Source organism: Methylomonas rosea (assembly GCF_024505055.1).
Taxonomy (GTDB): Bacteria; Pseudomonadota; Gammaproteobacteria; order Methylococcales; family Methylomonadaceae; genus Methylomonas; species Methylomonas rosea.
Window position 1 is genome coordinate 1 of record NZ_JANIBL010000001.1, and the last position, 57,671, is coordinate 57,671.

Annotated in this window: 55 protein-coding genes (1 of these 55 running past the window's edge); 43 read left to right on the forward strand and 12 right to left on the reverse strand. The window is 52.0% G+C overall.

The genetic code is table 11. From position 1 onward, the window contains the following. On the reverse strand, positions 1–726 hold a 726-nt coding region (locus NP589_RS00005), incomplete at its 3' end, for a carbohydrate kinase family protein (RefSeq protein ID WP_256605103.1). Then, positions 723–2,201, reverse strand: coding sequence for a RimK family ATP-grasp domain-containing protein (locus tag NP589_RS00010; protein WP_256605104.1), 1,479 nt, complete (start codon positions 2,199–2,201; stop codon positions 723–725). The genes NP589_RS00010 and NP589_RS00005, both read right to left, overlap by 4 nt. 160 nt (positions 2,202–2,361) lie before the next feature. Here NP589_RS00010 and NP589_RS00015 point away from each other — a divergent pair, with 160 nt between their 5' ends. The 15 genes from NP589_RS00015 (at position 2,362) to NP589_RS00085 (ending at position 20,958) form a co-directional block, all read left to right on the forward strand. Next, positions 2,362–3,459: a DUF2817 domain-containing protein gene (locus NP589_RS00015; protein WP_371929633.1), complete on the forward strand. Its 1,098-nt coding sequence runs from the start codon at positions 2,362–2,364 to the stop codon at positions 3,457–3,459. Continuing rightward, positions 3,456–4,583 (forward strand): GNAT family N-acetyltransferase/peptidase C39 family protein, encoded by a 1,128-nt coding sequence (locus NP589_RS00020; protein WP_256605105.1) that lies wholly within the window; start codon positions 3,456–3,458, stop codon positions 4,581–4,583. Before NP589_RS00015 ends, NP589_RS00020 begins: the two co-directional genes overlap by 4 nt. Positions 4,584–4,662: 79 nt before the next feature. Beyond that, a complete protein-coding gene (locus NP589_RS00025; protein ID WP_256605106.1) occupies positions 4,663–4,818 on the forward strand; it encodes a hypothetical protein in 156 nt (51 codons plus the stop codon). A gap of 127 nt (positions 4,819–4,945) precedes the next feature. Continuing rightward, on the forward strand, positions 4,946–6,130 hold the full coding sequence (gene alaC / locus NP589_RS00030; protein WP_064037008.1) for an alanine transaminase: 1,185 nt from the start codon (positions 4,946–4,948) through the stop codon (positions 6,128–6,130). Between the two features lie 37 nt (positions 6,131–6,167). Then, positions 6,168–7,478 carry a homoserine dehydrogenase gene (locus tag NP589_RS00035; RefSeq protein WP_256605107.1) on the forward strand — a complete coding sequence of 437 codons (1,311 nt, stop codon included), beginning with the start codon at positions 6,168–6,170 and terminating at the stop codon, positions 7,476–7,478. Between the two features lie 3 nt (positions 7,479–7,481). Continuing rightward, a complete protein-coding gene (gene thrC, locus NP589_RS00040) occupies positions 7,482–8,576 on the forward strand; it encodes a threonine synthase (RefSeq protein ID WP_256605108.1) in 1,095 nt (364 codons plus the stop codon). Positions 8,577–8,630: 54 nt separating this feature from the next. Then, the gene (gene recJ, locus NP589_RS00045) at positions 8,631–10,376 is read left to right on the forward strand and encodes a single-stranded-DNA-specific exonuclease RecJ (protein ID WP_256605222.1); all 1,746 of its coding nucleotides are present in this window, start codon (positions 8,631–8,633) and stop codon (positions 10,374–10,376) included. A 6-nt stretch (positions 10,377–10,382) separates the two neighbouring features. Then, positions 10,383–11,924 (forward strand): ArnT family glycosyltransferase, encoded by a 1,542-nt coding sequence (locus NP589_RS00050; protein WP_256605109.1) that lies wholly within the window; start codon positions 10,383–10,385, stop codon positions 11,922–11,924. Next, positions 11,905–12,600, forward strand: coding sequence for a phosphatase PAP2 family protein (locus NP589_RS00055; protein ID WP_256605110.1), 696 nt, complete (start codon positions 11,905–11,907; stop codon positions 12,598–12,600). The genes NP589_RS00050 and NP589_RS00055 overlap by 20 nt, the downstream gene beginning before the upstream one ends. Beyond that, complete coding sequence (locus NP589_RS00060; protein WP_256605111.1) at positions 12,597–13,058, forward strand: YaiI/YqxD family protein; 462 nt, start codon at positions 12,597–12,599, stop codon at positions 13,056–13,058. The genes NP589_RS00055 and NP589_RS00060 overlap by 4 nt, the downstream gene beginning before the upstream one ends. A gap of 69 nt (positions 13,059–13,127) precedes the next feature. After that, the gene (dapA, locus tag NP589_RS00065; RefSeq protein ID WP_256605112.1) at positions 13,128–14,003 is read left to right on the forward strand and encodes a 4-hydroxy-tetrahydrodipicolinate synthase; all 876 of its coding nucleotides are present in this window, start codon (positions 13,128–13,130) and stop codon (positions 14,001–14,003) included. Positions 14,004–14,005: 2 nt separating this feature from the next. Next, on the forward strand, positions 14,006–14,755 hold the full coding sequence (gene bamC / locus NP589_RS00070; RefSeq protein WP_256605113.1) for an NlpB/DapX family lipoprotein: 750 nt from the start codon (positions 14,006–14,008) through the stop codon (positions 14,753–14,755). Positions 14,756–14,855: 100 nt separating this feature from the next. Beyond that, positions 14,856–18,800: a phosphoribosylformylglycinamidine synthase gene (purL, locus tag NP589_RS00075; protein ID WP_256605114.1), complete on the forward strand. Its 3,945-nt coding sequence runs from the start codon at positions 14,856–14,858 to the stop codon at positions 18,798–18,800. Positions 18,801–19,003: 203 nt separating this feature from the next. After that, complete coding sequence (locus NP589_RS00080; protein WP_256605115.1) at positions 19,004–20,317, forward strand: sensor histidine kinase; 1,314 nt, start codon at positions 19,004–19,006, stop codon at positions 20,315–20,317. Next, positions 20,314–20,958: a response regulator transcription factor gene (locus NP589_RS00085; RefSeq protein ID WP_256605116.1), complete on the forward strand. Its 645-nt coding sequence runs from the start codon at positions 20,314–20,316 to the stop codon at positions 20,956–20,958. Before NP589_RS00080 ends, NP589_RS00085 begins: the two co-directional genes overlap by 4 nt. A gap of 114 nt (positions 20,959–21,072) precedes the next feature. Here the strand turns inward: NP589_RS00085 and NP589_RS00090 are convergent, their stop codons facing one another. Together NP589_RS00090 and NP589_RS00095 are read right to left on the reverse strand one after the other, a co-directional pair. Next, the gene (locus NP589_RS00090) at positions 21,073–21,903 is read right to left on the reverse strand and encodes an HDOD domain-containing protein (protein WP_256605117.1); all 831 of its coding nucleotides are present in this window, start codon (positions 21,901–21,903) and stop codon (positions 21,073–21,075) included. A 146-nt stretch (positions 21,904–22,049) separates the two neighbouring features. Further along, complete coding sequence (locus NP589_RS00095) at positions 22,050–23,801, reverse strand: methyl-accepting chemotaxis protein (protein WP_064010207.1); 1,752 nt, start codon at positions 23,799–23,801, stop codon at positions 22,050–22,052. Between the two features lie 124 nt (positions 23,802–23,925). Here NP589_RS00095 and NP589_RS00100 point away from each other — a divergent pair, with 124 nt between their 5' ends. The 13 genes from NP589_RS00100 to NP589_RS00160 all read left to right on the forward strand — a co-directional run bounded on the left by NP589_RS00100 (position 23,926) and on the right by NP589_RS00160 (position 38,021). Beyond that, positions 23,926–24,408 (forward strand): low molecular weight protein-tyrosine-phosphatase, encoded by a 483-nt coding sequence (locus NP589_RS00100; protein ID WP_064010206.1) that lies wholly within the window; start codon positions 23,926–23,928, stop codon positions 24,406–24,408. 22 nt (positions 24,409–24,430) lie between these two features. Next, entirely contained in the window at positions 24,431–25,150 is a 720-nt protein-coding gene (locus NP589_RS00105; protein WP_256605118.1) for a dienelactone hydrolase family protein, read from the forward strand. Between the two features lie 126 nt (positions 25,151–25,276). Further along, positions 25,277–27,886, forward strand: coding sequence for a DNA gyrase subunit A (gene gyrA / locus NP589_RS00110; protein WP_256605119.1), 2,610 nt, complete (start codon positions 25,277–25,279; stop codon positions 27,884–27,886). A 2-nt stretch (positions 27,887–27,888) separates the two neighbouring features. After that, positions 27,889–28,968, forward strand: coding sequence for a 3-phosphoserine/phosphohydroxythreonine transaminase (serC, locus tag NP589_RS00115; RefSeq protein WP_256605120.1), 1,080 nt, complete (start codon positions 27,889–27,891; stop codon positions 28,966–28,968). Positions 28,969–28,976: 8 nt separating this feature from the next. Beyond that, a complete protein-coding gene (gene pheA / locus NP589_RS00120; RefSeq protein WP_256605121.1) occupies positions 28,977–30,062 on the forward strand; it encodes a prephenate dehydratase in 1,086 nt (361 codons plus the stop codon). Positions 30,063–30,072: 10 nt separating this feature from the next. Continuing rightward, positions 30,073–31,176 (forward strand): histidinol-phosphate transaminase, encoded by a 1,104-nt coding sequence (hisC, locus tag NP589_RS00125; protein WP_256605122.1) that lies wholly within the window; start codon positions 30,073–30,075, stop codon positions 31,174–31,176. Then, positions 31,169–32,044: a prephenate dehydrogenase gene (locus tag NP589_RS00130; protein WP_256605123.1), complete on the forward strand. Its 876-nt coding sequence runs from the start codon at positions 31,169–31,171 to the stop codon at positions 32,042–32,044. Before hisC ends, NP589_RS00130 begins: the two co-directional genes overlap by 8 nt. Before the next feature lie 10 nt (positions 32,045–32,054). Beyond that, a complete protein-coding gene (aroA, locus tag NP589_RS00135; protein ID WP_256605124.1) occupies positions 32,055–33,371 on the forward strand; it encodes a 3-phosphoshikimate 1-carboxyvinyltransferase in 1,317 nt (438 codons plus the stop codon). A gap of 1 nt (position 33,372) precedes the next feature. Beyond that, the gene (cmk, locus tag NP589_RS00140) at positions 33,373–34,029 is read left to right on the forward strand and encodes a (d)CMP kinase (protein ID WP_256605125.1); all 657 of its coding nucleotides are present in this window, start codon (positions 33,373–33,375) and stop codon (positions 34,027–34,029) included. 95 nt (positions 34,030–34,124) lie between these two features. Beyond that, positions 34,125–35,786, forward strand: coding sequence for a 30S ribosomal protein S1 (gene rpsA, locus NP589_RS00145; protein ID WP_020481456.1), 1,662 nt, complete (start codon positions 34,125–34,127; stop codon positions 35,784–35,786). Between the two features lie 66 nt (positions 35,787–35,852). Next, a complete protein-coding gene (locus NP589_RS00150) occupies positions 35,853–36,158 on the forward strand; it encodes an integration host factor subunit beta (protein ID WP_033193988.1) in 306 nt (101 codons plus the stop codon). 165 nt (positions 36,159–36,323) lie between these two features. Continuing rightward, positions 36,324–37,289: an acetylxylan esterase gene (locus NP589_RS00155; RefSeq protein WP_256605126.1), complete on the forward strand. Its 966-nt coding sequence runs from the start codon at positions 36,324–36,326 to the stop codon at positions 37,287–37,289. Between the two features lie 3 nt (positions 37,290–37,292). Next, complete coding sequence (locus tag NP589_RS00160) at positions 37,293–38,021, forward strand: esterase family protein (protein ID WP_064036990.1); 729 nt, start codon at positions 37,293–37,295, stop codon at positions 38,019–38,021. Between the two features lie 40 nt (positions 38,022–38,061). Here the strand turns inward: NP589_RS00160 and ftsH are convergent, their stop codons facing one another. The 3 genes from ftsH to purE form a co-directional block, all read right to left on the reverse strand. Continuing rightward, positions 38,062–39,903, reverse strand: a complete 1,842-nt coding sequence (gene ftsH / locus NP589_RS00165; RefSeq protein WP_256605127.1) for an ATP-dependent zinc metalloprotease FtsH — start codon at positions 39,901–39,903, stop codon at positions 38,062–38,064. A gap of 72 nt (positions 39,904–39,975) precedes the next feature. Beyond that, the gene (locus NP589_RS00170) at positions 39,976–41,070 is read right to left on the reverse strand and encodes a 5-(carboxyamino)imidazole ribonucleotide synthase (RefSeq protein ID WP_256605128.1); all 1,095 of its coding nucleotides are present in this window, start codon (positions 41,068–41,070) and stop codon (positions 39,976–39,978) included. Beyond that, a complete protein-coding gene (gene purE / locus NP589_RS00175; RefSeq protein WP_064010194.1) occupies positions 41,067–41,564 on the reverse strand; it encodes a 5-(carboxyamino)imidazole ribonucleotide mutase in 498 nt (165 codons plus the stop codon). Before purE ends, NP589_RS00170 begins: the two co-directional genes overlap by 4 nt. Positions 41,565–41,709: 145 nt before the next feature. Here purE and ccmA point away from each other — a divergent pair, with 145 nt between their 5' ends. From ccmA to NP589_RS00245, 14 genes are all read left to right on the forward strand, one after another. Then, entirely contained in the window at positions 41,710–42,342 is a 633-nt protein-coding gene (ccmA, locus tag NP589_RS00180) for a cytochrome c biogenesis heme-transporting ATPase CcmA (RefSeq protein ID WP_256605129.1), read from the forward strand. Next, on the forward strand, positions 42,333–43,007 hold the full coding sequence (gene ccmB / locus NP589_RS00185; RefSeq protein WP_064036987.1) for a heme exporter protein CcmB: 675 nt from the start codon (positions 42,333–42,335) through the stop codon (positions 43,005–43,007). The genes ccmA and ccmB overlap by 10 nt, the downstream gene beginning before the upstream one ends. After that, positions 43,007–43,768 carry a heme ABC transporter permease gene (locus NP589_RS00190; protein ID WP_256605130.1) on the forward strand — a complete coding sequence of 254 codons (762 nt, stop codon included), beginning with the start codon at positions 43,007–43,009 and terminating at the stop codon, positions 43,766–43,768. Before ccmB ends, NP589_RS00190 begins: the two co-directional genes overlap by 1 nt. Further along, positions 43,765–43,932 (forward strand): heme exporter protein CcmD, encoded by a 168-nt coding sequence (gene ccmD / locus NP589_RS00195; RefSeq protein WP_064010190.1) that lies wholly within the window; start codon positions 43,765–43,767, stop codon positions 43,930–43,932. Before NP589_RS00190 ends, ccmD begins: the two co-directional genes overlap by 4 nt. Then, entirely contained in the window at positions 43,929–44,363 is a 435-nt protein-coding gene (ccmE, locus tag NP589_RS00200; RefSeq protein WP_256605131.1) for a cytochrome c maturation protein CcmE, read from the forward strand. The genes ccmD and ccmE overlap by 4 nt, the downstream gene beginning before the upstream one ends. Continuing rightward, the gene (locus NP589_RS00205) at positions 44,360–46,303 is read left to right on the forward strand and encodes a heme lyase CcmF/NrfE family subunit (RefSeq protein WP_256605132.1); all 1,944 of its coding nucleotides are present in this window, start codon (positions 44,360–44,362) and stop codon (positions 46,301–46,303) included. Before ccmE ends, NP589_RS00205 begins: the two co-directional genes overlap by 4 nt. Then, positions 46,303–46,833 carry a DsbE family thiol:disulfide interchange protein gene (locus NP589_RS00210; protein WP_256605133.1) on the forward strand — a complete coding sequence of 177 codons (531 nt, stop codon included), beginning with the start codon at positions 46,303–46,305 and terminating at the stop codon, positions 46,831–46,833. Before NP589_RS00205 ends, NP589_RS00210 begins: the two co-directional genes overlap by 1 nt. Next, complete coding sequence (locus NP589_RS00215; protein ID WP_256605134.1) at positions 46,830–47,285, forward strand: cytochrome c-type biogenesis protein; 456 nt, start codon at positions 46,830–46,832, stop codon at positions 47,283–47,285. The genes NP589_RS00210 and NP589_RS00215 overlap by 4 nt, the downstream gene beginning before the upstream one ends. After that, positions 47,282–48,490 carry a c-type cytochrome biogenesis protein CcmI gene (gene ccmI / locus NP589_RS00220; RefSeq protein ID WP_256605135.1) on the forward strand — a complete coding sequence of 403 codons (1,209 nt, stop codon included), beginning with the start codon at positions 47,282–47,284 and terminating at the stop codon, positions 48,488–48,490. Before NP589_RS00215 ends, ccmI begins: the two co-directional genes overlap by 4 nt. After that, on the forward strand, positions 48,490–49,869 hold the full coding sequence (hemN, locus tag NP589_RS00225) for an oxygen-independent coproporphyrinogen III oxidase (protein WP_256605136.1): 1,380 nt from the start codon (positions 48,490–48,492) through the stop codon (positions 49,867–49,869). The genes ccmI and hemN overlap by 1 nt, the downstream gene beginning before the upstream one ends. 115 nt (positions 49,870–49,984) lie before the next feature. Continuing rightward, positions 49,985–50,332 (forward strand): restriction endonuclease subunit S domain-containing protein, encoded by a 348-nt coding sequence (locus NP589_RS00230; protein ID WP_256605137.1) that lies wholly within the window; start codon positions 49,985–49,987, stop codon positions 50,330–50,332. A 149-nt stretch (positions 50,333–50,481) separates the two neighbouring features. Further along, on the forward strand, positions 50,482–50,793 hold the full coding sequence (locus NP589_RS00235) for a hypothetical protein (protein WP_256605138.1): 312 nt from the start codon (positions 50,482–50,484) through the stop codon (positions 50,791–50,793). Positions 50,794–50,854: 61 nt separating this feature from the next. Beyond that, positions 50,855–51,889: a restriction endonuclease gene (locus NP589_RS00240; protein WP_256605139.1), complete on the forward strand. Its 1,035-nt coding sequence runs from the start codon at positions 50,855–50,857 to the stop codon at positions 51,887–51,889. Between the two features lie 21 nt (positions 51,890–51,910). Then, entirely contained in the window at positions 51,911–52,351 is a 441-nt protein-coding gene (locus NP589_RS00245) for a hypothetical protein (protein ID WP_256605140.1), read from the forward strand. Positions 52,352–52,385: 34 nt separating this feature from the next. On the opposite strand, the gene NP589_RS00250 is transcribed toward NP589_RS00245, so the two are convergent. The 3 genes from NP589_RS00250 to NP589_RS00260 form a co-directional block, all read right to left on the reverse strand. Then, positions 52,386–52,871: a GNAT family N-acetyltransferase gene (locus tag NP589_RS00250; RefSeq protein ID WP_256605141.1), complete on the reverse strand. Its 486-nt coding sequence runs from the start codon at positions 52,869–52,871 to the stop codon at positions 52,386–52,388. Continuing rightward, the gene (locus NP589_RS00255; RefSeq protein ID WP_256605142.1) at positions 52,871–53,158 is read right to left on the reverse strand and encodes a type II toxin-antitoxin system TacA family antitoxin; all 288 of its coding nucleotides are present in this window, start codon (positions 53,156–53,158) and stop codon (positions 52,871–52,873) included. Before NP589_RS00255 ends, NP589_RS00250 begins: the two co-directional genes overlap by 1 nt. Positions 53,159–53,440: 282 nt before the next feature. Then, complete coding sequence (locus NP589_RS00260) at positions 53,441–55,516, reverse strand: carbon starvation CstA family protein (protein WP_256605143.1); 2,076 nt, start codon at positions 55,514–55,516, stop codon at positions 53,441–53,443. Between the two features lie 237 nt (positions 55,517–55,753). On the opposite strand from NP589_RS00260, the gene NP589_RS00265 reads away from it, so the two are divergent. Then, entirely contained in the window at positions 55,754–56,245 is a 492-nt protein-coding gene (locus tag NP589_RS00265; protein WP_256605144.1) for a cytochrome P460 family protein, read from the forward strand. A gap of 27 nt (positions 56,246–56,272) precedes the next feature. Here the strand turns inward: NP589_RS00265 and NP589_RS00270 are convergent, their stop codons facing one another. After that, complete coding sequence (locus tag NP589_RS00270; RefSeq protein ID WP_256605145.1) at positions 56,273–57,220, reverse strand: histone deacetylase family protein; 948 nt, start codon at positions 57,218–57,220, stop codon at positions 56,273–56,275. A 273-nt stretch (positions 57,221–57,493) separates the two neighbouring features. Beyond that, positions 57,494–57,671, reverse strand: partial view of a peptide chain release factor 3 gene (locus NP589_RS00275; RefSeq protein WP_256605146.1) — the 3' end only. It continues 1,406 nt past the right edge of the window; the window shows 178 of its 1,584 coding nt (coding positions 1,407–1,584); its start codon lies beyond the right edge, outside the window; it ends in the stop codon at positions 57,494–57,496.

Below are 57,671 nucleotides of genomic sequence, written 5' to 3' on the forward strand. Positions count from 1 at the left end.
GTCGCCGGCACCGGTGGTGTCTATCGCGACGACGGGCGGCGCGCCGAGGCTGCCGCGCTCCTGGTCGCGTTGCCAGATCAAGCCACGTTCACCCAGGGTAACTACTACCACAGGAGCAATCGTCGCCAGTTTGCTTAAAGCGTTATGCTCGTCATCGGCGTATTGCAACGCAAACTTCTCCGAACAGACCAGATATTCGACTTTGTCCATCAAAGCCAAAGTACCGTCGTGCAGCGAGCCGGCGTCTAACACTGAAGGTATGGGGTGGGTTAACTGATTCAGAAAACGAAGGGAAATATGCGGTTCGTGTCCATCGAACAACAGCACTTTGGCTGCTAGATCGTCAAAGTTGATGGCGTTGGCGGGCAGGGCGCTGGTTTGCCCTTTGTAATTGATTAACGCGCGCTGACCGTTCGGTTTGACCAGCACCGTCGATAGCGGGGTTGGCGATGTGCCGCGCACAACAAGCTGGGTATCCACACCGTGTTCTTGCAACTCCCGCAAATGACTGTCGCCATACACGTCATTACCCAAATAACCGCAAAAACCGGCCTTACCGCCTAGTTTGGCAACCGTAACGGCGGCGTTGGCAGCGGGTCCGCCACCGCAGCCCAGCAAGTCGTCGGCAACTAGCTTCTCATCGGCACCGGGATGATGCGGCACCGAAAACACCAAATCGTAACTGGCATGGCCGACGCAAAGTACGTCGAGCGGTTTGTCTGTCACTGCGCGACCCCTTTGCTGCGGTTGTCCATCCGCCGCAGAAATTCGCTCATGATGGCTTTGTACAATTCATCACCCAGATATTGGTCTTCCACGCCGCTGTCGATGCTGGGATTGTCGTTGACTTCTATCACGTAGCCCTTGCCGTTGATTTCTTTCACATCCACACCATATAAACCGTTGCCGATAGGTTGCGTGGCCCGCAAGGCCGCTTCCAGTACGCCTTTGGGTACTTCGAAGGTAGGCAGGGTGTCAAAGTTGCCGCTGTCGGTGCGTTTGGCGCCGTGCCGGTAGATTTGCCAATGATTTTTCACCATGAAATAGCGGCAGGCGTACAGGGCTTTTTGGTTGAAGATGCCGATGCGCCAATCAAAATCGGTGTATAAAAATTCCTGGGCCAGCAATAGCGCCGATTGCTCGAACAATTCGGCAACTTTGCTTTCCAGTTCCTGGCGGTTATGCACTTTGACGATGCCACGCGAAAACGAGCCATCAGGGATTTTGATCACCACCGGATAACCGGCGATGGCTTCCAGATTATCCAGATGTTGGGTATTGCCTTTGTGCAAGATCCAGGTTTTCGGCGACGGTACTTTGTGGGTGCGAAACAGATCGGCCAGGTAGACTTTATTGGCGCAGCGCAGGATGGACGTCGGATCGTCGATCACCACCAAGCCTTCCGCTTCCGCTTTTTTAGCGAAACGGTAAGTGTGATGGTCGATGGCGGTGGTCTCGCGGATGAACAGGCCATCAAATTCCGGCAGACGGCCGTAATGATTCAAGGTGATCAATTCCACATCTATGCCCAGTTGCCGGCCGGCATCGATAAATTTTTTCAGCGCGCCGCGATTGCTGGGCGGCAATTGTTCGGAGGGGTTGATCAGAATCGCCAAATCGTAGCGGGCGGTTTTCCGGGCCCGGCTTTTCCGCCATACCTTTTTACTAAAGCGGTCCAGCGCGTCGGCAAACAAGGTTTGCATGGCATCGTCCAATTGCCGGGGAGACACGGCTTTTAGATCGGTGATTTGCCATTGCTGGTCAAAGCGCAAGCTAATTTCCAAGATCGGGCAAGCGAAACGCTCGAACAGCAGTCGGGTCAGTTCTTGAAAAGCCGCTTCCGGCGTCGTGCCGAAATAACTATACAGGGTGAATTCGCCGTTTTTATTTTGATGTTTAAACGCCCGCGCCAGCGGCTGGTTTAAGTCTTCCAGTTGCAAACGGTACAGCGCATTTTTGCCCAAGTCGTTGATGACCTTCACCGAGGGAATGACGTGGTGATTGCGTGCCTCGGCGAGCAGCGAACAATAATAGCCGTCAGACAGATAGGTGTAGCTGCTGCATAGGTTTATCACCCGCACCCGCTGATCGGGGTCGGTTTGTTCGCTGGCCAGATAGTCTTCAAAACTAACGACCTGATCGCTGGGATAATAAGGATTCCAATCCGAGAGGTCGTCAACGACCAACAGCGTACTTGCCATGGTAAAAATGCTCAGTAAGTTTTTGTTGGGCGGGATTTTGAAACCAGTAGGGTTTTAAGACAAGCCGAATTCTGAAATTCCCTTTAAGACTGCCTATTGCTTGCGGCTGAGGGGTTTGCCACACTGTACAATTACTGTCTCCGAACATTTGAGTATGCAGATGAGTTTGTCCCCATTCGGCACTGAAATTGATACCAGCGTATTCCCGGCTAGTTATGCGTCGGCCCGTCATGGCTGGTTGGCGTTATTGGCGGAACTGCCACACCCCGTGCGGCATGAGATTTATCAATGCGCTGGACTGGGGCCGGACGGTGAAGCTCTGCTAACCGATGCCGCCTGGATAGGCGATGAACAAGCAGAAAACTTGGTAGTGTGCCTTGCTGCCACGCATGGTGTGGAAGGCTTTGCCGGCAGTGCGATACAGCTTGATTTTCTGCAAGGATTAAGCAAGCGTCACTTGGACATTCCAAACAATACCGCGATATTGTTGGTCCACGCGCTGACGCCTTGGGGTTACGCTTGGTCGCGGCGCTGCGACGGCGACGGCGTGGATTTGAATCGGAATGCGGTGGATTTTTGTCAGCCCTTACCGGACAACCCCGATTACGACAATTTGCGGGATTGGCTATTCGTCATGGATATGGATCAAAGACAGCAGGCGTTTGCCGATTTTAGCCGGCAATACGGTCGAGTCGCATTGGAAAAAGCCATCAGCGGCGGCCAATACCGCGATCCGTCCGGTCCGTTTTACGGTGGCCGCGCGCCGGCGCATGGCCGGCTGGTCTGTGAGGACTTGATTCAACGTCACAGCTTGGCGCAACGCCGCCTGGCGGTGGTGGATTTGCATACCGGTCTCGGACCCTATGGTTACGGGGAAATTATCTGCGACCATCAGCCCGACAGCCCCGGCGCGGCGGTTGCGCAAAGCTGGTATGGCGATTCGGTGACCCAGCCACTGGCGGGTACTTCCAGTTCTGTGCCCAAGCTGGGTTTATTGGATTATCTGTGGCACGCCAACATGAATCCACAAAGTTGTTATGTGACGCTGGAGTTTGGCACGTACAGCACCGATCACTTGTTTGAAGTGCTGTTGCGCGATCATCAATTGTGGGCGGCAGAAGATAATCACGATCAACGTTTTGCCCACAGCCTGACGATGCGGCATCATTTCTGTCCCAATGACAACGCCTGGCAGGAAATGGTGTTGTTTCGCGCTCGGCAAGTGCTGGGTCAGGCGCTACGCGGAGTGTCGTCGTGACGGCTTTGCCGGCTTTAGCCAACGCGTTGGCTGTGCGTCCGGCGCAAAGTGCCGATCTGGAGGGCTTGGTGGCGTTGGAGAATGCCAGCTTCGCTACCGATAAATTAAGCCGACGCAGTTTCCGGCATTGGTTGAGTTCCGATCATCGCGCCCTGTTGTTAGCCGAATGGGCGGGGCTGGTGGCCGGCTATATTTTGATTATTTATCACCCCGGCACCCGCTTGGCGCGGATTTATTCGCTGGCGGTGGCGCCGCAGCTGCGCGGCAAGGGCATAGCCAAGGCTTTAATGCTGGCCGGCGAGCAAGCGGCCAGCGACGATGGTCGCCTGTATCTGCGCCTGGAAGTGAGCGTGGATAACACTCCGGCCATCCGCCTTTACGAGGCGCTGGGCTTTCAAAAATTTGGTTTGTATCGAGACTATTACCAAGACCATAAAGATGCGTTGCGCTATCAAAAACGCATCCGCCGCTACCGCGATACCCCGCAGCATCGTTCGGTACATTGGCTGCGGCAAACTACGCCGTTTACCTGCGGCCCGGCGGCGTTAATGATGGCGATGCACGCATTAAATAAAACTTATCTGCCGTCGCGCGAACAGGAAATCGAGTTGTGGCGTGAAGCCACGACTATATTTATGACCTCCGGACACGGCGGTTGCCACCCCATAGGCTTGGCCTTGGCTGCCAAACGCCGGCAGTTTGCGGTGGAAGTCTGGATTAATCAAACCGGCTCCTTGTTTATTGATAGCGTGCGCAGCGACGACAAAAAACAGATCGTCGAGCTGGTGGATAACTGCTTCAAGCGCGAAGCGGCGGAGCAGGGCGTGGCGATACACTATGCCAATGTTACGCAGAACGATTTGATCTCTGCGTTCGAAGCCGGGGCGATACCGTTAATCCTGATCAGTACCTTTTCGATGGATCGTAAAAAAGCCCCGCACTGGGTGGTGATGAGCGGTTTTGATAAGGATTGTTTGTATATGCACGATTCCGACCCGGACGACGGTCGGCAGAATGAGCTGGATTGCCAGTTTATTCCCATCGCCCGTGAGGATTTTGATCGCATGTCCTGCTTCGGCAAGTCGCGGTTGCGGACGGCGGTAGTTGTGCGGCCCGGCTTATAGTTCGAGCTTTTCGTTCTCAGGCAGCCGCGCAGGCGTTACAATTGCCGTAGCAACCCTGTATATTCGCGAGACTTTATTCATGAACAAACACAGTCACGATGACAGCAAGAAGGTTAAAAACATCGCCGCAGTTATCTATCTGTTGGTGCTGACGTTTCTGGTCGGCGGTTCTTATCTGCATCAGCAGAGATCAGGCGCCGCTCAAGTTGCGTCAAGCACTGCCGTACAGCCCTGAATTCCAGCCGATCACGATTTTCGGACGCGCCCCGCTGCACCGAAATTGACATCGCTCTGCAACAACAGTACCTTAGCCGGCTTTTCTTTAGAAGCCGTCTCCAAAATCAGAATCTTAAGAGTCATTAATGGAAGAATTTCATCGCATTAGCCGCCTGCCGCCTTACGTTTTTAATATCGTCAACGAGCTGAAAGCCAAAGCCCGAGCGGAAGGCGAGGACGTTATCGATTTCGGTATGGGCAATCCGGACCAGCCCACGCCCAAGCACATACTCGACAAGATGGTGGAAGTGGCGCAGCGCGACGACACGCATCGCTATTCGGTGTCCAAAGGCATTCCTCGTTTGCGCAAAGCCATTTGCGGTTGGTACAAACGGCGTTTTGATGTTGATTTGGATTTCAATACCGAAGCCATTGTCACCATAGGCTCGAAGGAAGGCTTGTCGCATTTGGCTCTGGCGACGCTGGGCCCCGGCGATGTGGTGTTGGTGCCTAACCCCGCTTACCCGATTCATCCGTATGGCGTGGTGATCGCCGGCGCGGATATTCGCCATGTGCCGTTGACGCCCGGCGTCGATTTTTTTGAAGAATTACAAAAAGGCATTGCCGAATGCTGGCCCAAGCCGAAAATGTTAATTCTGAATTTTCCGGGCAATCCGACCTGCCAATGCGTGGAGCTGGATTTCTTCGAGAAAGTGGTGGCGATTTGTAAAGAACATAATATCTGGATCGTCCACGACATCGCTTATGCGGACATCGTGTTCGATGGCTATGTGGCCCCGTCGATATTGCAGGTGGAAGGTGCGAAAGACATCGCCGTCGAGTTTTTCTCCTTATCCAAAAGTTACAACATGCCGGGCTGGCGGGTAGGATTCATGTGCGGCAATCCAACCTTGGTGGCCGCTTTGACTCGCATCAAATCCTATATGGATTACGGCACGTTTACACCGATTCAAGTGGCGGCGATCACCGCTCTGGAAGGTCCGCAAGATTGCGTGAAAGAAATCTGCGACATGTACAAAGCGCGCCGCGATGTACTGTGCGACGGCTTGAATGCGATGGGTTGGCACGTCGAGAAGCCCAAGGCCACGATGTTTGTTTGGGCCAAGATTCCGGAAGCCTACCGGGAAATGGGCTCCATCGAATTTGCCAAGAAATTGATCATCGATGCCAAGGTGGCGATATCGCCGGGTATCGGTTTTGGTCAACACGGCGACGATCATATCCGTTTTAGTTTGATCGAAAACGAGCATAGAACCCGCCAGGCCTTGCGCAGCATCCGCAATATGCTGAAAAAAGACAACGTAGTATAATCGCCGCCATTTTTGGGTATAACGCTAGGAGTCAGGTTTGAAGCCGGTAACAGTTGGGGTTTTGGGATTGGGGACCGTCGGTGGCGGCACCGTCAACGTACTGAAAAGGAATGCCGGGGAAATTGCCCGCCGGGCCGGCCGTGAAATCGTGGTCACCCGTGCTTCTGCGCGCGATCTGAATCGGACGCGGATTTGCGCTACCGATGGCATCACCTTGACCTCAGATCCGTTCGAGATCGTCAATGATCCTGATATCGATGTGGTCGTCGAATTGATCGGCGGCTACGATCTGGCTAAACAACTGGTGTTAACGGCGATTGCCAACGGCAAGCATGTGGTCACCGCCAATAAAGCCCTGATAGCTCTACACGGTAACGAAATTTTCGCGGAAGCCAGCAAAAAAGGCGTGATGGTATTGTTTGAAGCGGCCGTGGCCGGCGGCATACCCATCATCAAAGCCATCCGCGAAGGTCTGGCCGGCAACCGCATCAAATGGTTGGCGGGCATCATCAACGGCACCGGCAACTTCATCCTCACCGAAATGCGCGACAAAGGTCGCGACTTTACAGATGTATTGGCCGAAGCGCAGGCGCTTGGATACGCGGAAGCCGATCCAACTTTCGATGTGGAGGGCATAGATGCCGGGCATAAATTGACCATTCTGGCGTCAATCGCCTTCGGCATTCCGTTGCAGTTCGAGAAAGTTTTCACGGAAGGTATCACCAAAATCACCCGCCTGGATGTCGAGTACGCCGAAGCGCTAGGTTATCGAATCAAGAACCTTGGTATTGCCCGCAAAACCGAAGATGGCATTGAATTACGCGTACATCCGACGCTGATTCCCAAGCGCCGCTTGATCGCCAATGTCGATGGCGTGATGAATGCGGTGCTGGTGTGCGGCGATGCGGTTGGTCCAACCTTATATTATGGCGCCGGCGCGGGTGCAGAGCCGACTGCTTCCGCTGTAGTGGCCGATCTGGTAGATGTGGTTAGAGCGATGACCAGCGACCCGGAAAACCGGGTGCCACATCTGGCCTTCCAGGCCGATGCGATTGCCGACATCCCGGTGTTGCCTGCCGAGCAAATTAAAACTGCTTACTACCTGCGCCTGACCGCCGAAGACAAGCCCGGCGTGCTGGCCGATGTGACCCGAATACTGGCCGCGCACAACATCAGCATTGAAGCCTTGATCCAAAAAGAGCCGCCGCAAGGCGAGACTTCGGTACCCATCATCATGTTGACGCAACTGACTCTGGAAAAAGAAATGAACGCCGCGATTGCGGCCATCGAAGCGCTGGCGACAGTCAGCGGCAAAGTGGCGCGGATTCGCTTGGAAACTTTAGGATAAACCATGGCAAACCAAACCCGCTATACAGGCATCATCGAACGTTACCGCGACCGCTTGCCGGTCTCCGCCGACACCAGGCTGATCAGTCTTTGCGAAGGCAATACTCCGCTGATTCAGTTGCAAAATATTCCGCGACTGATTGGCAAGGATGTCGATATTTACGTTAAATTCGAAGGTTTGAATCCGACCGGTTCCTTTAAAGATCGCGGTATGACCATGGCGGTGACCAAAGCCGTGGAAGAGGGCAGCCAGGCCATTATTTGCGCGTCCACTGGTAATACTTCGGCGGCTGCGGCTGCGTATGCAGTCCGCGCCGGCATCAAAGCCTTTGTATTGATTCCGGAAGGCAAGATTGCGTTGGGAAAATTGGCGCAAACGCTAATGTACGGTGCGCAAATTATTCAGATCAACGGCAATTTCGACGCCGGCATGGATATTGTGAAGAAAATTTCCGATCACGCGCCCGTCACCATTGTAAATTCCATCAACCCCTATCGGATCGACGGCCAAAAAACTGCCGCTTTCGAAATCGTCGATGCGCTGGGCGATGCTCCCGATTTCCACTGCTTGCCCGTCGGTAATGCCGGCAATATCACCGCCTATTGGAAAGGTTATAAAGAATATTCGACCGATAGCGCAACGCATAAAGCCGTTACTAAAAAGCGGCCGGTGATGTGCGGGTATCAAGCCGCCGGTGCTGCGCCATTTGTTGCTAGAGCAATGGTGGATAACCCGGAAACCGTGGCTACGGCAATCCGTATCGGTCATCCGCAATCTTGGGATGGCGCCTGGACCGCGCAGAAACAATCCGGCGGTTGGTTTGAGTCGTTCACCGACCAGCAAATCTTGGCCGCACAAAAAATGTTGTCGTCCTACGAAGGCATTTTCTGTGAGCCGGCTTCCGCTACATCACTGGCTGGCGCTTTGCATGACATCGCCAACGGTAATATTCCGGAGGGTAGCAAAATTGTTTGTACCTTGACCGGCAACGGTATCAAGGATCCGGATATTGCCATCAGTCAGTGTAAAGACGCACATCCGGTGACGATCGACGCCACACTGGATGCGGTGAAAAAAGCTATTCTGGATTCGATGTGAGTCTAACGATGAGCATCGGAAAGCCGGCATTTGCCGGCTTTTTTATTGCCTGATATGTATCTGCAAAGCGTTAAGAAAGTCATCCTTCCGAGGCCGGTGCAGACTAAAAATCCGCATTTCGGCGAGATGGACCCTGTGCTGCAACGGATTTTTAGCAGCAGGGGCGTGCAGAGTGCCGACGAGTTGGAGCGTAGTCTGGCGAGTTTGCCTTCGCCGTGGTTACTGACCGGCATGAAGGAGATGGTCGAGCATCTGGTATCGGCGATCAAACAACAGCAAAAAATTACCGTAGTCGCCGATTTTGATGCCGACGGCGCCACTAGTTGCGCGTTGGCCTTGAAGGGTTTGAGTTTGCTGGGTGCCGGCGCGGTCGATTTTGTGGTGCCCAATCGTTTCGAATACGGTTACGGTCTGACCCCGGAAATCGTCGAACTGGTGAAGCGGCAAACGCCCGATATTATCGTCACGGTGGATAACGGCATTTCCAGCATCGAGGGTGTCAAGGCCGCCAAGGCTGCCGGCATCAAAGTGTTGATCACCGATCATCATTTACCGGGTCTTGAATTGCCTGCTGCCGATGCGATCGTCAATCCGAATCTGCCGGACGACAAATTTCCCAGTCGGCATATCGCCGGAGTGGGCGTGATGTTTTACATCCTGATGGCCTTGCGGATTCGTTTGCGCGAATTGCATTGGTTTGAAAAAGCTGGCATCCCGGAGCCGAATCTGGCGCGACTGCTGGATTATGTGGCTTTGGGCACGGTCGCGGACGTGGTGGCTTTGGATCAGGTCAATCGGATTTTGGTGCATCAAGGCTTGCTGCGAATTCGCTCCGGGCAATGTCAGCCGGGTATCAAGGCCTTGACTGAAATCGCCGGCAAGCAATTGGCCGGGATTCACGCCAGCGATCTGGGTTTTTCCATCGCGCCGCGTTTGAACGCGGCCGGGCGGATGGACGATATGTCTTTGGGTATCCAGTGTTTGCTGACCGACGATGCCGGGCTGGCGCATGACATAGCCGAGCAATTGCATGCCTTGAACCAGGACCGAAAAGAAGTCGAAGGGCAGATGAAGACCGAGGCCATGGCTTTGCTTTCGGAAATGAAGGCGCTCGATGAAAAACATGTGCCGGCGGGGGTTTGTCTCTATGACGGCAATTGGCATCAAGGCGTGATCGGTATTCTGGCGTCGCGGATCAAAGACCGCGTACACCGGCCGGTAATTGCATTTGCACCTTCTGACAACGGCGATATTAAGGGTTCGGCACGCTCCATTAATGGCGTACATATTCGTGATGTGCTCAGCGAGATTGCTGCCAAGCATCCGCAGATTTTAAGCAAATTCGGCGGTCATGCGATGGCGGCGGGATTGACAATTAAATTGCACGACTATCCGCATTTTGCCTTGGCCTTTGCCGAGACGGTGGCGGCGAAATTGGAGTTGGTGGATCTGGAACAGAAGGTCTATTCCGACGGTGAATTGGACGAGCAGCACATGAGCTTGGCATTTGCGGAAGTTCTCCAGCAAGCGGCTGTGTGGGGGCAAACCTTCCCAGAGCCGGTATTCAATGGCGTGTTCGATGTGATCCAATGCCGGATCGTCGGTCAGCAGCATTTAAAGTTTGTATTGCGCTTGCCGTTCAGCGGCCAGTTGCTGGATGCGATAGCGTTTTTTGCCGATCACCCCGAAAAATGGCTGGGCTGCCGGAAAGTCAACGCGGCCTACAAGTTGGATATTAACGAATTTCGCGGGCAACGCAGCCTGCAACTGTTGTTGCATTATCTGGAGAAATGGGAGTAACAGCCTATGTCTGAGAGATTGTTACGCTGGATGGACGCGCATACGCTGGCTTTGCTGCTGGCGATTATGCTGTTGCGCGGCGGGTTTTTGCTGATCAACGGCTTTGATTTGATCGGCGATGAAAGTTATTACTGGGATTGGTCACGGCAACCGGACTGGTGCTATTACAGTAAGCCGCCCATGATAGCTTGGCTGATTGGCGCATTTACCTGGCTGTTGGGCGATTATACGTTTACCGTGCGCTTGCCGGCGCTGCTGTTGGGTACGGTTTTTCTGTGGTTTTTTCACGCTACGGCAAAGGCCTTTTACGGTGCGCGCGGTGGCGCTTTGGCGCTGTTGCTGGTGTTGGCGACGCCGATCAATGTCTTGGCCAACTTTCTGATGACCATCGATGCGCCGCTGTATTGTTTCTGGGTAATGAGCGTGTATTACTTAAGGCGGGCGCTGTTCGACCAGCAAGCGCGCGCCTGGTTATGGGCGGGTTTGGCTAGTGCAGCGGGCCTGCTGAGCAAGCAATCCGCATTGATTTTGCCGTTAATGTTACTGATATTTTTGGGCTTGGATAGTCAGCGACGCAGCTATCTTAAAAAAGAATTTTGGCTGTATTTTTTGCCCATTTTAGTCGCTGCTGTACCTATTTTATGGTGGAACCAACAACACGACTGGGTAATGTTTGGGCATAGCAAAGGCCATTTCGGTAACCACGAACCAGTTGGCGTGCTTAAGCATTTGCAATGGGCCAGAGATTTTCTGCTTTATCAGCTGTTGCTGGTTTCGCCCGTGCTGTTTTTCTTGGTAGTGATCAGTAGCGCGCAAGCCGCGTTTAACTTCAAACGGCTGCCGGCAGAGCAACGGTTTTTGTTATTGATGGGGCCCGCTTTATTATTGGGGGTGTTGCTGCTCAGCGTTCTGCAAAAAGCCCAGGGTAATTGGCCGATGCCGTTTTATTTTACCGCCTTGATTTTGTTGGCCGGCAATGGGTTGGCGGGTGCCTGGAAAAGGACCTTGAAATACGGCATCGGGCTGGGTTTGGCGATGGTGCTGTTGACCTATTCGCTGCCCATCGTGTTACAAATGTTTAAATTGCAAAACACCGCGTACGATCCCACCAAGCGTTTTAATAATTGGCAGGAGTTGGCAATTAATGTGCATTTCGAGCGCTTGATCAGTTTGCCCAACCTGGATAATACCTTTGTGGTAGCCTTGGGCCATCGTTATCTGGCAAGCGAGTTGGCGTTTTATTTGCCCGATCATCCACAGGTTTATCGTTACGAACCCAGCGGTTTGGTGACATCGCAATACGAGGTCTGGTCCGGTCCGCAAGCGTATATCGGCAAAAACGGCTTTGTGATTGGTGAAACCCCCGAGGAAAACCTACCTGCTGAATTGAAAGCGGCGTTCCAAAGCTTTCGATTCTTGGCGCAAGTTCCCAATCCCGCCAAACCAAATTCCCCGTATTACCTGTACTTAGGTGAAAACCTGAAGTTCTGGCCGGAAGCCGTTCGGCAAACATTAGATAAGGAAGGATATGCCCCATCTGAAAATTAGACGCGCGCGCAATGAGCTAGTGCTCGTCTTGCTATTGGCGGCGCTAACGACGCTATTGTTTGGGCTGACAGACCTGGATTTACGCTTGGCGGCCTTATTTTATCATCCGGAAAATCCCAGTGATGTCTGGCCGACGCAGCACTGGTGGCCCTGGAAACTGTTGTACGACTATGCTTTTCCGTTCACATTGTGGTCCGGTCTGATCGCGTTAGCAGTTTATGTCCTGAGTCATTTTCATGCCTACACGCAACGTTTTCGCAGGAAGGCCTTATATATTCTGCTGGTCATTGCTTTAGGTCCGGGCTTGGTGGTCAATCTTATCGTTAAAGATCATTGGGGAAGACCCCGGCCGGTGCATGTCAGCCAATTCGGCGGTGAGCATCAGTATGTGCCGCCCGCCAAATTCGGCCACACCCCGGACAAGTCCTTCGTCTGCGGCCATTGCTCGGTGGGCTATACATTTTTTGTGTTGTATTTTCTGTCGCAAAACCACAAAGCCATTTATTTCCTGCTGACAATAGTGCTGGCCTGGACCTTGGGCTTTACCCGGATGACTTCGGGCGGGCATTTTGCGTCGGATATTTTATGGTCCGGTTATCTGGTATTTTTGGTGGCCTATGCCTTGTACTATGGTTGGTATATTCGCATAAAACCGGACATGAATACCGAGCAATGACGGTGGCAATCAAGATTTGGGTGGATGCGGACGCCTGTCCAAATTTGATAAAAACGGTATTGTTTCGCGTCGCCCAAAAAAGACAGTTGGAATTATTGCTGGTAGCCAATCAAAGCATAGCCGCGCCGCCGTCGCGATACATTAAATCCATTCGCGTCAGCGGCGGTTTTGATGTGGCTGATGATTATATCGTCGAGCATTTTCGGGCTGGCGATGTGGCGATTACCGGCGATATTCCGCTGGCCGCAAAAATCATAGCCAAGCAGGGGTTTGTGATTAACCCGCGTGGCGAAGCTTACACGGCGGAGAATATCGGCGAGAAACTGGCCATGCGCGATTTCATGGAAGGCTTGCGCGATAACGGTTTGGCATCCGGCGGGGCGGCGGCCATGGCGGCCAAAGATGTCCAAAACTTCGCGAACGCGCTGGATAGATTTCTGGCCGCCCGGCAAATATAACAGGCTGAGTTTTCAGGGTTAGCTTGATATAATGGCTAGGTTTTATTTACCTAAACACGAGAGATTTGCATGATTCAAGGTAGTATCGTTGCGCTGGTAACCCCGATGACGGAAGACGGTGCGGTGGATGAAGCCAGTCTGAAACGGCTGGTGGAATTTCATATAGAGCAGGGCAGCGACGCGCTGGTCGCGGTAGGCACTACCGGCGAATCGGCAACTCTCGACGAAGACGAACATTGTGCAGTCATCAAGTTTATCGTCGATTGCGTGGTGGGCCGGATACCGGTCATTGCCGGTACCGGTGCCAATTGTACGCGCGAGGCGATTCGTCTGACCCAAAAAGCCAAACAAGCGGGCGCGGATGCCTGTTTGCTGGTAACGCCTTATTACAACAAGCCGACTCAGGAAGGCTTGTACCTGCATTACAAAGCCATCGCCGAAGCGGTCGACATTCCGCAAATCCTGTACAACGTGCCGGGCCGTACCGCCTGCGACCTGTTGCCGGAAACCGTGGGTAAACTGTCGAAAATCGATAACATCGTTGGCGTGAAAGAAGCGACAGGCAAGTTGGAAAGGGTTAAACAAATCCGGGATTTAACTGGCGACGATTTTGCGCTGTATACCGGCGACGACGCCACCAGCTGCGAATTTTGTTTGTTGGGCGGCAACGGTAGCATCACCGTAACCGGCAACGTGGCACCAAGATTGGTGCATGAAATGCTGACTGCGGCGATGAGTGGTGATCGCGCAACTGCGGAGGCGATAGACGCCAAATTAACCGGCTTACATAGCAGTTTATTCATCCAATCCAATCCTATCCCCGTGAAATGGGCGGTGGCTGAAATGGGTTTGATGGGCCATGGTATTCGTTTGCCTTTGACTTGGCTAACCGAGGATTGTTTCGCTACCGTGCGTACGGCGATGCATCAAGCTGGCGTTTTATAATCATGAAAACTCGCCTATACGGTCGTTTGGCGCTGGTCTCCGCGTTGTTAGTAAATGCCTCGTGCAGCACCATCAAGAGCTGGTTTCCGGATAAGGAAAGAGATTATCAATTTACTACTGAAATACCCGAATTGGTCGTTCCGGACGATCTGAAAACCAAGACCTTGGCGACAAGTCCGGTAAGTAAGACGCCGGAACCAGCGCCGGTGCAGCAAGAATCAGTCAAATCCACGGCGGCGGCAGATGCTGTCGAACCCGTATCCAGCAAGCCGGAGAAAGCCGAAGCTAAGGAGACTGTAGCGGCAGCGGGTTCAGGGCGTAGCGTGCAAGCAGCCGGCAGCAATGGCGTCAGCAGTTTGCAAATCGATCAATCCGCCACTCAAGCATGGTGGATAGTCGGTAAAGCCTTGAGCCGGCAAAAAATGGAAGTGGTTGAGCGGAATATGGATAAAGGCTATTTCTTTGTTAAATACGATCCTGACGCGATCAAGCCGGAAGACGGGTCCATTTTGGACGAAATCACGTTTTTATTCGGTGACGATCCTAGTCAGGAACAAGAATACCGGGTAAGTCTGCATCAACTCGATGAACTACTTACCGAAGTGACCGTGCAAGATAGTGACGGTAAAACCTTATCAAATGCCGCTGCGACCTCTTTGCTCAGATTAATTACCGAAGGCATCAACCAGGATATACCGAGCAGCACCCCGGAAAAGTCGGACAACGCAGCCGATAATGCGGCGGCGCCATAAAACGACCGCGTTGCTTGCGGTTTGGGGCTTCCCGCGATTTACGTCCGGAATGCCCCGTATTTATCTCTTTCAGCTTTAAAAATCGACTCAAACACAGCCCATGTTGACCCTATCCGGAACCTCCGCTCTTTCCCGTTTTCGTATTGAAAAACTGCTGACCGAACTACAGGCGGTCGCCGCCAGTATTACTGCGGTCAGTGCCCGATTTCAGCATTTCGTGCAAATCGATGGTCAGTTGCCCGCCGAGCAATCGGCGATGCTGGAACGTTTGCTCGATTACGGCCATAGCCACGAAAACAGCGAATATGCCTCGGTCGGTGAAAATGGCGAATTGCCTGAATCCCAAGTTGTGTCCTTATGGGTGGTGCCGCGTTTAGGCACTATTTCGCCTTGGTCCAGTAAAGCCTCGGAAATAGCCGAGCGTTGCGGTTTGTCTACGGTAAAACGTATCGAACGGGGTATCGAATATAGCTTTACCAGTACCGAAAGCTTGAGCGATGCCGTCAAACACCAGCTGGCGGTTTTACTGCACGATAGAATGATCCAACAAGTGGTTTACGATCCGGCTGAGCTTGATTTGTTTGCTGAACACGATCCCCAGCCGTTACAAACCGTAGCGATCATTGAACAGGGCAGGGAGGCACTGGTTAATGCCAATACAGAGTTAGGCATGGCTTTGTCTGCCGACGAGATCGATTATTTGACCGAGAGTTTTATCGGTTTAGGCCGCAACCCGACCGATGTGGAACTGATGATGTTCGCTCAGGCCAATTCGGAGCATTGCCGGCATAAAATCTTCAACGCCAGCTGGACCATAGACGGCGAAGAGCAAGCCAAGTCTTTGTTCGCGATGATCCGCAACACGCATACGCTGAACCCGCAAGGCGTGCTGTCGGCTTACAGCGATAACTCGTCGGTTCTGGAAGGTCCCAGCACACAAGTATTCATTCGCGATGCAGCTAATAACTATGCCTACGGCTATGTCGAAGAACAAGCGCACATGCTGATGAAAGTGGAAACCCATAATCATCCGACTGCGATTTCTCCGCATCCCGGTGCGGCCACGGGCTCCGGCGGTGAAATTCGCGACGAAGGTGCCACTGGTCGCGGATCGGCGACTAAAGCCGGCCTGACAGGCTTTAGTGTTTCGCATCTTAAAATCCCCGGTTTTTCGCAACCTTGGGAAGCCGATTACGGCAAACCCGAACGCATCGTGTCGGCCTTGGACATCATGCTGGAAGGGCCGATAGGCGGTGCGGCGTTTAATAACGAATTCGGCCGCCCGAACATTGCGGGCTATTTCCGCAGCTTCGAGCAACCGTCCGAAACCGGCGAAGCCAATCAATACCGTGGTTACCACAAACCCATCATGATCGCCGGCGGGATGGGCAATATTCGGCCAATGCTGGTTGACAAGCATCCTATCCCCGCCGGTTCCTTGATCGTCATTCTGGGTGGTCCGGCGATGCTGATCGGCCTTGGCGGCGGTGCAGCGTCGTCGCAAACCTCGGGCGAAAGCGCTGCTGAACTGGATTTTGCTTCGGTACAGCGGGAAAATCCGGAAATGGAGCGGCGTTGCCAGGAAGTGATCAATCACTGTAATTCCTTGGGCGAGAACACGCCGATTGTTTCCATTCACGACATCGGCGCAGGTGGCTTGTCCAACGCAGTGCCGGAAATTATTCACGACTGCAATCGCGGTGGCCGTTTTGAGTTGCGCAAGGTACAGAATGCCGACAAAGGCATGTCGCCTATGCAAATCTGGTGCAATGAGGCTCAGGAACGCTATGTGGTGGCGATCAAGCCGGAATCCTTGGCGTTGTTCGAGTCTTTCTGTAAACGCGAGCATTGCTTGTATGCGGTAATCGGAGAAGCGACTGACGCCGAACATTTGACCCTCAGCGACGAATGGCTAGGTGGAGCCCCTGTCGATTTGCCGATGTCGGTGCTGTTCGGCAAGCCGCCGAAAATGCATAGAAACGTACAGCGATTAAATAAGAATTTACCCGGACTGCAACTTGATAAAGTCGAATTGGCCGAAGCGGTCAAACGGGTGTTGGCTTTCCCGGCAGTAGCCGACAAAAGTTTCTTGATTCACATCGGCGACCGCTCGGTAACCGGTTTGGTGGCTCGAGACCAGATGGTCGGCCCCTGGCAGGTGCCGGTAGCCGATGTCGCGGTAACCGCCTCAGGCTTTTACGCGCATACCGGCGAAGCGATGGCGATGGGTGAACGCACGCCGTTGGCTTTGATTGATGGTCCTGCTTCCGGCCGCATGGCGATAGGCGAGGCTTTGACGAATCTGGCCGCAGCCCGTATCGGCAAGCTCAACGACGTTAAACTGTCCGCCAACTGGATGGCGGCCTGCGGTAGTCCAGGCGAAGATGCGGCGCTGTTCGACACCGTCAAGGCGGTTGGTATGGAATTATGCCCCGAGCTGGGCATCGCGATACCGGTCGGCAAGGATTCGCTGTCTATGAAAAGCGTTTGGAAAGGTAGCTCCCAGCATCCTGTTTACCGCGACACTAGCTCATCCATGGGCGTCGAAAAGACCATGACCTCGCCGCTGTCGCTGATTATCACCGCATTCTCGCCGATACAGGACGTGCGTAAAACTTTAACACCTGAGCTCAAAGATACTGACAGTATGTTGCTGTTGATCGATCTGGGCCAGGGCAAAAACCGTCTCGGTGGTTCGGTGCTAGCCCAAGTTTACAATCAGCTCGGCAACCAGGCACCCGATCTGGACGATGCGGGTTTGTTCAAACGTTTCTTCGATACCATTCAAGCCTTGAACGAACAAGGGCTGATTCTGGCTTATCATGATCGGTCTGATGGTGGCTTGCTGGCGACGGTGAGCGAAATGCTGTTTGCCAGCCGTATAGGCGTTGAATTAGATATTTCCGAATTGGGTGGCGATGCACTCGCGAGTTTGTTCAACGAAGAATTGGGCGCAGTGATACAGGTTAAAACCGCTGAACTGGATCACGTTGCGCGAATACTGGATCAGGCTGGGCTGGACGAATTTACCCATGTCGTCGGCAAATTAAGCTCAGATCAAAAGTTACGCATCGTTCTGAACAGCAACGAAATCTTCAGCGCGGAACGCGCAGCCTTGCAACAAACCTGGTCGGAAGTCAGCTTTAGAATGCAGGCCTTGCGCGACAATCCGGATTGCGCCCACCAACAATTCGAGCGTATCGCCGACTACAACGATCCTGGATTGTCTGCTCAGTTAACTTACGACATCAACGACAATATAGCTGCGAAATTCGCGGGTGCGGATCGACCAAAAGTCGCTATTTTGCGCGAGCAAGGCGTCAACGGTCATGTGGAAATGGCGGCGGCCTTCGATAGAGCCGGTTTCGCGGCGATTGATGTGCATATGACCGACATCATCAGCGGCCGGGTGTCGCTGGCCGACTTTACCGGTCTGGTGGCGTGCGGCGGCTTCTCTTACGGTGACGTGTTGGGTGCCGGTGGCGGCTGGGCTAAATCGATTTTATTCAACCCGAAAGCGCGTGACGAATTTGCCGCGTTTTTTGCGCGTTCCGATACCTTTGGCTTGGGCGTTTGCAACGGTTGTCAGATGATGTCCGGTCTTAAAGACATCATCCCCGGCGCGGAACATTGGCCGCAGTTCAAACGCAATCTGTCCGAACAATTCGAGGCGCGGGTGGCGTTGGTCAAGGTGCAGGCATCGCCGTCGATCTTCTTCCAAGGCATGGCTGGTTCGATACTGCCGGTCGTGGTGGCGCATGGGGAAGGCCGCGCCGAGTTTGGTTCTCAAAACGCTGTGGGAGCCGAAGTTGTGATCAGTTATGTCGATAACTACGGCAATGAGACCCAGGCTTTTCCGGCCAACCCGAACGGCTCGCCGCTTGGCATCACCGGTTTGACCACTGCCGACGGCCGTTTTACCATCATGATGCCGCATCCGGAACGTTGCTTTAGAGCGATACAAAACTCTTGGCATCCAGCCGAGTGGCAGGAAGATGGGGCGTGGTTGCGCATGTTCAGAAACGCCCGGGTTTGGGTGGGCTAAATAGTGTCGGTCCGCTAATCAGCTTAGGTTCGACGGCTTTGGAATGTTTTTAACTTGCCTGTGTTTATGCAAGGAGCCAGAGCGTCAATAGTTAACTGGCTTCACTGTGCAGGTCTTGGGTTCAGGAAATAAATAAGAATTTTTCCTATAGCTGTACGGGAAGCTAGGCTGGATAATAGAAGGTTTTCAACGCACTCCACGTCATGAGCCTTCGCTACCAGATTATTTGTCGCATCCTGCTGTCTTCGGTTTGTATTTTGGTATTGGGCGGGGCGATTGCAGTCTGGCAAGCCCGTCAAGCGGTCGAAAAAGAGGTCGATGCCTCGATTCATTTGGCCTTGCAACTGATTACCTTGGGTATTGCCGATACCCCTGTGTTTCAACAAAGCGACGATTTATCCCGCTTCAGCGCATTGCGGCAAACGCGGCATTTGAGCATCCAATTGCAAAAGCCGGATGGACAACTGATCCATTTCGCCGGTGAAAATCAACCGATCAATCCCGAAGAAATGCCGCCTGGCTGGTTTATCCGCTTGGTAAAAGGCGATTATCCCAAGGTCGAGCATCAACTGAATATGCAGGATGGCAAGCTGTTGACGCTGATTATTCAGGCCCAGCCGCTCGATGAAATCACCGAAGTCTGGCAGGAAAGTGTGGCGTTTTTTGCGTCGATTTCCTTGTTGACCATGTTGACCTTCCTGGCGGTCAATCTGGTATTTAATAAGTCCTTGAAATCGATTGCGGTCATAGTCGATGCGTTACGTCTGATTGAAACCGGCCAATATCGGCAACAATTGCCGCCATTTTCCACGCAGGAGTTTGATGATATTGCCAATGCAATCAATCATATGACGGTGGAATTGGAAAAAACCCGTCAGGAAAACCGCGCTTTGACACAGCATTCGCTGGCGATCCAAGAAGAAGAGCGCCAACGTCTGTCGCAAGAATTGCATGACGAATTCGGCCAATCCCTGACCGCTATTAAAGTGATGGCCGTTACGGCGGCGCATCGCAAAGCCGACGCGGCTAAAATAACCGCGACAATCTCGGAAATTTGCGATCATTTAATGACGGTGGTGCGTTCGATGATGCAGCAATTGCATCCTTTGGTGTTGACCGAGTTGGGATTGAAGGCCACCCTGGAGGAAATGGTCAATCATTGGTCGGAACGCAATGCCGATCTGCGGCTGACGATTCGCTGTAGCGACGCAGTGGACGGTCTGGATAAAAATCTGACTATTCAGGTGTTTCGAGTGATTCAGGAGTGTTTGACCAACGTGGTCCGCCATGCCCAGGCGCACAGTGTGAGTATCGACTTGGAAAAACTCGATCTACCGCGCGCGTATTTACAACTTAAAGTGCAGGATGACGGGCGAGGCTGCGATTTGCAGACTACCAGTCAAGGCTTTGGTTTATTGGGCATCAAAGAACGCATCAAGTCGTTGGACGGCGAGTTGCAATTGCTGTCGCGTCCAGGTTCAGGTATGTTGGTTAACGCACGAATCCCGCTCATATGAATAACAAGATAAAAATCGTGCTGGTGGACGATCATTTGGTCGTGCGCGCTGGTTTTAAAATGCTGTTGGCAGCCGGGGACAGTGTCGAAGTGATCGGTGAAGCCGAGCGTGGCGAGCAGGCTATTCAGCTTTATCAAGAATTGCAGCCCGATATGTTGGTGATGGATTTGTCCATGCCGGGGATTGGCGGCTTGGAAACTATTCGGCGGATCATTCAGCGCGACAGCGAGGCGAGAATTTTAGTTTTTAGTGTGCATCATGAACAAGTCTACGTTAGCCGGGCGTTGGCGGCCGGAGCGCAGGGTTATATCACTAAAAATAGCGCTCCCGGTATTCTTGCCGAAGCGATAGCGGCAATTATGTCAGGTAAACAGTATGTCGAGCGCGGTTTGGTTAAGGGCGGTGGTGAAGAACGGCAACACACCGGCTATCAAACGATAATCGCCGGTTTCTCGGCACGAGAGTTCGATGTATTTAGTTTGCTTGCCCAAGGGTTGACGGTGCATAAGGTCGCCGATCAATTATGTCTGGGTCATAAGACCGTGGCGAACTACGCCACACAAATCAAAAAGAAGCTACAAGTGGATACGACTACCGAACTTGCACATATCGCGGTCAACTTGGGGATGACGGCGCGCTGATAGCCGGTTTTAGCGGGGAGGTGGGTTGTTCGTGCGGGACTTAATTAGCGCGGCTAGTAAAGCAATCGTTCAGACAAATAAATTCGCCTGAACGATTATTGAGAATTATGTTGTTTAATCCAGAAGGCCGTCGAGTTCAGATTTAGCCGCTAGAACATCCGGCAATTTTTCCTTAAGAAGTTGCTCAGATAGTCCTAAAAGCGCAGTTACTTGATTGGGTAGCGAGGCTAAAATCTGATCTTCATCCAAGCCCTGATCTTGGTAATCGCTGATTGTATGGGCAAGGAAAACCGCGCAAGCTAACTTGTTAGGCGTCTCAGCTGCCAAAGGTTCAGCCGATTGTTCAATGGTTTCGACTAATTCGTCAGCAAATTTCCAGCGGCGGCAAAGCTCAGCGCAGATGGCCGGGCTGGTATAGCCTAAGCGCCTTTTTTCAATTTCCAGTCTGACGTTGCCGTTTTTCACATGCTGATCGATTTCGTTGGCTTCTCTGGGGCTCCCGATGTGAATCAGCAGGTTACCCAGATTGCTGATTAGCCCGGCGGTGTAGGCAATGTCGGCCGCCAGACCTGCTTGGGCCGCGAACCATTTTGCATAACCTGCCGTGCGAAAACTATTCCGCCAGCTTTGTTTGACATCGAAATTATCCAATTGCGGTACTACACTGACAATCCCGGATGCGACCACCAATGTTTTCAGCTGGTTCATGCCCAGCATGGTGATGGCTTCGTCTATAGAGCCAATTTTACGAGATAAACCAAAATGCGCGGAGTTGACCAAACGCAGGATTTTTAAAACAATCACTTGTTCCTTTTCCACGTTTTTGGCTATGTCGAGCATATCAGCGTTGGGATTGTTTAGCTGATTTATGATGGATCTTACGACTTCGGGTACTTGCGGAATTTTGTGGATTTGGTCGAACAGTTGGTTCATTTTTGTTGGCATGTCTTCATCCTTAAGCTACGAAATTGTAATTATTCTTAGTGAATTATAGCCAGCCTGGGCAAACAAACCTTATAAATTTAACACCGGTTCAGGGCTCGGCGCCGCCCTAATGCGGGTTACGCCGAGCCGAGCCGATAGAGGTTTAGCTAGGTCTTAAAGTTTCCAACCATGGAGCGCAACTGGTTAGCCAGATCAAGTAATTCGTGGCAGGCATCTGCGGTATTTTTCGCGCCCACCGAAGTTTCTTCGGATACCCGGCTGATATTGCTGATATTACGATTGATTTCCTCGGCAACCGCAGTTTGTTCCTCGGCAGCGCTGGCTATCTGGTTATTCATATCGTTAATGGTGTCGATACGTTCGCTGATAGTGGTAATGGAGCCGCCGGCGGATGCGGCTTGCTCCACGCTGGAGTTAGCGCGGCTTCTACCGTTTTCCATCACTGCCACGGCTTGTTTGGCGCGGTCCTGCAAGCGTTCGATGGTTTTTTGGATTTCCAACGTGGAGTTTTGGGTGCGACTAGCCAATGTTCTGACTTCGTCGGCTACAACTGCAAAACCGCGACCTTGCTCACCAGCCCGGGCTGCTTCTATCGCGGCGTTTAATGCCAGCAAATTGGTTTGCTCGGCAATCCCTTGAATGACCCCCAATACCTCGCCGATGCTGTTGCTGTCGTTTTCCAGTTCGTGAATGACGTTAGCGGCGTTTTCCACTTCAGACGCCAAGCTGTTAATGCCATGCACGGCATCTTTCACAATGTTTTTGCCTGAAGACGCCTCGCGATCAGCGATTTCTGCGGCTTCCGAAGCTCTAACGGCATTTTTGGCGACTTCTTGCACCGTAGACGTCATTTGTTTCATCGCATTAGCCACTAAGGTGGTTTCGTGCAATTGCCGCTCCACACCGGCTTGGGTCGATTGGGTGATATTGGCGAGTTTGTGTGAAGAGCTGGCCAGCTTTTCACTGGTAGAGCTGATCTGATCGATGGTTTTGGCTATTTTGCGAACGAAAGTATTAAAACTCGATGCGATCCAGGCAAACTCGGATTTGCCGCTCGCATCCAGGCGAGCCCGGAGGTCACCCTCACCACTGCCTATGTCTTGCAGCTTCAAAGCCAGTGCTGTCAGCGGGCCTATGATGATTTTGCTCATCGTAAAGTAGCCGGTGAAGCCGATGATGATCAGTGTTATGCATAAGAAGCCGATAGCATAAACGGTATTACTTTTAAGCTCGGCAAGGGCCACGCTGAATGGGGTGACGATTTCGAATGCGCCATGTAAGTCGCCGGCGCGGCGATTTTCCATTGGATAACCCAACAAATCCTGGCCCTTCTCGTTATTCCATAGGCTTTGCGATGTCTTGGGGTCGCCATGGCATATTTCGCATTGCTTGACCAATTTGACGGGGCGTAAATAGCGGACTTCCTGTTTTTCTTCGTCTACGTAGCTGTAGTCTTGGGCGGAAGGATTGCTTCTGAAAAACTCCAGAGCTTGACGTTCGATGTCATCGGCTGCGTTTCGAGGGTTTCTGGGGTTAAGAGACGGCGCTTTGAAGCGAAAGCCGTGCTCTTTTGCTTCTGCTTCGATGACGTCCCACGCATTGGCGGTCGGCACGGTGGCGACGACCAGTTCTCTGGCTTTTGAGCTACCTTTTTGTTCGACCAATTGCATGAGTTGCTCAGGCGTGTAGATACCTGATTCCCATTTTTTTACAACATTGTCGCGGATTGATTCGGACAGCGTGAGTAATTGCCGTGAGGCTTTGATTTCCCGGTCAATCAGCTTTTGTTTCTCAAAGCTTGAGTAAACAACCAAAATCGCTATGCCTAAAAGCGTTAGCACCGACATGGTTATAGAAACCACCTTTACCCCTACAGAATGCCAGTTCATCATCAACATCCGAAACTCCCCTAAATACGCTTTAAATTTCTTGTATTAACCGTCTTTCCAGTACCATCCTGAAGACATGCCAACCGAGTATAGCTTACAATTTAGCGTCATCTATTCTAAAAACTTAACAACTATGCGGAAAATCAAGGTTTTGTTTGTGTGTATGGGCAACATCTGTAGATCGCCCACCGCGGAAGGCGTTTTCTCAAATTTAGTGTCTACAAGAAACCTGGCGGAACGCTTTCAAATAGATTCCGCGGGTACCCATGCCTATCACATTGGTGACGCGCCAGATTTACGCGCGCAAAAAGCTGCTCGCGATAGGGGGGTTGAATTGAAACATCTGCGGGCACGCAAGGTTGTATCCGCCGACTTTGAAGCGTTCGATCATATACTGGTAATGGACGACGAGAATCACGCCATATTAAAAGAAGCCTGTCCGGTTGATTTGAGTCATAAAATTCGGCACTTTCTTGATTACGCGCCGCACTTGAATCAACGCGAAGTGCCTGACCCTTATTACGGCGGCAGCTACGGCTTTGAGCGGGTGCTGGACATGGTGGAAGAAGCGTCCGCTGGGTTTTTACAGACGCTGCAACAAACTGGTGAGTTGTGATTAAAAGGGTAGGAAATAGCTTATGGCGATAATCTCGAACACAGTCAGTTACTTGGATCGCGATACGGTGCTGGAAGGTTTTTTTGCTTATGACGATGCGATTGTTGGGCAGAGACCTGTGGTGCTGATCCACCATGCTTGGGGCGGGCGAGACCAGTTTGTGGCTGACAAGGCACTTAAGCTGGCGGAATTGGGTTATCTGGCGTTCGCGACCGATATGTACGGTAAAGGCGTGCTCGGAAAAAGCCCGGAAGAAAATGCGGCGTTGATGCAACCTTTTATCCAAGACCGGGCAAAGCTGCAACAGCGCTTACAGGCGGCGCTATCCACAGTCAAACTAATGCCGTGGGCAGACAACGCTAGGATTGCGGCGATAGGCTTTTGCTTCGGCGGCTTGTGTGCGTTGGATTTGGCGCGGACGGGTGTGGATATTTGCGGGGTGGTATCGTTTCACGGGTTGCTGGGTGCGCCGGAAAACATCCCTAACCTCAGTATCAAAGCGAAGGTGTTGGTGTTGCATGGCTACGACGATCCGATGGCGTCCGCCGAGCAAGTACTTGCCCTGCAGAACGAATTAACCAAGGCTGGTGCGGATTGGCAGTTGCATAGTTATGGTCAAACCATGCATGCCTTCACCAACCCAGTGGCTAATAATCCTGGTTTTGGCACAGTTTATCAGCCGGTTGCTGATCGTCGGTCATGGCAAGCCATGCAAAACTTTTTGACCGAGATTTTTGCCTGACGGCGGTGGTTGGCGTTTGCTATAATCGACGGCTTTATAAACCTGTTAGCAATGCTTAAATGGAATTGATGCTTCAGGCTAACCCGTCGATCGATAAGCTTTCGACTGCACTGGAACCACGGACCCATGTCAGACTTCGCTAAAGAAATTATCCCCGTCAATCTCGAAGACGAGATGAAACAATCCTACCTTGATTATGCCATGAGCGTAATCGTTGGCAGGGCACTTCCGGATGTCAGAGACGGCCTCAAGCCTGTGCACCGCCGCGTACTGTATGCGATGAACGAGCTTGGCAACGACTGGAATAAACCTTATAAGAAATCGGCGCGTATCGTCGGTGACGTGATCGGTAAATACCACCCGCATGGCGACACTGCAGTTTACGACACCATGGTGCGGATGGCGCAGCCGTTTTCTTTGCGTTACATGCTTATAGACGGTCAAGGCAACTTCGGTTCGGTGGACGGTGATTCGCCGGCGGCGATGCGATATACCGAAGTGCGGATGGCAAAAATTGCCCACGAATTGTTGGCTGACCTGGACAAGGAAACTGTCGATTTCGTCGCCAACTACGACGAGTCCGAGTCCGAACCCACCGTTATGCCCACCCGAGTACCGACCTTGTTGGTCAACGGTTCCTCGGGTATCGCGGTCGGTATGGCTACCAATATTCCGCCGCATAATTTAAACGAGATTATCAGCGCTTGTCTGGCCTTGATCGAAAATCCCGATCTGACCATTCCGGAATTGATGCAAATCGTGCCTGGGCCGGATTTCCCGACCGCCGGCATTATTAACGGCGCGTCCGGTATCTTTGAAGCCTACGCCACCGGTCGTGGTCGCATCTATCTACGTGGCCGTAGCCATTTTGAAGACATAGGCGATAGCGGTCGCCAAGCCATCATCACCACCGAGCTACCTTACCAGGTCAACAAAGCCCGCTTGCTGGAAAAAATCGCCGAATTGGTCAAAGAAGGCAAGTTGGACGGCATTTCAGGCCTGCGCGATGAATCCGACAAGGACGGCATGCGCATGGTAATCGAACTACGCCGCGGCGAAGTACCGGATGTGGTTTTGAATAATCTGTACAAACAAACTCAGATGCAGACCGTATTCGGTATCAATATGGTGGCGCTATACGACGGTCGCCCGCACCTGATGGGGTTGAAAGAGATTCTGGCGGCCTTTGTCGATCACCGCCGCGAAATCGTCACCCGCAGAACCATTTATAACTTGCGGAAGGCGCGGGAAAGGGCGCATATCCTGGAAGGGTTGGCGGTTGCGTTAGCTAATATCGACGAAATGATTGAGCTGATCAAAGCCTCGCCTAATCCGCAAGAAGCGAAAGTGGGTTTGCTGGCACAGACCTGGAAAGCCGGCTTGGTTGCAGCCTTGCTGGATAGAGCCGACGCCGACCGCTCGCGGCCGGACGATTTATCCGTTGAATTTGGTTTGGCCGACGGCGCATATCGTTTGTCCGAAGCGCAAGCCCAGGCGATTTTGGATCTGCGTCTGCATCGTTTGACCGGTTTGGAACAAGAAAAAATCGTCAACGAGTACAAACAATTGCTGGAATTGATAGACGAATATTTGCATATTTTGGGTAACGATGTGCGCTTGATGGAAGTGATCCGTGAAGAGCTGGAAGAAATCAAAACCCAATACGGCGATGCCCGTCGCACTGAAATTGTTCAGGATTATTCCAATCTGTCCGCTGAAGATCTGATCACCGAAGAAGATATGGTGGTGACCATGTCGCACGAAGGTTATGTAAAAACCCAGCCGCTCAGCGATTATAAAGCTCAGCGCCGCGGTGGCCGCGGCAAATCGGCGACGGCGACCAAGGAAAACGATTTCGTCGAGAAATTAATCATCGCCAATACCCACGATACGATTCTGTGTTTCTCGTCTGCGGGTAAAGTTTATTGGTTGCGGGTGTTTAATTTGCCGGTCGCCAGCCGGGCGTCGCGCGGTAAGCCGTTTGTGAACTTGCTGCCATTGGAAGAGGGCGAAAAAATCAACGCGATGTTGCCGGTGCGTGAGTACAGCGCGGATAAATATATATTCATGGCGACTTCATCGGGCACCGTTAAGAAGACCCCATTGCCCGAATTCGAACGCCAACGCAGCAACGGTAAAATCGCCATCGATTTGAATGAAAACGACACCTTGGTCGGTGTGGCGATTACTGACGGTCAGCAAAATGTATTGCTGTTCAGCAGCGATGGCAAGGCGGTTTGTTTCAACGAAACCGATGTGCGCTCGATGGGCCGGACGGCCACCGGGGTGCGTGGCATTCGCTTACAGGAAGGTCAAAAGGTCATTTCGCTGATCATCTCAACCGAAGGCACGGTGCTGAATATCACCGAAAACGGTTACGGCAAACGTACCAAACTGGAAGAGTTTACCCAGCATAGACGTGGCGGTCAGGGCCTAATCGCGATTCAGACTTCCGAGCGTAATGGCGCGGTAGTGGGCGCGGTATTGGTCAACGATACCGACGAAATCATGTTGATTACCGACGGCGGCATATTGGTGCGGACAAGGGTCAAGGAAATTTCCGTAGTCGGAAGAAACACCCAAGGCGTTACCGTGATTCGTCTGGATAAGGGCGAAAGAGTGGTCGGCGTGGATCGCATCGATGGTCTGGGCGATGAAGAAGATGATGTTGACGGCGAAATCGATGAAAACGATGTTGTAGCAGATAGCGCCGAACAAGGCGGAGAAGAGGAATAAGTATGGCAAGGATTTACAATTTTAGCGCCGGCCCGTCCATGTTGCCGGAAGCGGTGTTGCTGCAAGCTCAACAAGAGATGTTGAATTGGCAAGATAGCGGCATGTCGGTGATGGAAATGAGTCACCGCGGCAAGCATTTCATGGCAATCGCCGAAGCAATGAAAAACGATCTGATTGAGTTGCTAGCCATTCCGGCCAATTACAAAGTGCTATTCCTGCAAGGCGGTGCCAGCGCCCAGTTTGCGATGATTCCGCAGAATATTCTTAACGGCAAAACCAAAGCCAGTTATGTGAATACCGGTGCTTGGTCTACCAGTGCAATCAAGGAAGCCGGTAAGTATTGCGAAGTACAACTTGCTGCTACCTCAGAAGCCGAAAAATTTACCACTATTCCTGCGTTTGATACCTGGAATATTGATAAAGATGCTGCTTATCTGCACTACACCTCAAACGAAACCATCCATGGTGTGGAGTTTTCTGACGTTCCTGGCGCTGGCGATTTGCCGTTGGTGTGCGATATGTCTTCGAACATCTTGTCGCGGCTAGTGGATGTTAGTCGCTACGGCATCATTTACGCGGGTACGCAGAAAAACATGGGGCCTTCCGGCGTGACGGTAGTCATCGTTCGCGACGATTTGGTTGGCTTGGCACCGAAAGCCGTACCTTCGGTGTTTGATTACCAGCAGCAAGCGAAAGCCGACTCCATGTTGAATACACCGGCTACCTACAACTGGTATCTGTTGGGATTGGTTTTGCAATGGTTGAAACAGCAAGGCGGTATTGCGGCCATTGAGCAGCAAAATATCCGTAAAGCCGGCAAGCTATACCAAGCTATCGATGCATCCAGTCTTTATAGTAATCCGGTTTTGAAAGACTACCGCTCCAGAATGAACGTGCCTTTCGTACTGGCGGACGCGGCGCTGGACAAAGAGTTTTTGGCGCTTGCCGAGAAAAACGGTTTGGGCTCGTTGCCTGGTCACCGTTCGGTAGGCGGTATGAGGGCAAGCATTTACAACGCTATGCCGGAAGCCGGGGTCGATACCTTGATCGACTTTATGGCCGAGTTCGAGCGCACTCACTAGTTACAGGTATGACGGCAATTATTCCTCTGTCCGAGTTACGCGAACGTATCGATTCCATCGATAGGCAGTTGTTGCAATTGATCAATCAACGGGCCGCATGCGCTATCGAAGTGGCCAGAACCAAACTGGCCGAAGGCGAAACCGGTAGTTTTTATCGAGCTGATCGCGAAGCTCAGGTATTACGCAAAATCAAGGAACTGAATCCAGGGCCTTTGAGTGATGAAGCCTCGGTGCACCTGTTCCGGGAGCTGATGTCTGCATGTTTGGCTTTGGAAAAGCCCTTGGAAGTGGCGTTTTTAGGGCCTGTCGGTACTTTTACCCAGCAAGCGACGTTCAAGCATTTCGGTCATGCCGTAAAAGGCATTCCGGTTGCGACCATCCCGGAGATTTTTCTGGCTGTGGAAACGGGTCATTGCCAGTTCGGCGTGGTGCCGGTGGAAAACTCCACAGAAGGCGTGATTGCGCATACGCTGGATCGTTTTATGACCACGTCACTGCAAATTTGCGGCGAAGTGGAAATTCGCGTGCATCAAAATCTGCTCGGTAAAATGGATAGTTTGACGGCGATTAACGAAGTCTATTCCCATCAACAATCCCTGGCGCAGTGCCGGCAATGGCTGAATACCTATTTGCCTGGCGTGCCTTGCACGGCGGTGAGCAGTAACGCCGAAGCCGCCAGGCTAGCGTCTTTGGATCACAATAAGGCCGCAATAGCCGGCTTGATGGCGGCCGAATTGTATGAATTGAACATCATCGAGCAGCATATCGAGGACGAATCAAACAATACCACGCGCTTTATCGTGATTGGCAAACAGCAACCGGCATCGACCGGACTCGATAAAACCTCCATTTTGGTGTCCACCGGCAATCAAGCCGGCGCCTTGCATAAGATTTTGGGGCCGTTTGCCGAATACGGCATCAGCATGGCGCACATAGAATCCAGGCCATCGCGGCAGGGCTTGTGGGAATACGTGTTTTTTATCGATATTGACGGTCATCGCGACGATACCGATGTCGCCAAGGCGCTGGAAACCCTGCAAAACAACGTCAAAATGTTGAAAATCCTTGGCTCTTATCCAAAAGCCGTTATTTAATCTTAGGTCGATGAACAAATTTTTAGAACTTGCTATTGCCGGCGTTCAACAGCTGGTGCCTTACGTGCCCGGTAAACCGGTTGATGAATTGCAGCGCGAGCTGGGCATAGAAGAAGTCATTAAGTTGGCTTCTAATGAAAATCCTCTGGGTACCGGCGCTAAAGTCGCCGCAGCCATTCAAGCGACATTGCCCGAATTAACCCGCTATCCGGATGGTAGCGGTTTTGCGTTGAAAGCTGCATTGTCGGCCAAATTAAACGTGGCGCCAGAGCAAATTACCCTGGGTAACGGTTCCAGCGAGATCCTAGAACTGGTCATGCGCACCTTCGTTACGCCGGAATTGGAGGTAGTGTTTTCCCAGCACGCGTTTGCGCTGTATCCGATTCTAACGCAGGCCGTCGGCGCCAAAGCCAAAGTGGTGCCGGCTAAACATTACGGTCATGATTTGGCGGCGATGCGCGAGCAAATTGGTCCGCAAACACGCTTGGTGTTTATCGCCAACCCCAATAATCCAACCGGTACCTTGTTGGATAAAAGAGAGTTGGAGAGTTTCATTGCCGATTTGCCTGCCCATGTGCTGTGTGTATTGGACGAGGCTTATTACGAGTTTGTCGATCCTACCGTACGAACCGAATCCTTGGATTGGCCCAATCGTTATCCGAATTTGATCATCGCTCGCACGTTCTCTAAGGCATACGGCTTGGCGGGTTTGCGTATCGGTTATGGGATTTCCTCGCCGGATATCGCAGATTTGTTAAATCGAGTGCGTCAGCCTTTCAATTGCAGCATGCTGGCTTTAGCCGCAGCGGAAGCCGCACTGGGCGATACCGATTATCTGCATCAAACCGTGGCGCTTAACAGCGCCGGAATGACGCAGTTGACCGATGCCTTTAAGGCATTGGATTTACCGTGGATTCCTTCGTCCGGCAACTTCGTTTCTGTCGACGTTAAGCAAGCGGCTTTGCCGATTTACGACGCCTTATTGCGCAAGGGTGTCATCGTGCGGCCGGTGGCCAACTACGAAATGCCCAAGCATTTACGTGTGAGCATCGGTACCGAGCGCGAAAACGCGATATTTATAAACGCATTGCGCGAGGTGTTGAGCGGTGTTTAACCGCCTCTGTATCATCGGTATAGGTTTGATCGGTGGTTCGATAGCCAGGGCTGCGCGCGCCCGAGGTTTATGTCGTGAGGTTGTGGCATACGGCCGGGAAAAAAATCTGCCGAATATGCAGTTGGCTAAGCAACTGGGCGTCATCGACCAGTTTTACACCGACATAGCATCCGCACTGGAAAACACCGACTGCGTGATTGTTGCGACGCCAGTCGGCAGTATGCAAGTCATTTTCGAACAGATTAAGCCGTACTGGAATGCGGAAACAATTTATAGCGATGCCGGCAGTACAAAGGGTAGCGTGGTGTCTGCACTCGAAGCAGTTTTCGGCGCCGTACCAAGCAACTTCGTGCCGGCGCATCCGATTGCCGGTGCCGAGCGCAGCGGCGTGGACGCTTCGACTGTCGATTTATTTGTCAATCGCCGCCTGATTCTGACGCCGTTAGAAAATACCGGTAAACAGGCACTGGCAAAAATCCATTCGTTTTGGGAAAAGATCGGCTCCAGCGTTTCGGTGATGTCGGTGGAGCATCACGATACCGTGCTGGCCGCCACCAGTCACTTACCGCACATTCTGGCCTTTGCCTTGGTAGGGTTGTTGGGGCACAAGGACGAACAGCGCGAGATATTTAAATACGCCGCCGGTGGTTTCAGGGATTTTAGTCGTATCGCTTCCAGCGATCCGACCATGTGGCAGGACATTTGTCTGGCGAACAAGCAGGAAATCGTGCCTTTGATCCGCCAGTTTCAAGCGGAATTAAGCAAAATAGAACAATTGCTGGTTGAGGATCAATCCGCGCAACTGTTCGAAACCTTTACGTATGCCAGAAATGCCCGGCAGCGTTTTCTCGATCAACAAGAAGACTAAGAAGATTAACATGTCACAAACCATTACTTTTCAAGTGCAGCCTGGCGGTAGCTTGCGCGGCGAAATCCGTGTGCCAGGCGATAAATCCATGTCGCATCGCTCTATTATGCTGGGGTCTCTGGCGGAAGGCGTCACGCATGTCACCGGTTTTTTGAATGCGGAAGATGCTATATCCACTCTGGAAGCCTTTCGGGCGATGGGTGTGAAGATCGAAGGCCCGATGAATGGCGAAGTGACGATACACGGCGTTGGCAAGCACGGTCTGAAAGCACCGGCAAAACCTTTGTATTTAGGCAATTCCGGCACCTCAATGCGGTTGCTGAGCGGTTTGTTGGCAGGGCAGCCTTTCGATACTGTTTTGACGGGCGATAAATCACTGGAATCGCGGCCGATGAAGCGGGTGACCGCGCCGTTGGCGCTGATGGGCGCCGAGATTGTTACCCAGGAAAACGGTACCGCACCGCTGCATATCAAAGGCAAGGCCGGCAAATTGCAAGGCATTCACTACGATATGCCTATCGCCAGTGCCCAGGTTAAATCCTGTTTGTTGTTGGCGGGCATGTATGCCGAAGGCGAAACCAGTGTGACCGAACCCGCGCCGACCCGCGACCATACCGAGCGCATGTTGAATGGCTTTGGCTATCCGGTGCAACGCGAAGGTAGTACCGCCCGTATCAGCAATCAAGGCAAGCTAACTGCTGCGCGTATTGATGTACCGAGCGATATTTCTTCGGCGGCATTCTTTTTAGTCGGTGCTAGTATCGCCCCGGATTCCGATGTGACTTTGCGTCATGTTGGCATCAATCCGACTCGCACCGGCGTCATCGACATTTTGCGTCTGATGGGGGCGAATATTGAAGTCCTGAACGAACGAGAAGTGGGGGGCGAGCCGGTCGCCGATTTGCGCGTGCGTTCGGCGCAATTGAAGGGCATCAGTATCCCGGAACATCTTGTGCCGCTGGCTATTGATGAGTTTCCGGTATTGTTCGTGGCCGCAGCTTGTGCCGAAGGCCAAACGGTATTGACCGGCGCGGAAGAATTAAGGGTTAAGGAATCTGATCGAATCCAGGTAATGGCCGACGGCTTACAAATTCTCGGTGTCGATGCGCAGCCAACCAAGGACGGCATGGTGATTAACGGCGGTGGCCACATCGGCACTGGCGAAGTCGAATCGCATGGCGACCATCGGATCGCGATGTCGTTTTCGATTGCCGGCTTGCGTGCCAACGGCCCGATCACGATCAGGGATTGTGCGAACGTGAATACCTCGTTCCCCGAGTTCAGGGATTTGGCCACCCATCTAGGTTTAGCTCTGACGAGCTTTTAATATGCAAGTACCGGTACTGACGATAGACGGCCCGAGTGGCGCCGGCAAAGGTACGGTTAGCCGCGCTGTTGCAAAACTTTTAGGCTGGCATTATCTGGATAGCGGATCCATATACCGATCATTAGCGGTGGCTGTTTTAAAATCAGGCTTGGATTTGTCTGATGTTGCTGCCATTTGCCGAGTCGCTGAAGCTATGTCGTTAGAATTCGATTGCGGCGATGAGTTGGTCGTTAAGCTAGGCGGCGCCGACATCACGAGCCAGCTTGGCACAGAAACCACCGGCAATACCGCGTCTATCATCGCCGCGTATCCGGAGGTGAGGGCGGTGTTATTACAAAAACAAAAGGATTTTCAAAGACTTCCGGGCTTGGTTGCCGACGGCCGAGACATGGGTAGCGTGGTGTTTCAAGATGCCAAAATCAAGGTTTATTTAACCGCCAGCGCCGAGGAAAGGGCGCTTAGGCGATATAAACAGTTGATTGAAAAGGGGATTGATGCTAATCTTATTCAAATCACTCGGGAAATAGAAGAACGCGATTGTCGCGATCAGCAGCGAGCTACTGCTCCGCTCACCGTGCCGGAAGGCGCGCATTATATCGATTCATCCAGTTTGACTATTCAGCAAGTGATTGATCAGGTAGTAAATTTAGTCGATTAAGGCTATTGGTGGTTACCGAATATTATCGGTGACTTTATTTTAATTTCAGAGAAGAGAAAGCTTGCTTGAGTCTTAGCAAGTTTGGGAAAGAAGAGATGGGCGAAAGCTTTGCAGAGTTGTTTGAAGAGAGTTATGCCAAGACCGAAATGCGTCCTGGCGCAATGCTAATTGGTACAGTTGTTGATATCGAAAACGAATTTGTTATCGTCAGCACACAAGCCAAATCAGAAGGGGTCATTCCTAAATGGCAATTTCTGAATGCCGACGGCGACCTTGAGGTCAATGTAGGCGACGAAATTGAGGTTGCTCTCGATTTATTCGAAGATGGCCTGGGCGCCACTCTTCTTTCCCGTGATAAAGCCAAGAAAAGTAAAGCTTGGGCAGAACTGGAAAAAGCCTTTGAAACGCAAGAAACCATCGTCGGCCGTATCAACGGCAAAGTGCGTGGCGGTTTCACCGTTGCAGTTGGTGCATTACGCGCCTTCTTGCCGGGCTCTCTGGTTGACGTTCGTCCTATCCGCGATACTGCTTTCCTGGAAAATCGCGATCTGGAATTTAAAGTTATCAAAATCGACCAAAAACGCAACAACGTTGTGTTGTCACGCCGTGCGGTCGTCGAAAGCGAATACAGCGCAGAGCGCGAAGAACTGGTTAAAACGTTGCAAGACGGCGCGATCGTTACCGGTATCGTTAAAAATCTCACCGACTACGGTGCGTTTATCGATCTGGGTGGCGTCGATGGCTTGCTGCACATCACCGATATGGCATGGCGCCGTGTACGTCACCCATCCGAGTGTGTAGAAATCGGTCAGGAAGTTAAAGTTAAAGTCCTGAAATTCGATAAAGATAAAACCCGCGTATCGTTGGGCATGAAACAAATGGATGAAGATCCATGGCAAAACATTGCTCGCCGTTACCCTGCCGGCACTCGTGTGTTCGGTAAAGTTAACAACCTGACAGACTACGGTTGCTTCGTGGAAATCGAAGAAGGCGTCGAAGGCTTGGTGCACGTTTCCGAAATGGACTGGACCAACAAAAACGTCAACCCATCCAAAGTTGTGCAACTGGGCGATGAAGTTGAAGTCATGGTTTTGGAAATCGACGAAGAACGCCGTCGTATTTCACTGGGCATGAAACAATGCCGCTCCAATCCTTGGGATGAGTTTGCCGCTACACACAACAAAGGCGACAAAATCTCCGGCAAAATCAAGTCGATCACCGATTTCGGTATCTTCATCGGCCTGGACGGCGGTATTGACGGTTTGGTGCATATGTCCGATATTTCCTGGAACGAGAACGACGAAGAAGCCATCCGCAACTACAAGAAAGGCGACGAAGTCGAAACCGTCATCTTGGCTGTGGATTCCGAGCGCGAACGTATCTCTCTGGGTATCAAACAGTTAGAGCAAGACCCTTTCCAAAACTACATTGCTGTGCATGAAAAAGGCAGCTTAGTGAAAGGTGTTATTAAAGAAATCGATGCTAAGGGTGCGATCGTAACTTTGGCCGATAACGTCGAAGGCTATTTGCGCGCTTCTGAAATTCAACGTGACCGCGTCGAAGATGCGCGTACTTTGTTGAAAGAAGGCGAAGAAATCGAAGCTAAGTTTGTCGGTGTTGACAAAAAGACTAAATCTATCTCTTTGTCTATCAAAGCGAAAGATGTCGAAGAAGAGTCTAATGCCATTAAAGATTACTCGTCACAAAATGCTGGCACAGCCACATTAGGCGATATCTTTAAACAAATGGACAAGTAGTAAAACCATCTCCAAGGGTGACATGACTGGGTCATGTCACCCTTTTTTGATTATTCAGGGCTGGATGTGACAAAATCAGAATTGATAGAGATGCTGGCACGAAAGCAGCCTCATCTCGCGCTTAAAGATGTTGAATTGGCAGTCAGATGCGTTGTTGATCACTTGAGCGATACGTTGGCAAGTGGCGATAGGATAGAAATCAGAGGTTTTGGCAGTTTTTCACTACACCATCGTTCAGCACGACTGGGACGTAACCCCAAGACCGGCGATTCAGTGTCCTTAACAGAGAAGCACGTGCCGCATTTTAAACCGGGAAAGGAATTGCGGGATATGGTTGATGCTTCCAGGGAAAAATTCAAAATCGTCGATTGACGATAGCTTTTGAACTAACAATACCAATGCAAGCTGCCCAATATGGGAATAGCGTTGTACTTTAGATGACTTTCTAGTGGCGGCAGTGTCCGCCACTTTAAAATTATTGCCCTATTGCGAATTAGGCTCCCAATAAAGGACCTAGGCAGAACTTAATCAGGCCGGATGCCAGTGAGCTTATTCGATCATTATTACAGCTATGATCCTGGCTATGGTTACAGTCTTGACGATTTGTTAAGCGTTCCGGCGCCACAAGAGCCTGCCGATTTTAGTCGGTTTTGGCGGGATAAATATCAAAAAACCTTAACGGTTTCTCCTCAGTTTTCCATTAATTACCAATGCCTGCGCGCTGGCTACCGGGTCTACGACATAAGCTATCAGTCTACAGATGGTTTTCATATAGCCGGCTGGCTGCTTGAGCCGGATGCACAGCCTATTACTCGGAGCATCGTGGTCGGTCATGGTTATGGTGGCAGAGAACAACCGGATTTTCATCTCAGCATGCCTGGCGCCGCCTTACTTTTTCCTTGCTTTCGCGGCATATCTCGCAGCCGCTGCGAGCGCTTGCCGGACCAACCGAATCAACATGTCGTGCAGGGGATCGACGATCCTAATCATTACGTGATTGGCGGGTGCGTAGAAGATTTATGGCTGGCCGTGACCGTTCTAGGCGAGCGTTATCCTGCAATCGCGGATAAGATCGGCTATATGGGCATTAGTTTCGGTGGTGGTATAGGCGCTTTGGCCGCACCATGGGACGCAAGAATTAAGCGAGTGCACTTGAACGTTCCCACCTTTGGCAATCAGCCCTTGCGTTTAAGCTTGCCCACCAGCGGCAGTGCCGCAGCGTTGAAAGCCTATAGTCAAAACCATCATAATGTGTTTGACACATTAGCCTATTATGATGCCGCTGTTTCTGCGCGTTATGCAATACAGCCGTTGCATGCTGCGGTTGCCTTATTCGATCCGGTCGTAGCGCCGCCTGGGCAGTTTGCTATATACAACGCTTGGGCAGCGCATAAGCTGTTATTTATCTTGGATGCTGGACATTTCGATTACCCCCGTCAGCACGATCAAGAGCGGCAATTGATTGCTGAGCTGCAACATTTTTTCGGAGAATCGTCGCTTTAGATTATGAATCGCGAATATCATCACTGGTACAGTCCGCGCTTGGGCCGCGACATGGAGTTCCTGGTTTTCGGTCATGCCGGGGCCAAAGTACTGATTTTTCCAACGCGCGACGGCCGTTTTTACGAATACGAGAACCTGGGTATTGTCGAACGGTTACGCAATAAAATCGAAGCGGGACACATACAGTTGTACTGCGTTGACAGTATCGATCACGAAACGTTTTACTGTTTTTGGCGGCGGCCGAAAGACCGTATTCAGCGGCACATGTTTTTCGAAGACTACATATTGAACGAAATCATGCCGTTCATGGCCTTGAAAAATCCGCACCCGTGCATCATTGCTCACGGCTGTAGTTTGGGCGGTTATCATGCCGCCAATATCGCCTTCCGGCATCCGCATTTATTTAAAAAATTAGTGGCATTTTCCGGTCGTTTCGATTTGACGCTGGAAGTGGAGTGTTTCAAAAACCTGTTCGACGGCTATTACGACGATCATGTTTACTTCCATACGCCAACCCACTTTCTACCCAATCTGAACTGCGAAGCGCAACTAAAGCATTTGCAGCACATGGAAATTACCTTGGTCATTGGTAAGGAAGATCCATTCTTGCAGAACAATCACGAGCTGAGTCACATACTAGCCGCGAAGGGTATCCCACACGCCTTATATGAATGGGAAGGGCGCGCGCATCAAGGCCACTATTGGCGCAGAATGGCCCCTCTGTACATCTGACAGTCCCGATTATGCTCGTTGAAAATAAACCCCGGCTCTACTACGCTGGTGTGTTTCCAGCGTCCAGAGATTGTTTTTTATCAAGCGCAGGCGGCGCAATGGTTTTGCCTTGCATCAATTCGTCAATCTGATGTTTATCCAGGGTTTCCCAGTCCAATAAGGCTTGCGCCATATTATGCAGAATATCGATATTTTCCTTTAATAGGGTTTCGGCCCTTAGATAATTGTTGTCCACAATTAACCTGATTTCCCGGTCGATTAAGCGTGCCATGTGTTCCGACATCGGTTTGGCTTGCGGCCCTAGATAGCTACCTTCGTTATCGCCATAATCCAACGGACCGAGGTTGTCCGATAATCCCCATTTGGTGACCATGTTACGGGCTAATTGAGTCGCGCGTTGAATATCGTTGCTAGCGCCGGTGGTGACTTTATTTTTACCGTAAACCAGCGCTTCCGCTGCCCTGCCGCCAAACAAACTGGAGATTTGGCCTTCCAATTTGTCCTTACTGGCGCTGTATTCATCGCGTTCAGGCAGGAACATCGTAATGCCCAAAGCGCCGCCGCGCGGCATGATGCTGACTTTGTAAACCGGGTCGTGCTCCGGCACCAGGCGGCCGACGATGGCGTGCCCGGCTTCGTGGTAGGCGGTCATCAACAGGTCTTCGCGACTCATGATCATCGTGCGTTTTTCCGCGCCCATAATGGTTTTATCGCGGGCCTTGTCCAGGTCGTTCATCGTGATTTCCCGCTGATTATTGCGGGCGGCGAACAACGCGCCTTCGTTGATCAGATTAGCCAATTCGGCGCCGGAAAAACCCGGTGTGCCGCGCGCCAGATCGTTAAGGTTGACGTCATCTGCCAACGGTACGCGACTGGAATGAACTCTGAGGATTTGTTCGCGGCCTTTGATGTCCGGCAGGCTGACTTGCACTTGCCGGTCGAATCGGCCGGGGCGTAACAAGGCTTTATCCAACACGTCGATACGGTTGGTAGCGGCGATGACGATGATGCCTTCGTTGCCGCTAAAGCCGTCCATTTCGACTAACAGTTGATTCAGGGTTTGTTCGCGCTCTTCTGTACCGCCCATATTGCCCGGGCTGCGCTGCCGGCCAACGGCATCGATTTCGTCAATAAAAATGATACATGGCGCGTGTTTTTTTGCTTGTACGAACAGATCGCGCACTCTGGATGCGCCGACCCCGACAAACATTTCCACGAAATCGGAACCGGAAATCGAGAAAAACGGTACACCGGCTTCACCGGCAATCGCGCGAGCCAGCAAGGTCTTACCGGTGCCGGGAGGGCCAACCATCAGCACACCCCTGGGAATTTTACCGCCCAGGGCTTCGTATTTGCCCGGCGCTTTCAGGAAATCGACTAATTCGGCGACATCCTGCTTGGCTTCCTCGACGCCGGCAACGTCGTTAAAACGAACCTTTACCTGATTCTCCGTCATCAGCTTGGCCCGGCTTTTGCCGAAATTGCTTTGCGCGCCGGCGCCAAGCAGTTGTTTGCGCATGAAATAAATCAATACGCCAATTAGCAAGAAGGTCGGTGCCCAGGAGTAAAATACCTGCATAAACGTCGATTGCGTCAACGGTCTTTGCACGACGATCTTCACCCCATTCTGCAATAGATCTTCTATCACCGTGACATCGCCAGGGCTGTATGCGGTAAAACGTGTGCCGTTATGCCTCAGACCATCGATGGCTCTGCCGTCGATCACGACTTCGGCTACCATTTTGCCGCGTACATCTCGGATGAAGTCGGAATACGGAATGTCGCCTTGAGATTTATAGGCGGTAGGGGCGGGATTAAAAATTACAAACGCCGCGATGGCGATGCCGGCCAATATGAACAACAAGAACAAAATTTTTTTCATGGTTGTGGCCTCTATATTCTGCGAAGCGGTTTGGGGTTGCATGCCAAAACCGCCCGGATTCAAGCTAAGAGATCATGATTCGTCGACAGCCAAAGCCAGATTAGCCAATTGCTGCAGCGCTTCCCGGTAGGTGGTTTCAGAATCGGCTCTGACCGTGGCATGTGCCACTTTTCGGCCCTTGCGCGGAGCTTTGTCATACAGGTGCAAATGCGCGTTTGGAATATTTAGCAGTGCCGCGTCGTCGGCCAGACCGCCGATAAAATTTACCATGCCGGCATAACCGCGCGGCTTCGTCGAGCCTAGCGGTAAATCCAGAATAGCCCGCAAGTGATTTTCGAATTGACTGGTTTCCGAGCCTTCTATGGTCCAGTGTCCTGAGTTATGCACGCGCGGCGCGAATTCATTTGCCAATAACTCACCATTCAGGTCAAACAATTCCAGCGCAATCACGCCGACGTAATCCAATTTTTCCAGCAATAAACTGACGTAGTTCTCGGCAATGGCTTGTTCGGAATCGTTAGCACAACATTCGGCAACGCGCAGAATCCCGCCGCGATGTTGATTTTCCGATAACGGATAGTAAGCAATCTCGCCGGAGAGGCTGCGCGCGGCGATGATGGATACTTCTCGCTGAAACGGCACAAAGCCTTCGACAATAGACGCTGCGCCTTGCATGCTGTCCCAGGCTGATTCCAGTTCATCTACCGATTTTAGAACTACTTGGCCCTTGCCGTCATACCCCATGCGCCGGCTTTTCAAAATAGCTGGGTAGCCGATTACCGGCATAGCTTGTTGCAAGTGCTCTAAGGTGTCGACAGGCGCAAAGGGTGCCGTGCGAATGCCTAAATCTTTGAAAAAATTCTTTTCCAATAAGCGATCTTGCGCAACAGCCAGTGCGCCTGCCGGCGGATAAACTTGAGTGTGGCTAGATAAAAACTCGGCCACATGGGCGGGTACGTTTTCGAATTCGTAAGTCACGATGTCGGCTTTTTCGGCTAGTGATGCCAGTAAATCCGGATCGTCGTAAGCGCCTAGCAAATGTTCACTCAAGCCTGCAGCGCCAGCGTTGACGTCGGGATCGAGCACGATGAATTTTAAACCCAGCGGGTAACCAGCCAACGCAATCATTCTGGCGAGCTGACCGCCACCTAAAATGCCAATTTTCATCCGGTCACCTGCCTTGGGTCGGGAGTGGCGATCACACTGTCGGTTTGCTGTTGACGATAAGCATCGAGAGCTGGGCGGTATTGCGGATGTTTATTGCTGATAATCGCGGCGGCCAGCAACGCGGCATTGATGGCGCCGGCCTTGCCGATAGCCAGAGTGCCAACCGGAATGCCGGCCGGCATTTGCACGATAGATAATAAAGAATCCATACCGTTCAAGGCCTTAGATTGCACAGGCACACCCAATACCGGCAGCGCAGTTTTCGCGGCTGTCATGCCCGGCAAATGCGCGGCACCGCCGGCGCCGGCTATGATGACTTCCAAACCTTTGCCTTCCGCGGTTTCCGCATACTTAAACAACTTGTCGGGGGTGCGATGGGCCGAAACCACTTCCACTTCATGCGGAATATCAAGATGTTCTAGGGTTTGCGCTGCATGTTGCATGGTTTCCCAATCGGATGTGGAACCCATGATGATGCCTATCAATGCGGTCATGCAAAATCTCCGGTATTTGCGATAAATCAAAACGGCTCGATTATCGCATAAATGGGGAGATTTTCTCTGTAGGCAAATTGCGAACTATGCCGGGCTTAATGATAAGATAGCGCCCCTTGTAATGTGTCAGCCTAAGGATGGATGAATGGAAAACTCGCAACACGCTTCGCTGCAAGCCAGTGAGCTATCGTGTTTTCGCGACGAGCGTTTGTTGTTTTCCGATTTGAGTTTTACGTTGCACCCCGGTGAAGTGTTATTGCTGGAAGGTGCCAACGGCAGCGGCAAAACCTCGCTATTGCGTATTCTGTGCGGCTTTAGAGAAGCCGACGCCGGCGATATTTATTGGTGCGGCAGCAAAATCGCCGAGAGTAGCTACTACAACGACATGGCTTATGTCGGTCATGCCGACGGCACCAAAAAGGAACTGACGGTGTTGGAAAATCTAAAGTTTGCAATGGCGCTTGGGAGCGCGGGCAAATACGACATCGAACAAGCGCTGGATAAAGTGCAATTAGCCGGATTCGACGACAATCCCGTGCATACCCTGTCGGCCGGACAAAAGCGGCGCCTATCACTGGCTCGCTTGCTGATTACGCATAACTTGCTGTGGATACTCGACGAACCGTTCACCTCGTTGGATAGACAAGGCATCAAATTGATAGAATCGCTGATGGCCGAGCACCTCGCCCAAGGCGGTATGGCAGTTTTGACTTCTCATCACGATCTGAGCATGGCCGATCTCAATCTGAAACGCATTCATCTGCAAGCATGCCAATAATTCAGGCTTTTTGGGCGATCATTCGCCGGGATTTGTTGTTGGCGTTTCGGCGCCGCGCCGAAATGGCCAATCCGCTATTTTTTTTCGTGCTGGTGGTGACTTTGTTTCCATTGGCCGTAGGCGCGCAACCCAATTTGTTGCGGGCGATGGCGCCTGGGGTGATTTGGGTTTCCGCGCTGCTGGCGGCTTTATTATCCTTGGATGGTTTGTTCCGCAGCGATTTTGAAGACGGTTCGCTGGAGCAAATGCTGCTCAGTCCGCATGCCTTATCGATATTGGTACTGGGTAAAATCATCGCTCATTGGCTGGTAACAGGCTTGCCCTTGTTGTTGGTGGCGCCGTTGCTGGCGGTGTTTTTGGGTTTGCCTGAGCAGGCCATGGGAACTTTATGGCTGACATTGATCTTAGCTACGCCCCTGCTGAGCTTGATTGGCGCCATCGGGGTGGCCCTCACGGTCGGCTTACGCAGGGGCGGCATGTTGTTGTCCTTATTGGTATTGCCTTTGTATGTGCCGGTTTTAATTTTCGCCAGCGGCGCCGTGGATAGGGCAGCCAGCGGTTTGCCGGTCAACGCCCAACTAAATATTTTATTGGCTATGTTGCTGTCGGCACTGGTATTAGTGCCCCTGCCAACAGCGGCCGCGTTAAAAATGAGTGTGAATTGATGTCTTGGATCCCAGCGCCGGTTAGCCGGTTTTTTCATCGTACGTCGTCGCCGCCGTATTTTTATGCATTGGCGGATCGTTTCATCCCTTGGCTGACGGTTATTTTTCTAGTGTTGCTCGGTGCCGGTCTCTATGGCGGTCTGTATCTGGCGCCTACCGATTATCAGCAGGGCGATAGTTACCGGATCATATACATCCACGTGCCGGCGGCCTGGATGTCCTTGTTTATTTATGTGCTGATGGCCGTCATGGGTGGGATTGCGTTGATCTGGCGCATGAAACTGGCTGAAGTGATGCTGATCAGCAGTGCGCCGATTGGTGCAGGATTTACTTTTGTGGCCTTGGTGACTGGCTCCTTGTGGGGCAAGCCCATGTGGGGCACCTGGTGGGTGTGGGATGCGCGCTTAACCTCGGAATTGATCCTGCTGTTTCTGTACTTGGGTGTGATTAGCTTATACGGCGCTATCGAAGAAAAGCGGGCGGCGGCGCGAGCGGTGTCGATATTGGCGTTGGTGGGCGTCGTCAATATCCCCATCATTCACTATTCGGTGCAATGGTGGAACACCCTGCATCAAGGGCCTACGGTTAGCAAAATGGATAAACCGTCTATACACGTCAGCATGTTGGTGCCCTTGTTGCTGATGGCAGTAGCATTCAAGTTCTATTATCTGATTGCGGTATTGCAGGCCGCCAAACTGGAATTACTGAAGCGCGAAACCAGCTCGCAATGGGTGAAATCGCTGTTGGAGAAACAAGCATGAGCTGGGAAAGCTTTTTATACATGGGCGGTTACGCCATCTACGTCTGGCCGGCTTATGGTGTGACGGCCTTGGTGTTGGTCGTTAATATTGTATTGCCGGTCCTGCAACGCAAGCAGTTGCTGCGTGAGCTCACTATCAAACAAAAACGGTCACAAGCTCGATGAAACCGATACGAAAACAACGCTTGTTTCTGATCATACTGATGTTGGCTGGTCTGGGCTTGGCGGCGACCTTTGCTTTAAAAGCCTTCAACGAAAACCTGATGTATTTTTTTTCCACCAGCGATGTGGCCGCCGGCAAAGCGCCGACCAACGCGGTATTTCGCTTGGGTGGGATGGTGGTGAAAGGCAGTGTGGAACGGCCCAACGCCGATTTATTGGTGCGCTTTAAACTCAGCGATTTCGAAAAGGAAGTGACGGTGGAATATTCAGGCATCTTGCCGGATTTGTTTAGGGAAGGGCAGGGCATCGTCGCCAAAGGCCAATTGGACAGCCGCGGCGTGTTCGTCGCCGAGGAAGTATTGGCCAAACACGATGAAAATTACATGCCGCCCGAAGTAGCCGGCAGCCTGAAAAAACCGGTGGCGCAGCCATGATCCCGGAAATAGGCCACTTTGCGTTAATCCTAGCCTTGTGCATGGCGCTAGTGCAAGGCGCTTTGCCGATCTTGGGTGCGGCCAAATCGATCACCGGTTGGGTACATGTCGCTAAACCCGCTGCATTTGGTCAGCTGTTATTCATGGTTTTGTCTTACGCCTGTTTAACCAGCAGCTTTATCAGCCACGATTTCTCGGTAGCTTATGTAGCGCAAAACTCCAATACCGCCTTACCGCTGATTTATCTGATTTCCGGGGTATGGGGTGCACATGAAGGGTCTTTGTTACTTTGGGCACTGACCTTATCGATCTGGACCGGCTTGGTTGCCGCCTTTAGCACGCATATTCCGGATGCTACAAGAGCGCGGGTATTGGGTGTGATGGGCTTGGTCAGTATCGGCTTCATCCTGTTCTTATTACTGACTTCAAACCCGTTTGACCGTTTGTTTCCGGCACCTATGGAAGGTCGCGACCTCAATCCCTTATTGCAAGACCCGGGCTTGGCGATTCATCCGCCGATGCTGTACATGGGTTATGTCGGTTTCTCGGTGGCGTTCGCGTTTTCCATAGCCGCCTTGCTGGAAGGGCGTTTAGACGCAGCTTGGGCGCGCTGGTCGCGGCCCTGGACCAACATCGCCTGGATGTTTTTAACGCTGGGTATCACGCTGGGCAGTTGGTGGGCCTATTACGAACTCGGTTGGGGCGGCTGGTGGTTTTGGGACCCGGTTGAAAACGCCTCCTTCATGCCGTGGCTGGTGGGTACGGCTTTAATTCATTCCTTGGCTGCCACTGAAAAGCGCGGCGTGTTCAAAACCTGGACCGTGCTGCTAGCCATTTTTGCATTTTCCTTGAGTTTGCTCGGCACCTTCCTGGTGCGTTCCGGGGTGCTGACCTCGGTTCACGCCTTTGCCAGCGACCCGGCGCGTGGTTTGTTTATCCTGATCTTTCTGGCCGTGGTGGTGGGTGGTTCGCTACTGTTGTACGCGATTCGCGCCCCGCGGGTGAAAAGTCACGCCCGCTTTGAATTGGTTTCCAAAGAATCGGTATTACTGGTCAACAATGTGCTTTTGGTAGTCACCGCTGCCAGCATCTTGCTGGGTACCTTGTATCCGCTGGTGGTCGATGCTTTGGGCTTGGGTAAATTATCGGTTGGCCCGCCATATTTCAATGCCGTATTCATTCCGCTGATGGCGCCATTAGCCTTGGTGGTTGGCCTGGGCGTGTTGATGCGTTGGAAAAGCGACGACCTGAAAGCTTTGGGTTTGCGCGTACGATGGTTGATTGCCGCTTGTGTCGGCTTAGCCCTGTTGACGCCACTGCTGATGCCGTTTTATTCCTGGGGCGCGGCTTTAGGCACCGGCTTGGCTCTATGGACTTTGGCGATTACGGGCCTCGCTTTCAAACAACGCCTGCAAAGCTGGTCCTGGCAACGCTTGCAACAAATTCCGGCCGGTTTTTACGGCATGACTTTGGCGCACTTTGGTATCGCGGTGTTCGTGATTGGAATCACCTATACCTCGGTTTACAGTATCGAACGCGACGTGCGCTTGGCGCCGGAAGAAACCCTGGATTTGTTCGGTTACGTGTTTCAGTTTCATGGCGTAAAAAGTACCGAGGGTCCTAACTACCGCGCCGAGCAAGCCTATTTAACGGTCAGCCACAACGGCGAAATTGTCGCCGAATTATCACCACAGAAACGCGTGTATCGGGTACAAACCATGCCGATGACCGAGGCCGCAATCGATGCCGGCGTATTCCGCGATTTGTTCGTAGCCCTGGGCGAGCCATTAGACAAACAAGGTGCCTGGAGTTTACGGGTGTACTACAAAGCTTTCATCCGCTGGATCTGGATGGGCGGGGTGTTTATGGCCTTGGGTGGCCTGATTGCCGCCAGCGACCGCCGCTATCGTTTGCTTAACAAACCTCTTTCACAAAGTTAATGAAATATTTGTTGCCGCTTTTTTTATTCATCGCCTTGGCGGTGTTTTTGGCGATCGGTTTAAATCTCAATCCCAGAGAGATTCCCTCGCCGCTGATCGACAAGCCGGCGCCGGCCTTTAACTTGCCGATTCTAGCCACGCCGGAACAACGCCTAAGCCAAGCGGATTTTAAAGGCAAAGTCTGGCTGTTGAATGTCTGGGCGTCCTGGTGCGTATCCTGCCGCGAAGAACACCCCTTATTGATCGAGCTGGCCAAGCAAAACAAGGTGATCCTTGTGGGCTTGAACTATAAAGACGAAGTGCAGGCCGCCAACGCCTGGCTGAGTAAGCACGGCAATCCTTACAACGTCAGCGTGATGGATGCAGACGGTCGTACCGGCATCGATTACGGCGTTTACGGCGTACCGGAAACCTTCGTGATCGATAAACGCGGTGTCGTGCGTTATAAACATACCGGCCCCGTGCAGCCTGGAGACCTGGAAAAAGTCTTTCTGCCGTGGATTCAACAATTGGAGGCGGAAAGCACATGAAATTTCTCTATGCCCTGATGTTATCGCTGCTGGTGTATCAAGCCCACGCCGAGATCGAATACCGCGACTTCAAACAACCCGAGCAGGAGCAGGCCTATCAAACTCTGATTTCCGAGCTGCGCTGTCTGGTTTGTCAAAATCAAACCATCGCCGATTCCAATGCCGATTTGGCCAAGGATTTGCGTCGGCAAGTTTATGAAATGCTACAACAAGGTAAATCCCGCCAGGATATCGTCGATTTCATGACCGACCGCTACGGCGATTTTGTGATGTACAAGCCGGCCCTGAAACTGAAAACCATGCTGCTTTGGCTGGGACCAGTGTTGTTCCTAGTGATTGGTTTGGCCACGGTTTGGGTTCTACGCAGCAAGACGGCGGTGATTGACGAGCCATTAAGCAAAGAGCAGCAGGCCAAGCTCGACAGTATTCTGGACAAAGGTGACGACGCGTGAATCTTGAGTTTTGGCTAGTGATAGCCGTATTAATAGCGCTGGCTCTGCTGGTGCTGTTGCCACCCTTGTTTAACCGCACTCCGTTGCGCACTGCCGATGGCGAACAACGCAACACCGCGATTGCCCGTCAGCAACTGGCTGAGCTTAAACTGCAATTGCAGAATGGGGTATTGTCGCAAGAACAGTACGAGGCTCAATATCGCGAGTTGCAGTTAACCTTGCTGGATGACTTGGAAGGACCTATTGCATTAACCGCAAACGATAAAACCGGCCGCTGGATAATACCGATAATCGTCATTTTCGTCCCGCTGTTAAGTCTGTTTTTGTATGGCATGCTTGGTGAGCCTCAAGCATTGGCCAAGGCAGAGTTAGCGGCTAACAATCAAAAAGCCGCCGACAATGTGGCAAATATGGTCAAGCAGCTAATAGAACGGCTTAAACAACAGCCGGATGATCTGGAAGGCTGGTTGATGCTGGGCCGCTCCTATGTCTACATGCAGCAATACCAAAATGCAGCCGATGTCTTCGCCGAGTTGAACAAGCGCAAGCCCAACGATCCTGCGGTAATGCTGCGTTATGCCGATGCCTTGGCGATGGCACGTAACGGGCAAATGGGCGGAGAACCCGCCGAATTGGTTTTTCAAGCCTTAAAGTTGCTGCCGGATGATCACACCGCCCTGTGGCTAGCCGGGATGGCTAAGGCCGAAGCTGGGGATTTCGCGCAAGCGATTAGCTATTGGAAAAAGCTCTCCGGCTTGCTGCCCGCTGATAATGAAAGCCAGCAACAAGTGCAGAAAATGATCGAAATGGCTGAGGCCGAGCAGCAAAAGCCGCAAGTCTCCGAGTCATCGGCTGCGGCAGTGGATATTCAGGTGAAAGTAATGCTGGACGATGCTGTGAAAACCAAAGTCCAACCGCAACATACCGTATTTATCTATGCGCAGGCAGTGAACGGTCCGAAAATGCCGCTTGCCATCATCCGTAAACAGGTAGCCGATTTGCCGGCCAGTGTCATACTGAACGACAGCGTAGCGATGCAGCCGCAAACCCATCTGGCCGATTTCAAGCAACTGCGCATCGTCGCCAGGGTTTCCAAAACCGGTAACGCGATGCCGCAACCAGGCGATTTGATCGGCGCGGCGCAGCTGGATTCGGTGTCGGGTAATCCCAGCGTCAGTATTACCATCAATCAAGAAGTGCAGTAATGGATCAATCAATCAAATTCGACCTGGACTTGATCAAACGCTATGACAAATCCGGTCCGCGCTATACCTCGTATCCGACCGCACTGGAATTGCACGAAGGCTTCGGCGAGGCCGAGTATTTACAGCACATTGAAAAGTCCAATGCCGCCGGCGGGCCGCTGTCGCTGTATTTTCATATTCCGTTTTGCGACACCGTTTGCTTTTATTGCGCCTGCAACAAAATCGTCACCAAGAACCGTGCGCATGCGGTGCCGTATCTGGAAAACCTCTGCAAAGAAATAGCGATGCAGGGCAAGCTGTTCGATAACAGCCGCCCGGTCAATCAATTGCATTGGGGCGGCGGCACGCCGACGTTTTTAAGCTACGAGCAAATGAAGCGGTTGATGGACACCACCCGTCAGCATTTCAATTTGCGTGACGACGACAGCGGCGAATATTCCATCGAAGTGGATCCGCGCGAAACCAACGATTTAACCATCGCTCAATTGCGCGAACTGGGTTTTAACCGCATCAGTCTGGGCTTGCAAGATTTCGATCCGGACGTGCAAAAAGCCGTGAACCGCCTGCAAAGCAAGGAACAAACTTTCGCGGTTTTGGAAGCCGCCCGCAAGGAAGGCTTTCGTTCCACTAATATCGATTTGATCTACGGCTTGCCACTGCAAACCGAACAAACCTTCGCCGCCACGCTGGATCAGGTGCTGGCTTACGCACCGGATCGTTTCTCGATATTTAACTACGCGCACATGCCCAGCCGTTTCAAAACCCAGCGGCAAATCAACGACAACGATTTGCCGACAGCGGCGGTGAAGCTGGAAATCCTGCAGATGGTCGGCAAGAAATTGACCGATGCCGGTTATGTTTATATCGGCATGGACCACTTCGCCAAACCGGACGACGAACTGGCCGTGGCGCAACGCGAAGGCAAGCTGTATCGCAACTTCCAGGGCTATTCCACCCATTCGGACTGCGATTTGGTGGGCTTGGGCGTGACTTCGATTGGCCGGGTCGGCGATGCCTACATGCAAAACTACAAGGAACTGGACGAATACGACGCGGCTATCTCGCAAGGCAAGTTGCCGGTATTTCGCGGCGTGGATTTGGATGAAGACGACAAACTGCGCCGAGCGGTGATCACCCGGTTGATCTGCCATTTCGAACTGAACTTCAGCAAAATTGAATCAGAATTTGATATCGATTTTTCCGAGTATTTTGCGCCTGAACTGGATAATTTGCGCCTTATGAAAGATGACGGCTTGCTTGAACTAAGCGCCGATAGCATCAAAGTGTCTTCGGCCGGCCGCTTGCTGATCCGTAACATCTGCATGGTGTTTGACAAATATCTGGCGCAGAAACAGCAGCAGTTTTCCAAGGTGATTTAATAACGATGGAACGGCTCAAGCGCAATATTTATCGCAACGCGAAGCGCCAAGCCGGGCGACACTGCACGTCAGAGCCAACGATGTCATAGCTTCCACGGTACGGCCTAATCGGCGTTTGTCGGCATTGATTAGCGAAGAGCAAGACGGCTTTGTTTGCTCTTCGGGTTTTGTCGTTTTGCAGCCCAAGCAAATTAGCGGCGACGTATTGCTGACCTATCTACGGCTACCCCTAATTTGTAAATTGATGGATTTGTATACCAGCGCCAGCATGTACCCGGCAATTTCCGAATCCGATTTGCTAAATCTGCCGATACCAAAATTTTCAACGGCTACTGAAAAGGCGGTTGAACAATCTCTACAATCCGCTCGCCAAGCTAAACAACGCGCCACCCAACTCCTCGAAGCCGCCAAACGCGCGGTCGAAATCGCCATCGAGCAATCGGAAATCGAGGCCTTGGCCTAATTGCACGACATCACCGTAAACGGGAAGGTGTCGTAAAAACGTAGGTTGGGCTGAGCAGAGCGAAGCCCAAAGAAATCAAAATGTTGGGCTTCATTGCATTCAGCCCAACCTACGTTTTGCGACAGCATCAGCTAAAAGGAGAAAACCAAATGAACGACGACGAACTGGATGGCCCAAACCGGGTATATGACGACCCGGATTTGCTGGAGGATTTTTTGCAACACATTCTCTGGCCGTTTCTGGATTTCGGCCCAGATACGCTGGCGTTTTTTACCAATCGCTCCGAGCTTAGCGACTTTCTGCCGGGAATCACCGAAGAAGACTATCAATCCTTGGTGGATGCGATTAACCAGCGCTACGGTATCGCCATGCAAACCCGCGACTGCGGCCGGATTTATCAAATCCTGGAACGCATCCGCGACGACGAACGGGTGAACAGGGTTTGGCAAGGTGAAGCGTAGGTTGGAAGCCGAGGCCTTGGCTTATTTGCACAACATCACCGCAACCCAAGGAGGTTAAGCTATGGCAATCTGGCTAATCCGCGCCGGCTCGCACGGCGAATTTGAACAAAAATTCATCCAGGAAAACCAGGTTTACGTGACCTGGGACAAACTGGACGTGAATCTATCCAAGCTCAAGCAGCGGGGCGATTTGACGGTGGCGATGAATAACCGTTACGCCGATTGCAAGCCCAAGGCGATCCAGAATTGGGTAAGCCAGGTGTGGCCGTTCGCGCACGACATTCAGCCGGGCGACTGGCTGGTGCTGCCACTGAAAAGCCAACCCGCTATTTATATCGGCGAGGTGACAGGCGATTATCAATTCGATGCCAAAGCGGCCAATCCGTTTTATCACTGGCGTTCGGTAAAGTGGATCGGCGAGGCGATACCGCGCGCCCATTTTGGTCAGGATTTGCTGTATTCCTTCGGCGCGTTTCTGACTATTTGCCGCATTCAACGCAACAACGCCGAGCAACGTTTGGCGGCGATGCAAGCCAACGGCTGGAAGGCGGAAAGTCTGCTGGCGACCATTCAGCCCGGTTCGCCCATCGCCGACGATGCCGCCACTACTGCGAATTTGGCGGAATTGGCGCAAGACCAAATCGCCCGCCTGGTCGACGCCCGTTTCAAAGGCCACGATTTAACCCGTTTGGTGGAAGCCATCCTCAAAGCCCAGGGCTATACCACTTACCGCAGCCCGCAAGGCGCCGACGGCGGAGCAGATATTCTGGCCGGCGCCGGGCCATTGGGTTTCGGTTCGCCGCGCTTGTGCGTGGAAGTCAAATCCGAAGCCAATCCGATTGACCGACCGACTGTGGACAAACTGTTGGGCGCCGTTGCTAAATTCGGCGCCGACGAAGGCTTGTTCGTGTCTTGGAGCGGCTTTAAAAACAACGTGCAAAAGGAACTTGCCGCCAGTTTCTTTAGGGTGCGGCTGTGGACGCAAAAAGAACTACTGGAACAACTCTTCGCCCACTACGACCGCCTCGACGACGATTTAAAAGCCGAATTGCCGTTAAAGCGCATTTGGACGGTGGCGGTGCAGGATGAGGATTAACTTTAATTTGTACGAGTTGTTATGGACGAGATCATAGCTAATATAAATAGTCCTGCGTGGTGGTTTGATGGATTGTTCTTTACCAGTTTTGTTTTTCTGGTAGGAAAGTTGGCGAGGTTTGCTTCTAATTTTGCTAGAAAAACTTTTAGACTTATCTCGGCGAGGCGGCTAAGGAAGATCAAGAAAATTCGCGGCAATTATTTTGCGGTGAATTATGAAATAGGGAAAGTGAATTCTTTCTTTATATTGTTTCTATTGATTTGCTGTTTTTACTTGATTTGGTTTGTTATTGGGTCATTAAGTCAAATAGTGAGATTAAATATTTTGGTTGCTGTTATCTTGCTTGCTCCAATATATGTCTCTGAGGTCGTTTGGCTGCTTCAAGATGCGTTTACCAAAGAATTAATCGAGCGTAGCCATAGGATTGGCGCATTTCGATTATTGCATCGTAAGGATAAATAAGCCAATTCGATTGGCGAGTATTAATCCCTGTAGTTTAGCTACTTAGCGGTAAGAATAATTTTAACGGCGACCCTGAAAATGCGATAAAACCAAACTGCCGATAAAACTCAGCTGCCGCCGGATTCAGCGCATCCACCACGACCGCATAAACCGCCATCACGGCGCTGGCTTGTTCCACACGTTGCACGGCATCGGCTAGTAGTATCGTTCCCAGGTGTTGACCTTGATATTGTTTATCAACCGCGAGCCTGCCTAATAACGCCACCGGCACCGGATAATTGGGGAGGCGGTTTTTATGTTCTGGCGGCAAGTCGTCTGCGCGTACGCTGCCGGCACTGAGGGTGTAGTAGCCAAGGATGGTTTGCGGCGCGCTGATATCGGTCGCCACGAACACCTTATTTAGGCGGTGTTTAACGTTTTGGCGGGCGTATTGTTGTAGGTAAGTGTTTAGGCTGCTGTCGCCACAGTCGAAGGCTTTGCGTAGGTGGCTGGCGCCTAGCGCTTCGATTTTGAGTGGCATCAATCCCGAACAACCGATTGCTGATGGAGTGCCAGGGCTTGCTTCAATTTAGCATTCCTGGCCGGCGTGTTTTCCAGAGCGTCCAAAAACAATGTCCAATCAGCAGGGGAAAGGGTGATTTGCTCGTGCTCGTTGATGATGTTTTCCGCAGCGGCCAGCGATTGAGCCAACACAAATTCGGATAGTTTTTTGTGGCTATAGCTGGCGGCTTTTTCCAGCTTTTGCTTGGAAAGGGCATCAATGCGAATGTGCATGCGTTCTTGTTTGGTGGTTTCTGGCGTAGGCATATAAACTTCCTCCAATCGATTTGATGCAATTGTACGCCAATTGTGCGGCTATTTTTGAGTTTTGCTTGTCCACCCTTTGTTATTTGAATGGCTGATTTATACTTCAAACCAGCATTCAAGATTAAATATATCAACCCGAGCTTGGAGCTGATCTTTGCCTGTCAATACCTGATTAAATCAAATTCGGTTCATCGAATTGTCAGCATGAATTCAGGCCAATTGCCAATAAAGCAATCATAGCGGTCAAGCTGTCCCTAAAGGCACAATTGATACTGGAAAATGTTAATCCCTCACCCATTCCTCAACGAGCCGGCTCGGCATATGCGCCGATTCGCTGGATTGCGGGTAGTTTTTGCCTGCGAGGATGCAATAAATCACCCGTAAGGTATCCGCCAGCAACAGCCAGGTGATCAGCATGAACAGGCTGGTCAAGCCGGCATTCAAATAATCGTTGAAAATCAGATGCGGGGCGTTTTTGACTTGCTCGGCGGGTAGCGCGCCGTTGGCGAGTTTGGCGGATAAATCGGCGGCATGAGACAGAAATCCTACCCGTAAGTCGGCGGCGAACAACTTTTCCCAAGCTGCGGTGCTGGTGACGATTATCAACCAGGCCAAAGGGACGGCAGTTACCCACACGTATTTCAGTTTGTCCGACTTCACCAATATCGTGGTGGCGACGCATAAGGCAATCGCGGCCAGCATTTGGTTGGCAATGCCGAATAAGGGCCACAGGCTGTTGATGCCGCCTAGCGGATCGATGGTGCCCATGTACAGGAAGTAGCCCCAGGCGCCAACCACCAAACCGCTGGTCAGCAGGATGCTGGGATAGCTGTTGGTTTTGGCGAGACCGATATTGCCCAACATGTCTTGCAGCATGAAACGGGCGACACGGGTGCCGGCGTCCAAGGTGGTCAAAATAAACAGGGCTTCGAACATGATCGCGAAGTGATACCAGGCTGCCAGCAGATGTTCGCCGAACACTTGTGCGAACAAACTAGCCATGCCGACCGCCAGCGATGGCGCGCCGCCGGTTCGGGCGAAGAGCGTCGATTCACCCATGGTTTTTGCTAGGGTTTGCATCTGCTCGACGCTTACCGGGAAGCCCCAGCCACTGATCTTGGCAACCGCATCGACCGCTTCCTTGCCGACGATGCCGGCCGGGCTGTTGATTGCAAAATACACGCCGGGCTCCAAGACCGAGGCGGCAATCATCGCCATGATGGCGACGAAGGATTCCATCATCATCGCGCCGTAACCGATGAAGCGGGCATCCTGCTCGTTAGCCAGCAATTTGGGCGTGGTGCCGGAGGAAATCAGCGCATGGAAACCGGATATGGCTCCGCAAGCAATGGTGATAAACACAAAGGGGAATAGCTTGCCGCCAAAGATGGGTCCGCTGCCGTCGATGAATTGGGTGAGGGCAGGCATTTTTAGTTCCGGGCGCAGAACGACAATGGCAACTGCCAGCGCGGCGATGGTTCCCAGTTTCATAAATGTCGATAAATAATCGCGCGGAGCGAGTAATAGCCAGACAGGCAATACCGCTGCCGCGAAACCATACAAAATCACCATCAATGCTAGTTGCGGCGCGTCGTAATCGAACCAGCCGCGAATGCTAGCGTTATCGTCGATCCAGCCGCCGCCCAGTACCGCAAAAATCAGCAACGAGACGCCAATCAAAGTGGCTTCCAAAACCCGGCCAGGCCGCAAGTGGTGTAGGTAACAGCCCATCAGTACGGCTATCGGGATGGTTGCGGCTACGGTGGACGTGGCCCAGGGGCTGTGTTTCATCGCATTGACTACCACCAAGCCCAGTACCGCGATAAGGATCACCATAATCATCATCACGCCTATCATGGCTGCGGTGCCGCCGATCGCCCCTAATTCGTCCTTGGCCATTTGTCCCAAGGAACGGCCGTCGCGGCGGATCGAGAAAAACAGCGTGACGAAATCTTGTACGCAGCCGCCTAAAACGGCCCCAATCAAAATCCACAAAGTACCCGGCAAATAGCCGAATTGGGCAGCTAGTGTAGGCCCGATCAACGGACCGGGGCCGGCAATCGCCGCGAAATGGTGGCCGAACACCACCCATTTGTGGGTGGGCATAAAGTCGCGGCCATCGTCGAAACGTTCGGCAGGTGTGGCGCGGCTGGGGTCCAATACCAACACTTTGCTGGCGACAAAGGCGCTGTAAAACCTATAGCCCAGCGCGTAAATACAAATCGCCGCGACGATCAGCCACATACTATTAATGCTTTCACCGCGCTGTAAGGCAATGCCGCCGACGGCGAAGGCGCCAGTCAGGGCGACACAAGCCCAGAAAAAAATGGACGGTAATTGTTTATTGGTGCCGGACATGGCGAATTCCTTTCGAAAGTAATCGGTGTACTGCGTGATAAAGTTCGCAAAATGGTAGCATGTCAGCGTCGATTGCTGTTGGCGGATTAGCTTAGAAACCCGCTGCTTTGGCTGGCTTTACCGCTAATTCGCCATCGTCATTGGCTAGTTTTATTCGGCTTGATTGAACACGCGTTAGCTGCAACTTGCCGGCGTATAATTAAGACTTGATATCCATTAAATAAGGAGGACAAGAAGATGAACAAAACTATTTTCAGTGGGTTATGGTTGGCCGCTGCGATTTCAATGCCGTTTGGTCTGGCTTTCGCGGAAACCCAGTCGACCGTTAAACCCGAACATGGTGACTACCGCGACTGGCGTTTGCTGGGCGTATCCTTGCGGCACGACAAAAACAGCATACGGGCCATCGTCGGCAACCATGTGGCTATCAATGCCGCTCGTGCAGGTAAAGTAAAACCTTGGCCGGACGGCAGTATCATCGCCAAAATCAAATGGGCGGAAAGAAAACATCCCAACTGGGAACAAGCAACCGTACCGGGCGAGTTCACCGCCGCTGAAGCGATGGTGAAAGACAGTAAGAAATATGCGGAAACCGGCGGTTGGGGCTTCGGCATTTGGGAAGGTAAAACCTTAAAAATGCTGGACCAGGAAAAGTCCGCACCGTGCTTTGCTTGTCATTTACCTATGAAAGACAGCGACTACGTTTATACCCTGCCTAATCTGCAATAAACGCGGTTTTTTGAGACGGGAGGCGGTTCATTCGCCTCTAGTTGGGCTCCCCATCAAGCTGTCGACATGCGCGGCAACGCTGTTAGCCAACGCGCTTAAATTGTAGCCGCCTTCCAATGCTGAAATGATTCGGCCTTGGCAGCAGGCATCGGCGACGCTAATCAATTCATCGGTAATCCAGCGATAATCATCATCTACAAGACCGATTGAGGCCAAGGGGTCGTCGCGATGGGCGTCGAAACCGGCGGATATCAAAATCAGTTCCGGATTAAATGTTTTCACCGCCGGCAAAATGGACTGGCGATATTTGTCCCGAAACACATCGCCAGCGCTGCCGGTGGGGAGGGGAACGTTGATAATATTCCCCACACCGCTTTCCGAGGGGTGGCCGCTGCCGGGGTAATGCGGCCATTGATGGCTGGAGGCATATAGCACTTGCGGCTGTTCGCAAAAAGCCGCTTGGGTACCGTTGCCGTGGTGCACGTCAAAATCCACGATGGCAATCCGGGTTAAGCCGTAGCGGCTGCGGGCATATTCGGCGGCAATCGCGATATTGTTGAATAAGCAAAAGCCCATCGCATAATCCGGCATGGCATGATGGCCGGGAGGGCGGGTGGCACAAAAGGCCCTAGCATTTTGGCCGGTGCAAATCCTGTCGACCGCATCGCACACTGCGGCCACCGCGCGCAGAGCTGCTTGTTTGGAGCCGGGCGATACCACGGTATCCGCGTCAAAATTTGCGTAACCTTCTTCAGGGATCGTTGATAGTACTTTCGTAATCATGGCTTTGCTGTGTATCAAGCCAATCTTGTCTTGGATGTCGGTGGGAATATCGGCGGCGATTCGTTGCAATTGCGCAAATTTTGGTGCCGACAATGCTTGTTCGATCACATGGAGCCGGTCGATGCTCTCCGGATGGGCGACGCCGGTGTCGTGGCCCAAAAAATCCGGGTGACTATAGTAAAGTGTGCGCATAAGCTTACTCCTGCGGATGTTGCTTAAAGTCGTATCTTTATCGGATCTTCTGGAGCAGTGTATATCCCTTACGTAAATATTTCTATAAATATTAAGTGTTTAGCGAACTGTTATTGAGGTGTGTTTTTACGCTAGCGTATAGCGGCGCGGCGTTTTTCGTTGGCAATCAACGGCTGCGGGTGATTTATCGGCTGCGAAAAAGCTTTTTAGGAATCGCTTAGCCTAAGCGATTCCGCATGTGTCGACTTAAAAGATTGGCTTTTGAATGCGCTATCAAAGCTCTCTGGTCTGACTAAAGCTTATATCCGGCCAGCGTTCTTCAGTTAATTGCAAATTAACCCGGCTGCTGGCCAGATAGACCAAATAGCCGCCGCCATCTTCGGCAAGATTTTCGAACGCCTTGTTTTTAAACTCTTCCAGCTTAGCCGGATTTTTCGCGCTGACCCAGCGC

Bases quoted from the DNA above. Each gene is read 5' to 3' on its own strand.
- NP589_RS00010 (WP_256605104.1), bottom strand. From the start codon at position 2,201: ATGGCAAGTACGCTGTTGGTCGTTGACGACCTCTCGGATTGGAATCCT.
- NP589_RS00015 (WP_371929633.1), top strand. From the start codon at position 2,362: ATGAGTTTGTCCCCATTCGGCACTGAAATTGATACCAGCGTATTCCCG.
- NP589_RS00025 (WP_256605106.1), top strand. From the start codon at position 4,663: ATGAACAAACACAGTCACGATGACAGCAAGAAGGTTAAAAACATCGCC.
- alaC (WP_064037008.1), top strand. From the start codon at position 4,946: ATGGAAGAATTTCATCGCATTAGCCGCCTGCCGCCTTACGTTTTTAAT.
- thrC (WP_256605108.1), top strand. From the start codon at position 7,482: ATGGCAAACCAAACCCGCTATACAGGCATCATCGAACGTTACCGCGAC.
- recJ (WP_256605222.1), top strand. From the start codon at position 8,631: ATGTATCTGCAAAGCGTTAAGAAAGTCATCCTTCCGAGGCCGGTGCAG.
- NP589_RS00050 (WP_256605109.1), top strand. From the start codon at position 10,383: ATGTCTGAGAGATTGTTACGCTGGATGGACGCGCATACGCTGGCTTTG.
- NP589_RS00055 (WP_256605110.1), top strand. From the start codon at position 11,905: ATGCCCCATCTGAAAATTAGACGCGCGCGCAATGAGCTAGTGCTCGTC.
- NP589_RS00060 (WP_256605111.1), top strand. From the start codon at position 12,597: ATGACGGTGGCAATCAAGATTTGGGTGGATGCGGACGCCTGTCCAAAT.
- dapA (WP_256605112.1), top strand. From the start codon at position 13,128: ATGATTCAAGGTAGTATCGTTGCGCTGGTAACCCCGATGACGGAAGAC.
- bamC (WP_256605113.1), top strand. From the start codon at position 14,006: ATGAAAACTCGCCTATACGGTCGTTTGGCGCTGGTCTCCGCGTTGTTA.
- purL (WP_256605114.1), top strand. From the start codon at position 14,856: ATGTTGACCCTATCCGGAACCTCCGCTCTTTCCCGTTTTCGTATTGAA.
- NP589_RS00080 (WP_256605115.1), top strand. From the start codon at position 19,004: ATGAGCCTTCGCTACCAGATTATTTGTCGCATCCTGCTGTCTTCGGTT.
- NP589_RS00085 (WP_256605116.1), top strand. From the start codon at position 20,314: ATGAATAACAAGATAAAAATCGTGCTGGTGGACGATCATTTGGTCGTG.
- NP589_RS00090 (WP_256605117.1), bottom strand. From the start codon at position 21,903: ATGCCAACAAAAATGAACCAACTGTTCGACCAAATCCACAAAATTCCG.
- NP589_RS00095 (WP_064010207.1), bottom strand. From the start codon at position 23,801: ATGTTGATGATGAACTGGCATTCTGTAGGGGTAAAGGTGGTTTCTATA.
- NP589_RS00100 (WP_064010206.1), top strand. From the start codon at position 23,926: ATGCGGAAAATCAAGGTTTTGTTTGTGTGTATGGGCAACATCTGTAGA.
- NP589_RS00105 (WP_256605118.1), top strand. From the start codon at position 24,431: ATGGCGATAATCTCGAACACAGTCAGTTACTTGGATCGCGATACGGTG.
- gyrA (WP_256605119.1), top strand. From the start codon at position 25,277: ATGTCAGACTTCGCTAAAGAAATTATCCCCGTCAATCTCGAAGACGAG.
- serC (WP_256605120.1), top strand. From the start codon at position 27,889: ATGGCAAGGATTTACAATTTTAGCGCCGGCCCGTCCATGTTGCCGGAA.
- pheA (WP_256605121.1), top strand. From the start codon at position 28,977: ATGACGGCAATTATTCCTCTGTCCGAGTTACGCGAACGTATCGATTCC.
- hisC (WP_256605122.1), top strand. From the start codon at position 30,073: ATGAACAAATTTTTAGAACTTGCTATTGCCGGCGTTCAACAGCTGGTG.
- aroA (WP_256605124.1), top strand. From the start codon at position 32,055: ATGTCACAAACCATTACTTTTCAAGTGCAGCCTGGCGGTAGCTTGCGC.
- cmk (WP_256605125.1), top strand. From the start codon at position 33,373: ATGCAAGTACCGGTACTGACGATAGACGGCCCGAGTGGCGCCGGCAAA.
- rpsA (WP_020481456.1), top strand. From the start codon at position 34,125: ATGGGCGAAAGCTTTGCAGAGTTGTTTGAAGAGAGTTATGCCAAGACC.
- NP589_RS00155 (WP_256605126.1), top strand. From the start codon at position 36,324: ATGCCAGTGAGCTTATTCGATCATTATTACAGCTATGATCCTGGCTAT.
- NP589_RS00160 (WP_064036990.1), top strand. From the start codon at position 37,293: ATGAATCGCGAATATCATCACTGGTACAGTCCGCGCTTGGGCCGCGAC.
- ftsH (WP_256605127.1), bottom strand. From the start codon at position 39,903: ATGAAAAAAATTTTGTTCTTGTTGTTCATATTGGCCGGCATCGCCATC.
- NP589_RS00170 (WP_256605128.1), bottom strand. From the start codon at position 41,070: ATGAAAATTGGCATTTTAGGTGGCGGTCAGCTCGCCAGAATGATTGCG.
- purE (WP_064010194.1), bottom strand. From the start codon at position 41,564: ATGACCGCATTGATAGGCATCATCATGGGTTCCACATCCGATTGGGAA.
- ccmA (WP_256605129.1), top strand. From the start codon at position 41,710: ATGGAAAACTCGCAACACGCTTCGCTGCAAGCCAGTGAGCTATCGTGT.
- ccmB (WP_064036987.1), top strand. From the start codon at position 42,333: ATGCCAATAATTCAGGCTTTTTGGGCGATCATTCGCCGGGATTTGTTG.
- NP589_RS00190 (WP_256605130.1), top strand. From the start codon at position 43,007: ATGTCTTGGATCCCAGCGCCGGTTAGCCGGTTTTTTCATCGTACGTCG.
- ccmD (WP_064010190.1), top strand. From the start codon at position 43,765: ATGAGCTGGGAAAGCTTTTTATACATGGGCGGTTACGCCATCTACGTC.
- ccmE (WP_256605131.1), top strand. From the start codon at position 43,929: ATGAAACCGATACGAAAACAACGCTTGTTTCTGATCATACTGATGTTG.
- NP589_RS00205 (WP_256605132.1), top strand. From the start codon at position 44,360: ATGATCCCGGAAATAGGCCACTTTGCGTTAATCCTAGCCTTGTGCATG.
- NP589_RS00210 (WP_256605133.1), top strand. From the start codon at position 46,303: ATGAAATATTTGTTGCCGCTTTTTTTATTCATCGCCTTGGCGGTGTTT.
- NP589_RS00215 (WP_256605134.1), top strand. From the start codon at position 46,830: ATGAAATTTCTCTATGCCCTGATGTTATCGCTGCTGGTGTATCAAGCC.
- hemN (WP_256605136.1), top strand. From the start codon at position 48,490: ATGGATCAATCAATCAAATTCGACCTGGACTTGATCAAACGCTATGAC.
- NP589_RS00235 (WP_256605138.1), top strand. From the start codon at position 50,482: ATGAACGACGACGAACTGGATGGCCCAAACCGGGTATATGACGACCCG.
- NP589_RS00240 (WP_256605139.1), top strand. From the start codon at position 50,855: ATGGCAATCTGGCTAATCCGCGCCGGCTCGCACGGCGAATTTGAACAA.
- NP589_RS00245 (WP_256605140.1), top strand. From the start codon at position 51,911: ATGGACGAGATCATAGCTAATATAAATAGTCCTGCGTGGTGGTTTGAT.
- NP589_RS00250 (WP_256605141.1), bottom strand. From the start codon at position 52,871: ATGCCACTCAAAATCGAAGCGCTAGGCGCCAGCCACCTACGCAAAGCC.
- NP589_RS00255 (WP_256605142.1), bottom strand. From the start codon at position 53,158: ATGCCTACGCCAGAAACCACCAAACAAGAACGCATGCACATTCGCATT.
- NP589_RS00260 (WP_256605143.1), bottom strand. From the start codon at position 55,516: ATGTCCGGCACCAATAAACAATTACCGTCCATTTTTTTCTGGGCTTGT.
- NP589_RS00265 (WP_256605144.1), top strand. From the start codon at position 55,754: ATGAACAAAACTATTTTCAGTGGGTTATGGTTGGCCGCTGCGATTTCA.
- NP589_RS00270 (WP_256605145.1), bottom strand. From the start codon at position 57,220: ATGCGCACACTTTACTATAGTCACCCGGATTTTTTGGGCCACGACACC.